Here is a 57,671-nt window from a genome sequence, read left to right as displayed (position 1 = left end):
CGGCGCTGCTCCTGCTCGGCATCGGGCTGGTCGTCCCGGCCATCCGGACCACCATCCTGTCGTTCAAGGACGGCGGCAGCGACAACTGGGTGGGGCTGCGCAACTACGGCTGGATGTTCGCCCAGGACGAGATCTTCCAGGTCCTGACGAACACCCTCATCTGGGTCTTCCTGGTGCCGTTGGTGGCCACCTCGATCGGCCTGATCTACGCGGTGATGGTGGACCGGGCCCGGTTCGAGGCGGTGGCCAAATCGCTGATCTTCATGCCGATGGCGATCTCCTTCGTCGGCGCCGGCATCATCTGGAAGTTCGTCTACGCCTTCCGCCCGGAAGGCGCCGACCAGATCGGCCTGCTCAACCAGATCTGGGTGTTCTTCGGTGGCCAGCCCCGGCAGTGGCTGCTCGACCCGCCGCTGAACACCCTGCTGCTGATCGTCGTCATGATCTGGATCCAGGCCGGCTTCGCGATGGTCGTGCTCTCGGCCGCGATCAAGGCGATCCCGGCCGACATCGTCGAGGCGGCCCGGCTCGACGGCGTCAACGCCTGGCAGATGTTCTCCCGGGTGACGCTGCCGAGCATCAAGCCGGCGCTGATCGTCGTGGTGGTCACCATCTCGATCGGCACCCTCAAGATCTTCGACATCGTCCGGACCATGACCAACGGCAACTTCGAGACCGGTGTGATCGCCAACGAGATGTACAACCAGGCGTTCCGGTTCGGGCAGACCGGCCAGGGCTCCGCCCTCGCGGTCTTCCTCTTCGTCCTGGTGATCCCGATCGTGATCTACCAGATCCGCAACCTGCGCCAGCAGCGGGAGGTCTGACATGACAACCACCACTCCCCCGCTCGCCGGCGTCGCCACCGACCCCGACCGGCCGCGCACCGCCGTCGGCCGGGTCCGCAAGCGGTTGAACACCCGGATCGCCACGCTGGTCTCGATCGTCATCGCGGTGGTCTGGACGGTGCCCACCTTCGGGCTGTTCATCTCGTCGTTCCGCCCCGAGGACGCGATCAAGACCACCGGCTGGTGGACCTTCTTCACCAACCCCGAGTTCACCCTGCAGAACTACCAGGACGTGCTCTTCGGCCGGTCCGCGTCCACCGGGCAGCTCGCCAGCTACTTCGTCAACTCGATCGTGATCACCCTGCCGTCGGTGCTCTTCCCGCTGGCCTTCGCGTCGATGGCCGCGTACGCGCTGGCCTGGATCAACTTCCGGGGCCGGGACTGGATCTACATCGGCATCTTCGCGCTGCAGATCGTGCCGCTGCAGATGGCCCTGGTGCCGCTGCTGAGCTTCTTCTCCACCGGCGTGCACCTGTTCGGGGTCACCATCCTGCCCGCCTGGAACCTCGACGACGAGCAGCGCTTCCTGCAGGTCTGGTTCGCGCACACCTGCTTCGCGCTGCCGCTGGCCATCTTCCTGCTGCACAACTTCGTCTCGCAGCTGCCGAAGGACCTGATGGAGGCGGCCCGGGTGGACGGCGCCACCCACCCGAAGATCTTCCGGACCATCGTGCTGCCGCTGATCACGCCCGCGCTGGCCGCGTACGGGATCTTCCAGTTCCTCTGGGTCTGGAACGACCTGCTGGTCGCGCTCATCTTCGCCGGCGGTGGCGACGAGACCGCGCCGCTGACGGTGCGGCTGGCCGAGCTGGCCGGCAGCCGGGGCAACGAGTGGCAGCGGCTGACCTCGGGCGCGTTCGTCTCGATCATCGTTCCGCTTATCGTCTTCCTCTCCCTGCAGCGCTACTTCGTGCGGGGACTCCTCGCCGGCAGCGTCAAGGGTTGACCCCCATCCGTCGGCCGTGACCAGGATCGACGACGTCGCCCGGTTGGCGGGGGTCTCCACCGCCACCGTCTCCCGGGCGCTCCGCGGGCTGCCGACGGTGTCGGAGGCGACCCGGCAGCGGGTGCTGGCCGCGGCCGAGGAACTGCGGTACACGGTGTCGCCGAGCGCCTCCCGGCTGGCCGGTGGGAAGACCGGCACCGTCGCGGTGATCGTCCCCCGGATCACCCGCTGGTTCTTCGGCACCGTCGTCGAGGGCGCCGAGGAGGTGCTGCACGAGGCCGGCTACGACATGCTCCTCTACCACCTCGGCGGCCGGGAGCAGACCCGGCAGCGGCTGCTGCGCACGGCGAACCTGCGCAAGCGGGTCGACGCGGTGATGCTCGTCGCCACCCCGATGCAGACCGCCGACTTCGGCACCATCAACGAGATCGCGCTGCCCGGCGTCACCGTCAGCTCCGGCACCGTGGTGCCCGGCTGGCCGGGCGTCCGGATCGACGACGTACACGCCGCCCGGACCGCGACCGAGCACCTGCTCTCGCTGGGACACCGGCGGATCGCGCACATCTCCGGCGATCCGTCCGACGAACTCGCCTTCACCACCCACCTGGACCGCCGGCGCGGCTACCTGGACGCGCTTACCGCCGCCGGCATCACCCCCGACCCGAGGCTGGACGTGGACGCCCAGTTCACCGTCGCCGGCGGCGGCCGGGCCACCGAGGAGCTGCTGGAGCGGGGCGCGCCGCCCACGGCGATCTTCGCGGCCTGCGACGAGATGGCGATGGGCGCCATCGCCGTCCTGCGGCAGGCCGGGCTGTCGGTGCCCGGGGACGTCAGCGTGATCGGCATCGACGACCACGACCTGTCCGGGGTGGTCGGCCTGAGCACGGTCGCCCAGCCCGCCGCCGAGCAGGGCCGGCTCGCGGCCACGATGCTGCTCGACCCGCTCTGCCGCAACGCCCCACCCGTCGAGGTGCCGGAGCCGGTGATCCTGCCCACCCGGCTCGTCGTACGCGAATCAACCGGCCCGCCTCGGGAAGAATGAGGCGGGTACCGTCGGCGCCCGCCGGCGGGACGTGACCGCATGCCCACCCACCTGCCCGGGGAGCACACCCTGAACAGCCACGAGACCACCGCCGGCCAGCCGCGTACCGCCGACGACCCGCCGGGCCGGCGGGCCTGGTGGGAGGAGGCGGTGATCTACCAGGTCTACCCGCGCTCGTTCGCCGACTCCGACGGCGACGGGGTGGGTGACCTACCCGGCATCACCGCCCGCCTCGATCACCTGGTCGAGCTGGGGGTGGACGCCGTCTGGCTCTCGCCCTTCTACCCGTCCCCGCAGGCCGACGCCGGCTACGACGTCGCCGACTACCGCGACGTCGACCCGCTCTTCGGCCGGCTCGCCGACGCCGACCGGCTGCTCGCCGAGGCGAGGGCGCGCGGCCTGCGGGTGATCGTCGACCTGGTGCCCAACCACACCTCGTCCGCGCACGCCTGGTTCGCGGCGGCCCTGGCCGACGGGCCGGGTGGCCCGGCCCGGCAGCGCTACATCTTCCGGGACGGCCGCGGCCCGGACGGCGCCGAGCCGCCGAACACCTGGCAGAGCGTCTTCGGCGGGCCGGCCTGGACCCGGGTCACCGAACCGGACGGCCGCCCCGGCCAGTGGTACCTGCACCTGTTCGACACCGGTCAGCCGGACCTGAACTGGGACCACCCGGAGGTACGCGCCGAGTTTCTCGACATCCTGCGGTTCTGGCTGGACCGGGGGGTCGACGGCTTCCGGGTGGACGTGGCGCACGGCCTGGTCAAGCAGGCCGACCTGGCCGACTGGCACTACCCGCAGGAGATGCTCTCCGGGGAGGGCACCGAGGGCGTCCGCCCGCCGATGTGGGACCAGGACGGCGTACACGAGATCTACCGGGACTGGCGGGCGGTGCTGGACGGCTACCCCGGCGAGCGGATCCTGGTGGCCGAGGCGTGGGTGCAGCCGGCCGAGCGGCTGGCGGCGTACGTCCGCCCGGACGAGATGCACCAGGCGTTCAACTTCGAGTACCTGGAGGCGGCCTGGACCGCCCCGGCCCAGTACGCGGTGATCACCCGGTCGCTGGCCGCCACCGACGCGGTCGGCGCCCCCACCACCTGGGTGCTGTCCAACCACGACGTGCTGCGGCACGCCTCCCGGCTCGGCCTGCCGGTCGGCCGGCCCCGGCCGAAGGGGATCGGCGTCGGCGACCCGCAGCCGGACGCCGCGCTCGGTCTGCGCCGGGCCCGGGCGGCCACCCTGCTGATGCTGGCCCTGCCCGGCTCCGCCTACCTCTACCAGGGCGAGGAGCTGGGGCTGCCGGAGCACACCACGTTGCCCGACGAGGCCCGGCAGGACCCGGCCTGGCACCGCAGCGGGCACGCCGAGCGGGGCCGGGACGGGTGCCGGGTGCCGATCCCGTGGGAGGCCGACGCGCCCTCGTACGGCTTCGGCCCGACCGACGCGAGCTGGCTGCCGCAGCCGTCGTCGTGGGCGGAGTACGCGCTGGACCGCCAGCGGGGGGTGCCCGGCTCGACCTACGAGATGTACCGCACCGCGCTGCGGCTGCGCCGCGAGCACGACCTCGGCGGCGGCGCGCTGTTCTGGCTGGAGAGCCCGGACGACGTGCTGGCCTTCCGCAACGGCGAGGTGGCCGTGCTCACCAACTTCGGCCCCACCCCCACCCCGCTGCCGCCCGGCGCCGCCCCCCTGCACACCAGCGCCCCGCTGACCCCCGACAACACCGTCCCCACCGACACCACCGTCTGGTACCGCCCCGCCGGCTGATCATGATCATGAAGGGTCCGGGTTGCTTCAACAACCCGGACCCTTCGCGCAACTCGGTCGAGTGGCGGTTAGCGGCCCGGCGCTCGATCTGAGTCTGCAGGTGGTGGTACCGGGGCGGCGCGGAGGTGGTCGGCGCGGGTGTCGAGGAGGTGGTGGACGGCGGCGATGTCGCGTGGGGAGGTGCGCGAGGCGAGCCAGTACATGACGCCGGTGGGGACGAAGAAGAGCTGGAACGCGGCCAGCCCGACGGCGAAGTTGAGCGGCGGCGGGAAGGCCGTCCGCAGGCCCTGGAAGGCGACCCCGACCAGCCCGTTGCCGGCCGCCCGGCCGACGCCGTTGACCAGGTTGCCCAGGCTGTAGACGGTGCCCCGGTGCTCGGGCGGGTTGACGTCGGCGATCAGCGCGAACCAGTTCGGCGAGTTGGCCGAGGTGAGCGCCAGCGCCAGCACGGCGGTGGCCAGGCTGAACCCGATCGTCGGCTCGGTCAGGACGCTGCCGAGCACGGCCGCGATCACCGCCCCACCGCCGGCGCCGTCGGGCACGTCGATCTGGATCGGGATGAAGAACAGGACCAGATAGAACGGTACGGCCGCGAGCACGCCCACCGCCGCGACCAGCGCCCGCCCCCGGGGGGTACGCCGCTGCACCGCGTCGCCGATCAATCCGCCCACGATGGACAGTGCCCCGCCGAGCTGGAACAGGGTGGCGAAGACGCTGCCGATCACGATCGCGGTGGCCGCCGAGTAGCCCTGGTCGATGGCGCGCTCCTGGAACAGCACCGGCAGCCAGACCAGCGACCCGAAGGCGAACTGGGCGGTCAGCCCCTGCAGCACCAGCCAGACGTTGGTCCGGCGGGCGGCGATCCGGGGCAGGTCGGCGCGGCTGATCCGGTAGTCGTACTCGCCGCCGGTGGCCAGCGCGCCGGCCAGTTCCGGCTCACTCTGGCCGCGCCTGACGTCGTAGGTCAGCAGGTAGGCGCCGGTGGCCACCAGGCCGGCGGCGGCGAGCAGCAGGAACGGCCGGCGCCAGTCCTGCGCGCCGAGCAGCCCGCCGAGCAGGGTGCCGGCCAGGGTGCCGATGCCCTGGGAGAGCCCCCAGAAGCTCATCACCAGCCCGCGCCGCCGGGGGGAGATCAGGTCGGTCACCACGGAGAAGCCCACCGAGCCGACGGCGCCGAGCCCGATCGCCGCCAGCACCTGGGCGGCGAAGAAGACCGGGTAGTGGCCGGCCACCGCGCTGCCGGCGGTGCCGGCGGCCCAGAGCAGGGTGCCGATCATGAGCAGCGGCTTGCGGTCGGTGCGGTCGCCGAAGTACGCCCAGCCGACGGCGGCCACCGCGCTGATCAGGTAGCTCGCGGCGGTCACGAACCCGATCGCCGCCGGCGCGGTGTCCAGCGACTCGCCGATCGGCCGGTACAGCGGCGGCACCAGCCCGATCGCGACGTTGTCGAGCGAGGCCAGCACCACGAAGACGACCACGCTGTAGAGCCGGTGCACCGGGCCGCCGCCCCACGCCCTGGCGGCCACCGCCCTCGCGCTGCTCACGGCCGCGTTCCCGTCATGCCCGTTATCCTGGCCGATCCCGCCCGCCGGGTAGCGGGCGGGCGGCTCTCCGGTCTTGCGGGATGAAACATCTCGATACATACTTCGGAATGTTTCTCTATATCGCAGATCATCGATCTGCTCTCGGCACCCGCCCGACCGTCCCCACCGGAGGCAGCGCATGGCCAGCCCACCCCACCTCGCAAGACGTACCCTGATCGCGGTTGCGGCATTGGCCATGACCGTCACCGCCGGCGCCGCCGCGGTCACTCTCGCGCCCACCCCTTCCTCGGCCGCGGCCTGCAACGGCTACGTGGCGCTCACCTTCGACGACGGCCCCAACCCGGCGACCACGAACAGCCTGCTCAACGCGCTGCGCTCGGCCGGGGCCCGGGCCACCATGTTCAACACCGGCCAGAACGCCCAGAACAACGGCGCCCTGGTCCGGGCCCAGCGCGACGCCGGCATGTGGGTGGAGAACCACAGCTGGAGCCACCCCAACATGACCCAGCTCAGCCAGTCCCAGATGGCCTCCGAGATCAGCCGGACCCAGCAGGTCATCCAGCAGCTCACCGGGACCGCGCCCCGGCTGTTCCGGCCGCCGTACGGCGCGACGAACGCCACCCTGCGGGCGGTCCAGGCCCAGTACGGTCTCACGGAGGTGATCTGGGACGTCGACTCCCAGGACTGGAACGGCGCCAGCACCGCCGCGATCGTGCAGGCCGCGGGCCGCCTCCAGGCCGGCGGCGTGATCCTGATGCACGACAACTACCAGACGACCATCCAGGCCATCCCGCAGATCGTCGCCAACCTCAGCAGCCGCGGCCTCTGCCCCGGCATGATCTCCCCGACCACCGGCCGGGCGGTCGCGCCGGACGGCACGACACCGCCGCCCACCACTCCCCCGCCGACCACGCCACCGCCCACCACACCCCCGCCCACGACGCCCCCGCCCACGACGCCCCCGCCGACCACGCCACCGCCCACCACTCCGCCGCCCGCCGCCGGCGGATGCCGGGTGGCGTACGGGGTGAACGCGTGGAACAGCGGCCTGACCGCGGACATCACGATCACCAACACCGGCAACTCCACGATCAACGGCTGGTCGCTGAGTTTCGCGCTGCCCAGCGGGCAGACCATCGTCGGCGGCTGGAACGCCAGCTACTCCCCGACCAGCGGGCAGGTGACCGCCCGGAACGCCTCCTACAACGGCACCATCAACCCGGGCGCCTCGGTCGGCATCGGGTTCCAGGCCAACCACACCGGCAACACCGCACGACCGTCCTCGTTCACCCTCAACGGGGCCACCTGCGCCCTCGCCTGACCACCGGCCGGTTCGGCCGCCATTGAAGCCACGAGGTGAACGCCAGATACCCTACGCCGCAGTTTCAGGGTAACTGGTGTTCACCTCGTGGTCGGCCCGGCCGGGTCGAAGGTCCCGGCGGTCGGGGTATTCCGGCAACGGCGGTGGAGCGGGTCCAGGGTCGACGATCAGGGTGAGCACCGACGGCAGCAGCCGACGGGCCGACGATCGAGGTGATCCGCATGACCCGAACGGCGCCGGACCGGGCCGCAACAACCACCCCGAGCGACCTGGACGTCGCGATCGACACCCTGGTCACCAACGCGCTCAAGGCACTCGACGACTACGCCGCGCTGAACCAGGAGCAGGTCGACACCATCGTCGGCAAGGCGTCGATCGCCGCGCTGGGCCGGCACAGCGATCTGGCCCGGCTCGCGGTGACCGAGACCGGCCGCGGCGTCTTCGAAGACAAGGCGGCGAAGAACATCTTCGCCTGCGAGCACGTCACGCACAGCATGGCCGGGTTGAAGACCGTCGGCGTGATCGGCCGCGACGAGCCCGCCGGGATCGTCGAGATCGCCGAACCGGTCGGCGTGGTCTGCGGGGTCACGCCGGTCACCAACCCCACCTCGACCACCATCTTCAAGGCGCTGATCGCGTTGAAGACCCGTAACCCGATCGTCTTCGCGTTCCACCCGGCCGCCCAGGCGTGCAGCGCCGAGGCCGCCCGGGTGGTCCGCGACGCGGCGGTGGCGGCCGGCGCGCCGGAGCACTGCGTCCAGTGGATCGACCAGCCGTCGCTGGCCGCCACCAGGGCGTTGATGCACCATCCCGGCGTTTCGGTGATCCTGGCGACCGGGGGCAACGCCATGGTGCGGGCGGCGTACTCGGCCGGCAAGCCGGCGCTCGGCGTCGGCGCCGGTAACGTCCCCGCGTACGTGGAGAGCAGCGCCAAGCTCAGCCGGGCCGTGCACGACGTGGTGCTGTCGAAGTCCTTCGACAACGGCATGATCTGCGCGTCGGAGCAGGCTGTGATCATCGACGACGCGATCTACCGCCCGGCGTTGGCCGAGTTCGAGCGGTTGCACGCCCACCTCGCCAGCGCCGACGAGAAGCGCCGGCTGGAGGAGCTGATCTTCGGGGTGCCGGCGGGCACCGCCGGCTGTGCCGGCGCCCGACTCAACCTCGAGGTGGTCGGCCAGTCGGCGGCCTGGCTCGCCGAGCGGGCCGGCTTCCAGGTGCCGGCCGACACCTCGGTCCTCCTGGTCGAGCTCGACGAGGTCGGCCCGGCCGAGCCGCTGAGCCGGGAGAAGCTCTGCCCGGTGCTGGCGGTGCTGCGCGCGCAGGACCGGGCCGCCGGGCTGCGCCACGCCGAGCGGATGGTCGAACTCGACGGGCTCGGCCACAGCGCGGTCATCCACACCGAGGACGACCGGCTGGTCGAGGAGTTCGGCGCCCGGGTCAAGGCGGTCCGGGTGATCTGGAACGCGCCCTCCTCGCAGGGCGCCATCGGCGACATCTACAACGCGTTCCTGCCGTCACTCACCCTCGGCTGCGGCAGCTACGGCCACAACTCGGTCTCCAACAACGTCACCGCCGTGAACCTGCTCAACATCAAGCGGATCGGCCGGCGGACCAACAACCTGCAGTGGTTCAAGGTGCCACCGAAGATCTACTTCGAGCCGTACGCGATCAGGTACCTGGCGGACATGCCCGACCTGCACCGGGTCACCGTGGTCGCCGACCCGACGATGACCCGGCTCGGTCACGTCGACCGGGTGCTCGACGTGCTGCACCGGCGGGCCGAGCCGGTCGCCCTGCAGATCATCGACAATGTCGAGCCGGAACCGAGCATCCGGACCGTGGACGCGGGCGCGGAGCAGATGCGCGCCTTCCGCCCGGACACCATCGTCGCCGTCGGCGGCGGTTCGGTGATGGACGCCGCGAAGGTCATGTGGCTGCGCTACGAGCATCCCGAGGTGGTCTTCGCCGACCTGCGGGAAAAGTTCATCGACATCCGCAAGCGCGCCTTCACCTTCCCCGCCCCGGGTCGGCTGGCCCGGCTGGTCTGCGTACCGTCCACCTCGGGCACCGGGGCCGAGGTGACCCCGTTCGCGGTCATCACCGACACCGCGACCGGCAAGAAGTACCCGCTCGCCGACTACGCCCTCACCCCCAGCGTGGCGATCGTCGACCCGACGCTCGCCGCCGACCTGCCCCCGGTGGTGACCGCCGACAGTGGATTCGACGCGCTCACCCACGCCACCGAGGCGTATGTGAGCGTCTACGCCAACGACTTCACCGACGGTCTGGCGCTGCAGGCGATCCGGCTGATCTTCAAGTATCTCGAACGGGCGGTGACCGCCGGCGCGGCCGACCCGGAGGCCCGGGAGAAGATGCACAACGCCGGCACCATCGCCGGCATGGCGTTCGGCAACGCCTTCCTCGGCATCGTGCACGCCATGTCGCACACCCTCGGCGCCACCTTCCACGTCGCGCACGGCCGGACCAACGCGCTGCTGATGCCGCACGTGATCCGCTACAACGGCGCCCGGCCGGCGAAGCTGACCGGCTGGCCGAAGTACGAGAGCTACCAGGCCCCGGAGCGGTTCCAGGAGATCGCCGCGCTGCTCGGCCTGCCGGCCGCCACCCCGCAGGAGGGGGTCGAGTCGTACGCCGCCGCGATCGAACGACTGCGGGACGCGGTCGGCATCGAGCCGTCATTCCAGGCCCTCGGCGTGGACGAGAAGGCCTTCCTGGCGGCCCTGCCGGAGCAGGCCATGAACGCCTTCAACGACCAGTGCGCCCCGGCGAACCCGCGCCAGCCGATGCTCGACGACCTGCAGGAGATCATGCGCACCGCCTACTACGGCACTGCCTGACTCCGGCCCGCCGCCCCGCCCCGCCGGCAGCCGGACCGGCGGAGCGGGGCGGGTCAGGCGTCGGGGCGGTCGGTGGTGAGGTCGCGGACCTCGGCGTACCGGTCGTGGATGGCCGGGACGGGCGGGGCCGCGTACTCGCGGGTCTGGCCGGCCGACCACGGCGGTGGCGCCGCGCCGCCCAGGGCGACCCAGGCGGCCTGACGGGCCGCGCCGTCGGCGACGTACTCGCCCGGGGACGGCACCAGGACCGGGCAACCGAAGATCTCCGGTGCGATCCGCCGGACCGCCTCGGACCGGGCGCCACCGCCGACCAGGATCACCCGCTCGACGCTCGCCCCCTGCGCGGTGATCGCCGCCAGGCCGTCGGCGAGCGCGCAGAGCATCCCTTCCACGGCGGCCCGGGCCAGATGCGCCGGGGTCGAGGTACGCAGCGTCAGGCCGTGCACCGCCCCGGTCGACCGGGGACGGTTGGGGGTGCGCTCCCCCTCCAGGTAGGGCACGAGGACCAGCCCGTCCGCACCCGGTGGCGCCGACAACGCCAGCCGGGCCAGCTCGTCCAGGTCGACACCGAGCAGCCTGGCGGCGGCGTCCAGCACCCGGGCCGCGTTGAGCGTGGCGACCAGCGGCAGGAATCGCCCGGTCGCGTCGGCAAAGCCGGCCACCGCGCCGGACGGGTCGGCCGCCGGGGCCTCGGCGACGCTGAAGACGGTGCCCGAGGTGCCGATCGAGACGATCACGTCGCCCGACCGGGCGCCGACGCCGAGCGCCGCCGCGGCGTTGTCGCCGGTCCCGGGGCCGAGCACCGCCCCGGACGGCAACCGCCCCGCCGGTTCGGCGGGACCGAGCACCGCCGGCACGCCGAGCTGCCGGCCGAAGGCGTGTTCCAGCAGGTCGAGCCGGTACTGCCCGGTCGCGGCCGACCAGTAGCCGGTGCCGCTGGCGTCACCGCGATCGGTGCGCAGGGCGTCGAGCCCGACCGCCGGCGACCCGGCCGCACCGGCCCCGGTGGAGCCGCCAGTAGCGGCGCCGCCGATAGAGGCGCCGCTGGTAGCGGCGCCGTCGGTCGGGCCGCCGCCGGCCAGTCGCCAGGTGAGCCAGTCGTGCGGCAGGCAGACCGCCGCCGCCCGGGCCGCGTTCTCCGGCTCGTGCCGGGCGAGCCAGCGCAGCTTGGTGACGGTGAAGCTGGCGACCGGCACCAGCCCCACCGCCTCCGCCCACGCCCGCCCACCGGTCTCGCCGCCGCCGAACTCCGCGATCAGGTCGCTGGCGGCGCCGGCCGACCGGGTGTCGTTCCAGAGCAGCGCCGGGCGGACGACGGCGCCGGCGTCGTCCAGGCAGACCATGCCGTGCTGCTGGCCGGCGACCGACACGGCGGCCACGTCGGCCAGGCCGCCGGCCTGCGTGATCGCCTCGTCGAGCGCCCGCCACCAGGCCTCCGGATCGACCTCGGTGCCGTCCGGATGCCGGGCCCGCCCCTCGCGGACCAGCTCACCGGTCTCGGCGTCCCGGATGACCACCTTGCACGACTGGGTCGACGAGTCGACCCCGGCGACGAGCGCCATACCGCCTCCCTGCTCCTCGGGCCGTCGCGGACGGCCGGCTGGTGACCGACGAGCGGCCAGCTACTGATCGACGAACGGCCGGCTACTGATCGACGACGGTCAGCGGGCGCCGAGCAGGTGCTCGACGGCGAGCTGGTTGAGGTGGACGAAGCCGAAGCCGCGCCCGGCGACCGCGTCGACGTCCAGCTCCTCGAAGGCGCTGCGGTCGGCGAGCAGGTCGGTGTAGGTCTCGCCCGGGTTCAGGGTGGGGGTGGACAGCTCGGAGACCTTGCTGGCCGCAAGCGCCGCCTGCACCTCCGGGTCGGCCCGGAACGCCGCCGCCCGCTCCTTGAGCAGCAGGTAGGTACGCATGTTGGCGGCGGCCGACGCCCAGACGCCGGTGTAGTCCTCGGTCCGGGACGGCTTGTAGTCGAAGTGCCGCGGGCCGTCGTAGGCCGGGGCGCCGCCGGGGCCGCCGTTCTCCAGCAGGTCGACCAGGGCGAACGCGTTGAGCAGGTCGCCGTGGCCGAAGACCAGGTCCTGGTCGTACTTGATGCCGCGCTGGCCGTTGAGGTCGATGTGGAACAGCTTGCCCTGCCAGAGCGCCTGGGCGATGCCGTGGGCGAAGTTGAGCCCGGCCATCTGCTCGTGCCCGACCTCGGGGTTGAGGCCGACCATGTCGGAGTGCTCCAGGCTGGCGATGAAGGCCAGCGCGTGCCCGACGGTCGGCAGCAGAATGTCGCCGCGCGGCTCGTTCGGCTTGGGCTCGATGGCGAACCGCAGGTCGTAGCCCTGGTCGAGGACGTAGCTGGCGAGCAGGTCGACGCCCTCGCGGTAGCGGTCCAGGGCGGCCCGGATGTCCTTGGCCAGGTCGTACTCGGAGCCTTCCCGGCCGCCCCACATGACGAAGGTGCGGGCACCCAGCTCGGCGGCGAGGTCGATGTTGCGCAGCACCTTGCGCAGCGCGTACCGGCGGACGTCGCGGTCGTTGCTGGTGAAGCCGCCATCCTTGAACACCGGGTGGTTGAACAGGTTCGTGGTGACCATCGGCACGACCAGGCCGGTCTCGGTGAGCGCCTTGCGGAACCGGGCGATGTGCTGGTCGCGGCTGGCGTCGTCGGAACCGAACGGGATCAGGTCGTCGTCGTGGAAGGTGATGCCGTACGCACCCAGTTCGGCCAGCTTGTGCACCGCCTCCACCGGGTCCAGCGCGGCCCGGGTCGCGTCGCCGAACGGGTCGCGGGCCTGCCAACCGACGGTCCAGAGGCCGAAGGAGAATTTGTCGGCGGGAGTGGGCTGGGCTGTCATGATTGACCTCCACGTGACGTCGGCGAAACTTCCAAGATTTGTTTATCGGTTGAATTATTTGCCCGCGCTATGGCATTGTCAACCCCATGACGCAGCCCGGCACCGTGCGGGTCGGCCCGGCCGGAGCTCCGGTCCGACAGGCCAGCCTGCGGGAACACAACCTGGCCCTGGTGCTGCGCCAGGTGGCCGCCGGCGTCGATGGGCGACCCCCGTCCCGGGCCGACATCGCCGCCGCCACCGGGCTCACCCGGGCCACCGTCTCCGCCCTGGTCGACGACCTGATCGGCGGGCGGCTGCTGACCGAGGTCGAGCCGGTCCCCCGGACCGGGGCCGGCCGGCCGGCCCAGGGCCTGGCGCTGGCCGGCGACGGACCGGCCGGGCTCGGTCTGGAGATAAACGTCGACTACCTGGCCGCCTGCGTGATGGACCTGACCGGCGCGGTCCGGCACCGGGAGGTGCGGCGGACCGACCTGCGTCCGGTGCCGGCCGCCGACGCGCTGGCCCGGCTGGCCGAGCTGGCCGGGCGGGCCCGGGCCACCGCCCGTGGCCAGGGCCTGCTGCTCGCCGGCACCACCCTCGCCGTCCCCGGCCTGGTCACCGCGGCCGGTGTCGTCCGACTGGCCCCCAACCTGGGCTGGCACGACATCGACGTACCGGCGATCCTGGCCGCCGGGGCGAGGGCGACCGACCGGGCAGCGCCGGCCGCGCCGACGCTGCAGGTGGAGAACGAGGCGAACCTGGCCGCGCTCGGCGAGCTGCACGCCGGGCCGAGCGGGCCGGCCACCTTCATCTACATCTCCGGCGAGATCGGCATCGGCGCCGGCATCGTGCTGCACGGCGAGCTGTTCCGGGGGGCCCGCGGCTGGAGCGGCGAGCTGGGCCACATCCCGGTGCACCCGGACGGCATCGACTGCCGCTGCGGCGGCCGGGGTTGCCTGGAGCGGTACGCCGGGCAGGAGGCGATCCTCGCCGCCGCCGGGCTGACCGGCCCGCCACTGCCCGCCGACGCGGCGATCGCCCGGCTGGTCGAACTCGCCGAGCGGGCGGATCCCGCCGCGCTGGGCGCCCTCGACGCCGCCGGGACCGCCATCGGCGTGGCGGTCGCCGGCGTGATCAACCTGCTGGACGTGGACACCGTGCTGCTGGGCGGCGTCTACGCGCCGCTGGCCCGCTGGCTGGCGCCACCGGTGCAGGCCGAGATCCGCCGACGGGTACTCACCGCGGCCTGGTCGCCGGTCACCGTCCAGCCGGCCCGGCTCGGCGCGGACGCCGCCGTGCTGGGGGCCGCCGGTTCGGTCGTCCGCGGGGTGCTGGCCCACCCGGCCCGGTGGCTCACCGGCGCCGGCTGAGGACGCCGACCTCGATCGGCCCGGTCGGCCGGCTGCCGTTCCGCCCCGCTTCGATGGGCGATTGTCGGGGCACCTCGGTACCCTTGCCAGCAGACAACTTTCGTCGCCGACAGGAGTGCCGCCAGCATGAGCACAGGTCAACGTCGCGGGGCGCCGGGGCGCCCGGCGTGACCGGCTCCAGACGTGGCGGCCTGGCCGGGCCGGTCAGCGGGGGCGCCACCGCGTCCCGCCAGCGTCGCGCTGCCGGGAGCCCGGCCCCCGACCCGGCCGCCCCCGAGGCGCTGCTCGCCGGCGGGCTGCTCGACGGCCTGGCCGAGGCGGTCGTGCTCACCGACGCCGCCGGCCGGGTGACCCTGCTCAACGACGCCGCCCGGCAACTGCTGCCGGAGGTGGCGATCGGCTGCCAACTCACCATGTGCCCGGTACCGGCGCTGGCCCGGGCCGCCGAGGACGGCAGCGACGGCTTCGAGGCCGAACATCTCGGCCGGCAGCTGCACGGCAGGTGTCGGCCATTCACCGACGGCCGCTCGGTCTGGTATGTGCGGGACGTCACCGAGGAGCGGGCCCGCACCGACGCCCTGCTCGCCGAGCGGTCCCGGACCGCCTTCCTGGCCGAGGCCGGCGCCCGGCTCAGCCTGTCGCTGCACCCGGAACACACCCTGCGGGCCGCCGTCACGCTGCTGGTGCCCTATCTCGCGGACGCCGCCGTGGTGGTCCGCCGCCCGACCGCGCCGCTGCCCGCGACCGGCCCGCTGAGCTGGGTCCGGTACGCGGCCGGCGACGGCCGGCCGGTCAGCGGCACCGGCCGGGCCGAACTGGCCGACTCGGTACCCGGCCTGACCGAGGCGATGAGCGGTGATCCGACCGAGGCCAGTCCGTGGCTCGCCGCCCAGTTGGCCGACCTCGGCTGGGCGTTGCCGGACGACTTCGGCCCGCCCGGCACCGTGCTGGTGGCTCCGATGCCCGGCGCCGGCGCCGGCTCCGGGGCGCTGGTGGCGATCCGGCGGGCCGGCCGCCCCGGCTTCGACGAACCGGACGTCGCGCTGGTCCGGCAGTTCGCCGCCCGGGCCGGGGCCGCGCTCGGCACCGCCGAGCTCTACGGCGAGCAGGCCCACCTGGCCCGGGTGCTGCAGGCCAGTCTGCTGCCGCCCGCCCTGCCGCCGATCCCCGGCGTGACCCTGGCCGGCGGCTACCGGGCGGCCGGCGACAGTCTGCGGATCGGCGGCGACTTCTACGACGCCTTCCCGGCCGACGACGGCGGCACCTTCGCCCTCGGCGACGTCTGCGGCAAGGGTGTCGAGGCCGCCGTGCTCAGCGGCCGGGTCCGCCAGTCGCTGGACACCCTGCGGCTGGTCGAGGACCGCCCGCTGCGCCTGCTCGAACTGCTCAACCAGGCGCTGTTCAACGCCCCCGACGCGGACCGCCGGGCCCAGTTCACCACGCTGCTGCTCGGCACCCTGGCGCCGGCAACCCGCCCCGGCGACGGGCTGCGACTGCGGATCGCGGGCGGCGGCCACCCGGCCCCGCTGGTGGCCGGTCGGGACGGCACGGTCCGGGCGGTGAAGGTCGGCGGGATGCCGGTCGGCGCACTGCCCACCGCACGGTTCAGCGAGATCTCGCTCCGGCTGGCGCCGGGGGAGCTGCTGCTGGCGTACAGCGATGGGGTGACCGAGGCCCGCGGCGGGCCGGACGGCCACCAGATGTTCGGCGAGGCGCGGCTCGCCCAGGCCCTCGCCGGCTGCGCCGCGTTGCCGCCGGCCGCCCTGATCGAGAGCCTGCTCCAACACGTCGACGACTGGCTCGACGGGCACAGCCACGACGACATCGCGCTGCTCGCGCTGCGGGCCGGACCGGAGTGGGAGTGAGCGCCCCGACGATCCCGGCGGCGGCGCTGGCCGGTTACCTCGACTGCCTGGAGCGGGCCGATCCGGCCGCCGCCACCCGGCTGGCACTGGACCTGCTCGACGCCGGGGTGGCGCCGGCCGACCTGCTGATCGACCTGGTCGCGGTCGCCCAGCGGGAGGTGGGCGAGCGGTGGCGCGTCGGTCGCTGGAGCGTCGCCCAGGAGCACGCCGCCACCCACGTCAGTGAACGGGTGGTCGGGGCGATCGCCGACCGGGTCCAGCCCGGCGCCGAACGCGGCCGGGTGGTGCTCGCCTGCGTCGAGGGTGAGTGGCACGCGCTGGCCGCCCGGCTGGTCGCCGAGGTGCTGCGCGCCGACGGCTGGCAGGTGACCTTCCTCGGCGCCAGCGTGCCGCCCCGGCACCTGGTCTCCTACCTGCACCAGACCGGGCCGGACGCGGTCCTGCTCAGTTGCCTGCAGAGCAGCCGGCTGGTCCGGGCCGCCCGGGTGATCGAGAGCTGCCGGCTGGCCGGCGTACCGGTGATCGCCGGCGGTCCGGGCTTCGGCCCGGCGGGTCGGTGGGCGTCGGTCGTCGGCGCCGCCGCCTGGGGCGCCACCGCCCGCGACGCCGCCCGGCTCCTGGCCGAGCAGGTCTTCTCGGCCGCCGACGTCGGGGCGGCGCCGGTCACCGGCGGGGACGAGCATCTCGCCGTGCTGCGCCGCCGCCGGGAGCTCGTCGACCTGGCCACCCGGATCGCCGACCCGTCCGACGAGGAGCTGGACAGCGTGGCGGCCGAGGTCGGTCATCTGGTCGACGCGTTGGCCGCCGCCATCCGGGTCGGCGACCCGGCCCTGGTCACCGAGTTCGTCCGCTGGCAGGGTGACGTCCTGACCGCGCGCGGCGGCCCGTCCGGGCTGCTGGACGCGGTGCTGGACGGCTGGGCGACCGTACTTGTCGAGCATCCGCAGGCACGCGACTACCTGGATCGGGCCCGCGCGGCGAGCCGGGTGCCGGCCTGACCGCAGTCGGTGGCTCAGGCGGGTCGGGCCGTGCGGGCCTCCCGTGCGACGCGGTGGTTTCGCGCGGGCCGGGCGGCGGCGTCGAACTCGGAGAGCCCGCGCAGCAGCGCCCGCCGCGCGGCGGGGCTCATCCCGGCCAGCACCCCGGCCAACCGGTCGAGCCGGTCCAGCCGGAACTCGTCGAGGACCTTCTGGCCGGCCGGGGTGAGGTGCAGCGAGATCTCCCGCCGGTCCACCCGGCCGGGCTCGCGTTCGACCACACCGGCCGCGACCAGCCGGTCACAGAGCCGGCTCGCCGACGACAGCAGCATGCCCAGGGTGGTCGCCAGCCGGCGCAGGTTGATCCCGTCGAACTCCTGGATCACCAGCAGGGCCCGCAGCTGCGAGCCGGAGAGCTGGCCGGCCGCCTGTTCCCGGGCCGCGTCCCAGACGGACAGCAGGGCCCCGGCCGCCGAGTCCACCGCGGCGGCCATACTCACATCCGGTCCGTCCGGACCATGGTGGGTTGCCATGCTGGAGCCGACACTACTCCCGCGATTCCCGCCGATGAACCTTCGAGGGGGCACTGAATGCCTGACCGGTTGGCCGAAGTTCGTCGCGCGCTCACCGAGGCGCCGGCCGACGCACTCGTGGAGCGGCTCGGCGAGACCCTCGCCAAGCACTACGGGGTCGCCGGCACCGAGCTGCTCCAGGTCGACTACCGGCTCTCCGCGCTGCTGCCGCTCACCGGCGGCGAACCGGTCACCGGGGCCGGAAATCCCGCCTGGCACGCCTTCGACCAGCAGGCGGAGGTGGAGCGCGACGGGGTGGGCTACCTGCCGGTGACCATGCGCGGCGAGCGGGCGGGAGTGCTGCGGCTGGCGTCGATGCCGGCCGACCCGGAGCTGCGCGCCGAGCTCCGGGAGGCGGCCATCGCGCTCGGACACGAACTGGCCGCCGTCGCCGCCGGCACCGACCGCTACACCGTGGCCGCCCGGACCCGCCGGCTGACCCTCGCCGCCGAGATGCAGTGGGACCTGCTCCCCGGCCGCAGCCGGGTCCGCCCGTCGTTCAGCCTCGCCGGCCAGTTGGAGCCCGCGTACGCGGTCCGGGGCGACAGCTTCGACTGGTCCGACGACGGGGCGCGGCTCTGGCTCTCGACGGTGAACGGCTCCGGCGAGGGGGTGATCGCCTCGATGCTCACCTGTCTGGCCACCAACGCCCTGCGCAACGCCCGGCGGGGCGGTCTCGACCTGGCCGACCAGGCCGCCCTCGCCGACCAGGCGGTGTACGCCTACCACCGGGGCACCCAGCACATCTCCGTACTCCTGCTGGAGCTGGACCTGCGCACCGGCGTGGTGACCGCCGTCGACGCCGGGTCGCCGCAGCTGATGTTGCTGCGCGACGGCGAGGTGACCCACCAGGAGCTGGAGGCGCAGTGCCCGCTCGGCATGTTCGAGGGAACCCTCTACCAGCCGCAGCGGTTCGAGCTGACGCCCGGCGACCGGCTCTTCGTGGTCAGTGACGGGGTGTTCGACGCCGCCTCCCGCGACGTCCGGTACGGCGCGACGGCGCTGGAGCGGTTCATCCGGCGCAGCGGTCCGATGGCCCCGCTGGAGGCCGTCCGGTCCCTCCTCGGTGACCTGCGGGCGTTCGTCGGCGGGGACCTGATCGACGACGCGGTCACCGTCTGCCTGGACTGGTACGGCCCGCAGCACGACGCCGAGCACTGAGCCGCCGGACACTGGCCGGACCCGGGCCGGCGGTCAGCCGGGCGGGGCGACCTCGGTCAGCCGGCCGTCGGCCTCCTGGTACTCCGCGCCGCTGCTCGGGCAGACGAACCGGCCGTCCCCCTTGGCGAGCAACGGCTGGCCGGCCCGGCCGACCCAGCCCACCCGCCGGGCCGGCACCCCGCGGACCAGCCCGAAGTCCGGCACGTCCCGGGTGACCACCGCACCGGCGCCGACCAGGGCCCAGCGGCCGATGGTGACCGGCGCGACGCAGACCGCCCGGGCGCCGATGGCGGCGCCCTCGCCGACGCGTACCCCGACGGCGGTCCAGTCGTCGCCGCTCTTGAGCCGTCCCTGCGGGGTGACCGCCCGCGGGTACTCGTCGTTGGTGAGCACCGCGGCCGGCCCGACGAAGACCCCGTCGCCGAGCTCCGCCGGCTCGTACACCAGGGCGTAGTTCTGCAGTTTGACGTTGTCCCCGATCCGCACGCCGGGGCCGACGTAGGCGCCCCGGCTGACCACGCAGTCCCGGCCGAGGGTCGCCTCCTCGCGGATCTGGGCCAGGTGCCAGATCCGGGTGCCGGCGCCGATGACGGCCCGGGGGTCGACGTCGGCTCCCTCGGTCACCAGCACGCCGTCCCGATTGGGGGAAATGGCCATGTTTTTCTCCGTTAATCCGCTGCGACCCAGCTCACGGTAGGTGCGATCCCGGTCACCGTAGCCGCCGGCCGATGGCACCAGTGTCGGGAGGCCGACGGGCGGCAGCACGGGGACCGTCCGGAAGACCGGAGAAACCGAAGGTACCGGTTGCGGTCGCGGCTCTGCCCGAAATCCGTCACAGCGCTGGCGTGAGCGGCCATCACGTCGGTAGCTTGCCGGGCGGACCGCTTCGCGCGCCCGGCCGCTGCCTCCTGCCGAAATCGCCCGAAACCCGTGTCGCCGCCCGAACCTCCCCGCTCCGCCCAGGTACCGCATCGCCGCGCACTGCCGCCCGACCCCAACGACGACGCCCGAACCCTAACGAAACGGATGTCCGTGAACGCACCACACGTTGCCGACCGGCCGATCGGGGTGGCCGTCGTCGGAGCCGGCTACTGGGGCCCCAATCTCGTCCGCAACTTCCAGTCCTCGGCCGAGTTCCGGCTGCGGTGGCTCTGCGACCTGGACGAGGACCGCGCGCGCCGGGTACTCGGTGGCTACTCCACCGTCCAGACCACCGCCGACCTGGCCACCGTGCTCGCCGACGACGAGGTCGAGGCGGTCGCCATCGCCACGCCCGCCGGCACCCACCTGACGGTGGCGATGGCCGCCCTGCAGGCCGGCAAACACGTCCTGGTCGAGAAGCCGCTCGCGGCCGGCCAGGCCGACGGCCGCCGGCTGGTCGCCGAGGCGGAACGGCGCGGGCTGTCGCTGATGTGCGACCACACCTACTGCTACACCCCGGCGGTGCTCCGGATCCGGGAGATCCTGCACGCCGGCGAGCTGGGCGAACTGCACTACCTCGACTCGGTTCGGATCAACCTCGGCCTGGTCCAGCGGGACATCGACGTGATGTGGGACCTCGCCCCGCACGACCTGTCCATCCTGGACTTCATCCTGCCGCCGGGGGTACACCCGGTCGCGGTGGCCGCGCACGGCGCGGACGGGATCGGGGCCGGCCGGGCCTGCGTGGCCTACCTCACCCTCCGGTTGAACACCGGCGCCATCGCGCACATCCACGTGAACTGGCTCTCCCCGGTGAAGATCCGCACCACCATCGTCGGCGGCTCGAAGCGGACCCTGGTCTGGGACGACCTCAACCCGAGCCAGCGGCTGGCCATCTTCGACCGCGGGGTCGACGTGTCGACCTCCGAGGAGCTCGGCGCCGAGCAGCGCCGGGACATGCTGGTGTCGTACCGCTCCGGCGACATGGTCGCCCCGGCACTCACCGAACGGGAGGCGCTGCGGACCATGGTCGAGGAGTACGCCCGGTCGATCCGCACCGGTACGCCGGCGCTTACCGACGGACGGGCCGGCCTGCGGGTGCTCGGCATCCTGGAGGCCGCCAGCCGGAGCCTGACCGAGGGCGGCCGGATGATCGAACTCGACCTCGACGAAAAGGGCGTGGCATGACTGCGGTGGCAATCGAGGGCGCGCGCGCCCTGGTGACCGGTGGGGCCGGCACGATCGGCTCGCACGTCGTCGACGAACTGGTCGCCGGCGGCGCCGCCGAGGTGGTGGTGCTGGACAACTTCGTCCGCGGTCGCCGGGAGAACCTCGCCCAGGCGCTGGCCCGCGGCCCGGTCACCCTGGTCGAGGGCGACATCCGCGACGTGCCGCTGGTGCACGAGCACAGCCGCGGCAAGGACCTGGTGTTCCACCTGGCCGCGATCCGGATCACCCAGTGCGCCGAGGAGCCCCGCCTCGCCAACGAGGTGCTCGTCGACGGCACCTTCAACGTGCTGGAGGCGGCCGCGGCCGCGGGCGTCAAGAAGGTCATCGCCTCCTCCTCGGCCTCGGTCTACGGGCTGGCCGAGCAGTTCCCCACCACCGAGCGGCACCACCCGTACAACAACGACACCTTCTACGGCGCGGCGAAGGCGTTCAACGAGGCCATGCTGCGCAGCTTCCACAGCATGTCCGGCCTGGACTACGTGGCACTGCGCTACTTCAACGTGTACGGCCCCCGGATGGACGTGCACGGCCTCTACACCGAGGTGCTGATCCGCTGGATGGAGCGGATCGAGGCCGGCACCCCGCCGCTGATCCTCGGCGACGGCCTGCAGACCATGGACTTCGTCCACGTCGCCGACATCGCCCGGGCCAACATCCTGGCCGCCCGCGCGGACGTCACCGACGAGGTCTTCAACATCGCCAGCGGCACCGAGACCAGCCTCAAGGAGCTGGCCGCCGCGCTGAGCGAGGTGATGAAGTCGGAGCTGGCCCCGGAGCACGGCCCGGCCCGGGCCGTCAACGGGGTGACCCGCCGGCTGGCGGACACCTCCGCCGCCGCCCAGCGGCTCGGCTTCCGCACCGAGATCGGGCTCCGCGACGGCCTGCAGGGCCTGGTCGAGTGGTGGCGGGGGCAGCGATGAAGATCCCGGTGATGATCCCGATGCTCGGCGAGGAGGAGGCGCTCGCCGCCGCCGACGCCGTCCGGTCCGGCTGGGTCGCCCAGGGTCCGCGGGTGGCCCGCTTCGAGCGGGAGTTCGCCGACCGGGTCGGCGCCCGGCACGGGGTCGCGGTCAGCTCCTGCACCACCGGCCTGCACCTGGCCATGGTGCTGCTGGACATCGGCCCCGGCGACGAGGTCATCGTCCCGTCGTTCTCGTTCATCGCCACCGCCAACGCCGTCCGCTACGTGGGCGCCACCCCGGTCTTCGCCGACGTCGACCTGGCCACCGGGAACGTGACGGTGGAGACCGTCGAGGCGGTCCGCACCCCGAACACCCGCGCGATCATCGCCGTCCACCAGGGCGGCGTGCCCTTCGACGTGGCGGCGCTGCGCAAGGCCGCCGACGGCTGGGGCGTCGGGCTGGTCGAGGACGCCGCCTGCGCGGCCGGCTCGACCGCGTACGGTCAGCCGGTCGGCGCTGGCGCCAGGGTGGCCGCCTGGTCGTTCCACCCCCGCAAGCTGGTCACCACCGGCGAGGGCGGAATGGTGACAGTGGACGATCCGGAGGCGGCGGTCCGGCTGCGGCGGCTGCGCGAGCACGGTATGAACGTCTCGGCCGCCGATCGGCACGCCAGTGCCCAGCCGGTGCTGGAGGCGTACCTGGAGACCGCCTACAACTACCGGATGACCGACATCCAGGCCGCCATCGGTCTGGTCCAGCTCGGCCGGCTGGCCGGGCTGGTCGCCCAGCGCCGCGAGCTGGCCGCCCGGTACCGGGACCTGCTGGCCGACGTGCCCGGGGTGACCGCGGTCCGCGACCCGGCCTACGGACAGGGCAACTTCCAGTCGTTCTGGATCCGGCTGGATCCGGAGTTCCGCACCGGCCGGGACGAGGTGCTCGCGGCGCTGGCCGCCCGGGGCGTCTCGGCGCGGCGCGGCATCATGGCCGCCCACCTGGAGCCGGCGTACGCGGATCTGGCCCCCACCGTCGGACCGCTGCCGGTCACCGAGCGGCTGACCCGCGACTCGCTGATCCTGCCGCTGCACCACGCCCTGACCGAGGCCGACCAGGACCTCATCGTCGGCATCCTGCGCGAGCTGGCCGGCGGATGAGGGACCTGGTCATCGTCGGGGCGGGCGGCTTCGCCCGGGAGACGGCCGCCGCCGTGCACGCCGTCAACCAGGACCGCCCCACCTGGCGGCTGCTCGGCTTCCTCGACGACGACCCGGCGCTTGCCGGCAGCAGCCGGGCCGGCCTGCCGATCCTGGCCGACACCGGCGCGCTGACCGGCGCGCCGCCCGCCGGAGCCCCGGACCTGACCGACGCCGCCGTCCTGGTCTGCGTCGGCAACCCCCGCGACTACGCCGCCCGGCGCCGGGTGGTGCGCCGGCTCGGCCTGCCAACCGACCGGTACGCCACCGTCGTGCACCCGGCCGCGCAGGTCGGCGCCGGCAGTCGGGTCGGACCCGGCTCGGTGCTGCTGGCCGGCACCGTGCTCACCGCCGACGTCTCCGTCGGCGCGCACGTCGCGGTGATGCCGCACGCGGTGCTGACCCATGACGACCGGGTCGAGGACTACGTCACCATCGCCTCCGGGGTCCGGCTCGGCGGCGGCGCCGTGCTGCGCGAGGGCGCGTACGTCGGTGCCGGCGCGCTGCTGCGGGAGGGCGTGACGGTCGGCTCCTGGTCGCTGGTCGGGATGGGTTCGGTGGTCCTGCGGGACGTGCCCCCCGGCCAGGTCTGGGCCGGCAACCCGGCCCGCTGGCTGCGCGCCGCCCATCCCACCGAACCCGCCCCCGTGCCCGCTCTGCCGTGATCGCCCGCCCCTCGTCGAGGAGTCGAATATGCCCCCCATCCCCCTGGTCGACCTCGCCGCCGCCCACGCCGAGGTGGCCGAGGAGGTCGAGTCCGGTTTCAAGCGGGTGATCGGCGACACCGCCTTCATCGGCGGTGCCGAGGTCGCCGCCTTCGAGCAGGAGTACGCCCGGTTCACCGGCGTCGGGCACTGCGTCGGGGTGGCCAACGGCACCGACGCCCTGGAACTGGCGCTGCGCGCGGTCGGGGTCGGTCCGGGCAGTGAGGTGATCCTGCCGGCGAACACCTTCATCGCCACCGCCGAGGCGGTGGCCCGGGCGGGCGCCCGGGTGGTGCTCGTCGACTGCGACCCGGACAGCTACCTGATCGACGTGCCCGCGGCGCTGGCCGCCGTCACCCCGGCCACCAGGGCGATCGTGCCGGTGCACCTGTACGGGCAGCTCGCCCCGGTTGAGGAGTTGCGGGCCGGGCTGGCCGGCCGGGACGTGGCGATCGTGGAGGACGCCGCGCAGTGCCAGGGCGCCACCCGCAACGGTCGCGGCGCCGGCGCCGGCGGGATCGCCGCCACCAGCTTCTACCCCGGCAAGAACCTGGGCGCGTACGGCGACGCCGGTGCCGTGGTCGCCGACGACGCCGGGCTGGCCACGGCGGTGCGGACGCTGGGCAGCCACGGCGGCCTGACCAAGTACGTGCACGAGGTGATCGGCGTCAACAGCCGGCTGGACGGGTTGCAGGCCGTGGTGCTGCGGGCCAAGCTGGCCCGGCTGGCCGGCTGGAACGCGCTGCGCCGGGCGGCCGCGCAGCGGTACCACGAGCTGCTCGCCCCGCTGGAGGTGGGGCGGCCGACGACGCTGCCGGGCAACGAGCACGTCTGGCACATCTACTGTGTACGGATTCCGTCCGACGGCACGCCGGCCCGCCGGGACCGGGTGCTGGCCGCCCTGCACGCGGCCGGCGTCGGGGCGGCGATCCACTACCCGGTGCCGGTGCACCTGACCCCGGCGTTCGCCGACCTCACCCCGGCGGCCGGGGCGTTCCCGCAGGCCGAGCGGCTGGCCCCGGAGATCCTGTCGTTGCCGATCTACCCGCAGCTCACCGCCGACCAGCAGGAGGCCGTGGCGTCGGCGTTGTCCGCCGCGCTCGCCGGCTGACCGACCAGAAGATGGGTGGCCCGTGTACGTGACGCTGCGGGACCGGCCGGGCGGCCCACCGCCGGCCGGTCGGCGGGCCGCGCGCCGGGTCTCCAGCACGGTCCTGCTGCTCGGCACGGTGAGCCTGCTCACCGATGTGTCGTCGGAGATGGTGGCCTCCGTGCTGCCGCTCTACCTGACCGTGGTGGTCGGTCTGAGCCCGGTGGCGTACGGCTTCCTGGACGGCATCTACCAGGGCGTCAGCGCGCTGGTCCGGATCGCCGGCGGCTACGCCGGGGACCGGGGTGGGCAGCCGAAGTGGGTCGCGGTGGTCGGCTACGGCGCCTCGGCGGTGAGCCGGCTCGCGTTGCTGCCGGCGCAGGGCTTCGCCGCTATCACCGCCGTGATCACCGCGGACCGGCTCGGCAAGGGACTGCGGACGGCCCCCCGGGACGCGCTGATCGCCGCGTCGTCCGAGCCGGACCAGTTGGGCCGGGCGTTCGGCGTACACCGGGCGTTGGACACCGCCGGCGCCGCGCTGGGGCCGCTTGTCGCCTTCGCCCTGCTGCTGGCCGTGCCCGGCAGCTACGACTCGGTCTTCCTCGCCTCGTTCGCGTTCGCGGTGCTCGGCCTCGCCGTGCTGGTGCTCTTCGTGCCGAACCTGCGGACCGCCGCCGGGACCGCCCGGTTGGGGGTGCGGCGGATGGCCGCCGAGGTGTCCGGCCGGCGGTTGCGCCGGCCGCTGCTCGCCGCCGGCCTGCTGGGGCTGCTCACCGTCGGCGACGGCTTCCTCTACCTGACCCTGCAGCAGCGCGACGACTTCGCCGCGCTCTACTTTCCGCTGCTCTTCGTCGGCAGCAACGTCGCCTACCTGTTGCTCGCGGTGCCGCTCGGCCGGCTCGCCGACCGGGTCGGCCGGGCCCGGGTGCTGGTGGCCGGGCACGGCGCGCTGCTGGCCTGCTATCTGCTGGCCGCCCTGCCCAGCGGGGGTGTCTGGCTGACCCTGTCGGTGCTGCTGCTGCTCGGCACCTTCTACGCGGCCACCGACGGGGTGCTCGCCGCGCTGGTCAGCCGGTTGGTCCCGGCGCCGGCCCGGGGCAGCGGGATCGCGGCGGCCCAGACCGTCGTGGTGCTCACCCGGTTCGCCTCGTCGCTCGCCTTCGGTCTGCTCTGGAGCCGGCTGGGCGCCGGCACCGCGGTCCTGGTCTTCGCGGTCGGGCTCGCAGCGGCGATCCCGGCCGCCGGCTGGCTGCTGCGCGGGACCGACCGGACGCTCGCCGCCGCTGCGCCGCCGACCGGGCCGTCAGCGGCCGGGCCGTCAGCGGCCGGGCCGTCAGCGGCCGGGCCGTCAGCGGCCGGGAAGCCGGCCGGCGGGGGCGGCGGGGAGTCGACGGGAGGTGCCCGGTGAGGGGTCTGCGTGCCCGGCTGATCGTGCTGGTCGGCATCGCCGTGCTGCTGCTGGGCGGGACCGGCGGCTACGTGCTGCACGTGCGGGAGTCGCAGGCCCAGACCCGGGACCGGGCGCCGGCCGTGCCGACCCGGGACGATGTCGACGCGGTCCGCGGCCAGCCGCACGTGATCTTCCGCAGCACCGCGCTGGGGACCGGCTACGGGCGGGTCGCCCTGGTGCCGCTCGACGACCCGGCCGGGCCGCGCGTGCTCACCGGCCGGGGCTGCGAACGGGTCTACGCGACCGGGACGGAGACCATCTGCCTCTCCGCCCAGCGCGGGCTGGTCACCAGCTACCGGGCGCAACTCCTGGACCGGGACTGGGCGCCCCGGCTCGACCTGCCGCTGACCGGCATCCCGAGCCGGGCCCGGCTCTCACCGGACGGCTCGCTGGCGGCCACCACCTCGTTCGTCGCCGGTGACTCGTACGCCAATCCCGGGCAGTTCTCGACCCGTACCGTGATCAGCCGCACCGGCGGCGAGGTGGTGGGCGACATCGAGGAGTTCCCGCTCTACGTCGACGGCGCCCTGCTGACGGCGGTCGACAAGAACCTCTGGGGCGTCACCTTCGCCGACGACGACCTGTTCTACGCCACCGCGGCGTCGGGTGGCCGGACCTGGCTGGTGCGGGGCAGCATCCTCCACCGCCGGATCGAGGCGCTGCACACCGACGCGGAGTGTCCGTCGCTGTCGCCGGACGGGACCCGGATCGTCTACAAGAAACGCGGCGACCTGCCGCCCGGCCGGTGGCAGCTGACCGCCTACGATCTGGGCACCGGGGTCGAGACCCGGCTGGCCGAGACCCGCAGCGTCGACGACCAGGTCGAGTGGCTCGACAACGGGCAGGTCATCTACGGGCTGCCGCGGGACGGCGGTGCCGCGGCCAGTGACGTCTGGCGGGTGCCGGCCGACGGCACCGGAGCGCCACAACTGTTGATATCCGACGCCTGGTCGCCGGCGGTGGTGCGGTGAGCCCGCCCGCGCCGGCCGAGCAAAGGACCCCGAGATGAGCGAGCTGGCCGTCATCACCCCGAGCTTCGGCCCGGACTTCGAACTCTGCGCCGCCCTGCACCGGTCGGTGCTGGCGCACTCGCCGGCGTCGGTCCGGCACCACATCATCGTGCCCCGGGCCGACCTGCCGCTGTTCGGCCGGTTGGCGGGTGACCGGACGGTGCTGCACGACGAGGCGGACTTCCTGCCCCGATCGGTCCGCTCGGTCCCGGGCACGAAGTACTCGGTGAACCTGCGCCGGCCGTTCCCCCCGCTGCGCGGCTGGATCCTGCAGCAGGTGATCAAGCTGGCCGCCGCCGCCCGGTCGACGGCGGACGTGGTGGTGCTCGTCGACTCGGACATCGAGTTCGTGCGGCCGTTCTCGGTAGACACCTTCCGGCGTGACGGCGTGGTCCGCTTCTACCGCCAGCCCGGCGAGGTCGACGGCCGGCTGCCCCGGCACGTCCGCTGGCACCAGGTGGCCCGCGCGCTGCTGGGACTGCCGGCGCAGCCGCCGCCGTACCCCGACTACGTCTCCTCGTTGCTGGCCTGGGATCCGGCCGTGGTCCGCCAGCTGCTCGACCGGATCGAGTCGTCGACCGGCCGGCGCTGGGTCGACGCGGTCGGGTCGCAGCTGCACTTCTCCGAGTGGACCCTCTACGGGGTCTTCGTCGACGGGGTGTTGGGCGGGGCGGCCGCCGACGGCTTCGCCGCCACCGGCACGCTGTGTCACTCGTACTGGGAGGAGACGCCGCTGGACGAGCGGAGCGTCGCGGAGTTCATGGCCGGCATCCGGCCCGAGGACGTGGCGGTGATGATCTCCGCCAAGTCGCGTACTCCGTTGCCGGTCCGCCGGGCGGCCCTGGCGGACCTGACCGGCTGACCGACCGGATGCGGTCCGGCTCAGTAGGCCCCGCAGCTGGAGCCGCCGTCGATTCGGTAGACGTGGACGGCGTTGCCGTCGGCGAACGAGTCGGTGAAGGTCCCGTCGCGGGCGGCGATGGTGCGGTTCTCGTCGAGCACCGTGACCTGGTGGGTGCCGACGCAGGGCAGGCTGAAGGTGGCGTTCTCGACGGGGTCGCCGGCCGACCCGGCGAGCAGGTAGAAGTGGCCGTCGTACCACTTGGTGGCGAGGTCGACCCCGGTGCTGACCGAGGCCACCCCGTCGGCGTACGGCGCGTTCAGCACCGGCGCCAGCTTCCTGATCCGGCCGTTGACCCCGGTCACGGCGGCCCGGACCTCGGCGTAGCACTCCTCCCGCAGCGCGTGCTGGCTGACGCACTCGCCGCCGAAGCTGTGGTTGAAGTAGACGATGCCGCGGGCGCCGTGGATCAGGCTGCTCCAGACCGCGGCGACGATCTGCTCCGGCTCGGCCTTCGGGTAGTGGTCCTCCTTGAACGGCCGACCCACCTCGACGAAGCTCCAGACCGGCTTGCTGCCCGCCGGCTCGACCAGCGACCGGACCCGGTCGATGGTCAGCCCGTAGTTCGCCGGCCGGTGGCACAGCTCGGGCGGCAGCCGGTCCGCCCCGTCGGCGGAGACCAGCAGGTCCTCGTCGAAGAACCGGCCGCCCTCGCTGAACCCGCAGATCGCGCCGTCGGTCAGCCAGTAGGTGTCGACCGACAGCACGTCGCCGAACTCGTTGACGAACCGGCCCGCCTCGGTGTCGCTCTGCCAGAAGGAGATGCCCTTGCCGTAGTTCGTCATCCGCAGCCGCTTGTCGGCCGGGAGGCGCTCGCTGGCCTCCCGCTGGACGGTGTATCCGCAGCGGCCGTCCGCCGGCGCGCAGATGTCGCCCTGGCCGGGGTAGTTCCCGGTCCACGCGTCGTCGCCCGGGCCGGCCCACATGTCGGCCTCGTCGGAGATGAACCAGCCGGTCGTCTCCGGGCCGTGGCTGCCGATCGGGCTGGTGATGGTGTGCATGCCGGCGGCCCGCACCAGCGCCGGGTCGCTGTTGGCGGTCAACTCGACGTAGGTGTTCAGGCCGGCCGCCTTGTCCTTCGCGGTGTCCGCCGGGTCGGTGACGCTCTCCAGCCAGACCCCGATCGGGAAGAACGACGGGTCGGCCGGCAGGGACGGGGAGAACCGGGAGTAGAAGTCCGGACCGCCGTCGACCGGGCGCAGGGTGGCGCCGGCTCCGCCGGTGGTCGCCACGCCGCCGGGCGTGACCGGCGCGCCGCCGGACTCCGCCGAGCGGTCCGAACCGAGCAACCGGACGGCGGCGAACCCGGCCAGCAGGACGAGGGCCGCCGCGATGGCGACAACGGTGGTGCGTCGACCCGATCGGCGGATACCGTTGACACCATTCGGTACGGCCATGTATCCCTCTCCGCACGGGCGGACGAAACGGTGATCGTTTCGCGACTGGTTGCGAAGTCCGATAGTAGCAGCGCCCTTGCCGGGGCCACCTGACCGAAGCGAGGTAAACTCACCCGCCAGTCGGCCCCGAAGACCAGTCGATAGGCCCCCTCGTCGAACCGGAGCGTCGGTGTTCCCACGCAATTTGAACCAGGCCCGTGAATTCGTCCGGGCCCGTCTCGCGGCGGCCGATGTACGCGGCCGCCAGGTACCCCGGTTCACGGTCGCCGGGACGCAACCGCAACCGGCGACCGTGTACTATCTGGCGCCCGACAACGACCAGCCGTCCGGCGGGGTACGGGTCATCTACCGCCATGTGGATATCCTGAACGAAATGGGATTCCGGGCATTTGTGATGCATCACGCGGCCGGCTTCCGCTGCCAATGGTTCAGCAACCACACCCCGGTGGTGGGCGCCGGCGCGGCCGTCCTCGGCCCGGAGGACATCCTGGTGGTGCCCGAGTGGTACGGCCCCGGCCTGGCCGGGATGCCGGCCGGGCCGCGGGTGGTGGTCTTCAACCAGCGGGCGTACGACACGTTCGACCACATCCCCTACTCGACGGCCACCCCCGGTGCTCCGTACGCGAACCTGCCCGGGTTGATCGCCCTGCTGGCCGTCTCAGACGACAACGTGGATCTGCTCCGCTACGCCTTCCCGGCGATTCCGGTACAACTGACCCGCAACGTTATCGACCCCGCCGTTTTCACCGCCGGTAACTGGCCCCGCCAGCGCCAAATCGTCTATGTCGGGCACCGGCGGGCCGCCGAGCGGGAGCAACTCCTGCACATTCTTGGTTCGCGTGGGATTCTGCGCGGCTGGACGGTGACGCAGATCGCCGGGCGCACCGAGCAACAGGTCGCGCAGATCCTGCGGGATAGCGCGATCTTCCTCAGCTTCAGCGAACGCGAGGGTTTCGGACTGCCGCCGGCCGAGGCGATGGCCTGCGCCGCGTACGTGGTCGGTTATTCGGGGCTGGCCGGTCGGGAATTCTTCGACGAGGCGTACTGCTCGCCGGCCCCGGACGGCGACCTGCTCGCGTTCGCCCGCGCGGTCGAGGACGCCTGCACCAGCTACGACAACGATCCGGTCGGCCTGGCCAAGCGCGCGCGGGCCGCCTCGGAAGCGGTGCTGGCCCGCTACACCCGCGCCGGCCTCCGCGACGACCTGGCCGCCTTCTACCGACCGCTGCTGCCGGCCCCGCCCGGGTAGGGTCGGCGCCGCCGTCAGATGCCGTGCCGCAGCCAGGTGCGGCGCCGGGCGTCGTTGCGCAGCCGCCGGCGGACCACGCTGGCGGCGAAGCCCGGCACCAGCGGCGCCAGCCGCGGCCCGACCCGCTGCCGGCGGATCAGGCCCTGCCACTCGGGCAACTGCCGGGCCTGCGGGTACGTCTCCAGGGCGAACTCGACGTACCGGTCGACCGGCTCCACGTCGGTGCGGCCCCGGTCGTAGGCGTGGCAGGCCGACTCCAGGGCCTCCACCGCCAGCGCCCGGTGCGCGCTCCGGTGCAGTTCGTCGGCCCGGGGCAGCTTCCCGCCCGGCCCCTCGAACAGCACGTCGAAGGCGATCCGGCGTTCGACCAGGTCGGTCATCCGGCCGGCACCGGCGGTCACGCTCACGCTCGCCGCGTGTTCCCGGTGCAGCGCCTGCACGCAGCCGTCGGTCCGGCCCACGTCGGCCACGGCGGCGGCCCGCATCCAGATCTCCATGTCGCAGGCGTACCGCATCCGGGTGTCCCACGGGCCGATCTCCGCGTAGACCGACGACCGGATCACCGCCTCCGGGGTGGTGATGCAGTTGACCCCGCGCCGGCACCGCTCGGCCACCCAGTCCGCGCCCGACCAGATCGTCCAGCCGGTCACCTCGGCGCTGGCCGGCTCGGGGACCGCGCCGTGGAAGTGCTGCGGCGGACCGTAGACCAGCCCGACCTCAGGAAAGTGGTCGAAGAGCCGGACCGCGCGGGCCAGCGAACCGGGGGTGAGCAGATCGTCGGCGTCCAGCCGTACCACGAACTCCCCGGTCGCCACCGCGAGCCCGTCGTTGTACGCGACGCAGGGTCCGTGGTTCTCCCGGTTGTGGACCGCGACCAGCCGGGGTTCGTCGCGGCCGAGGCGGGCCAGCACCTCGGCTGTGTCGTCGGTCGAGCAGTCGTTCACGACGATGACCTCGGGCTCGACCCCGGCCTGACCCAGGACGCTGCCGACGCTCTCCGGCAGGAAGCGCCCGTAGTTGAAGCACGGGATGATCACCGAGACCCGCGGCACCCGGACGGCCGCCGGCTCGGGTACCGGCGCCGGCACCCGGGTCCGCGGGATCAGCGATCGCGTCGTCGCGCTACCCAGCACTGTCCGCCCCTCTCGTCTCGCCAGCCGGCCCGCTCATCGCGCCGGCACCGCCACTTCCGGCCCCGGACCCGGACCGGGGCCGGCGACCGGTCCGGCCGGATCGGTGGCTGGGCCGGCGACCGGCAGCACGATCGTCTCGGCGTCCTCGACCGGGTTCCGCCCGGCCGCCTGCAGCTCCCGCAACCGCCGCCGCAGCCAGGGCAGCAGCGGCCCGAGCAGCACCACCGTCATCGCCGCCGCGGCGCCGAGCACCTGCCACGCGGCTCCCGGCACGGTCCGGACCACGAGCACCCCGACCGCCAGCGCGGGTCCGGCGGTGAGCAGGGGTACGCCCAGCGCCACCGCGAGCCGGCCCGGTCGGACCCGGTAGCGCCGCAGCGCCACCGTGTAGAGCGGCAGGATGACGAGCAGGCAGACCAGCGCGTGCGCCACCCCGGCCCCGGTCAGGCCGTAGCGCTGGACGCCGAAGATCACCGCGGGGAAGAGCGCGGCCAGCCAGACCACCTGCGCGACCAGCAGCGCCCGGCTCGCGCCGACCGCGATCAGGAAGGTCGCCACCAGGTCGAAGAGCACCCGGAACGCGCCGAAGAACGCCAGCCCCACCAGCGCCTGGGCCGCCATCGACCAGCGCTGGCCGTAGAGCAGCGGCACCACGACGGTGGCCAGCCCGGCCAGCAGCACCCCGGCCAGCAGCGCGACGGTCCAGGTCAGCGCCACCGCCGAGACGAACCCGGCGGCCTTGCGGTCCCGGTCGGCGACCGCCGCGAACGCCGGCAGCGCGACCGCCCGGATCGCCACGCCGAGCGCACTCATCGGCCAGGTCGAGATGTTGAAGGCGAGGGTGTAGAGGCCCAGCATCAGTGCGCCGGCGGCGGTGCCGATGCTCAGGTGGCCGACGTTCATCACCACCCAGGAGAGCACGTTCGCCCCGGCCAGTGGCACGCCGAACCGGAGCAGGCTGCGCGCGACCTCGGGGTCGAAGCCGAACGTCGGCCGGGTGCGGGTGAGCAGGAACTGCAGCAGGGTGACCACCGCCTGCGCGACGACCCGGGAGATCGCCAGCGCCATCGCGCCCAGGCCGAGCATGACAAGTCCGACCGTGACGACCGTGCTCAGCACCAGGCTGGTGGTGTCCAGGCCGAGCTGGGCGCGCTGCCGGAAATCCCGCTGCATCATCGCGTACGGGACCACGGAGAGGCCGCTGAGCAGCAGCGTCAACGACATCACCCGGACCACCGGCGCGGCCTGCGGGCTGTCCATCGCGGCCGAGACGCCGCCCGCAGCCAGGCACATCCCCAGCGCCAGCAGGGCACTGGTGAGCACCGAGATGGTGGTGACGGTCGCCGCCCGCCCGTGCACCCCGTGCCGGATGATGTCCGCGCTCATCCCCAGGTCGGCGAGGGCGATCACGATGGTCTGCATGGTCAGCGCGACCGCGAAGACCCCGAACTCCTCGGGGGCCAGGATGCGGGCCAGCAGCACGCCCAGCCCGAGGCTGCCGATCCGCAGCGCGATGCTGTTGAGGGTGCTCCAGGCCAACGCCCGTTTGACCCGGGCGCCGACCGGCGCCTCGACCTCAGCCGTCATGGTCGGCGCTGACCGCGGGCCGGCGGACCCCGAGGCGCTGCCCCGCCAGGTGCGCCTTGAAGTTGATCAGGTGTGCGGTGGGATGGGCCAGCGCGCCCGCCCGGCGGGACAACCCCAGTGGCGCTCGCAGCGCCTGCCGGTAGATCTCCGCCTGCCGGCGGCCGGCGGCCTGCAGGCTGAAGCGGTCCACCACGAGCCGCCGGCCGAGGGCACCGTGTTCGGCGCGGCCGGCCGGGTCGCGGGCCAGCCGGTCCAACTCGGCCGCGATCGTCGCGGTGCCGTCGCTGCCATCGCCGAGGCCGTAGAAGCCCTGGTTGAGGAAGACCGGCAGGTTCTGTGCGGTGAACGGGAGCCAGAAGCCGCGCTCGCCCTGGACCACGGTGGGCTTGCCGAAGGCCAGCGCCCGCAGCGCCGACGACCCCATCCCGATCACGATGTCGGCCGCCGCGTACGCGTCCCGGGGGTCCAGCATCGCCCCGGTCAGCGTCACCACCTCGGCGCCCCGGTCGGCGTTCACCTGGTCGGCCAGCGCCGCAAGCTGCGCCCGCGACTCCCCGTCGCCGACGATGAACAGCCGCGCCCGCAACGCCGGGTCGAGCTGCCCCATCGCCCGGACCGCGCTGAGCAGCCCTTCCAGCTTGAGCGCCGGAACCAGCCGGGACACCGAGACCACCGCCAGGTCGGCGGGGTCGAGCCCGAACCGGCGCCGGGCCGGGCCGGGGTCGGCCACCGGGGCGTTCGCGTCGGTGTCGATGGGCGGCTCGATGACGTGCACCTCCCGGCGGCGGCCACGCTCGGCGGCGGCGATCTCCTCGGTCCCCACGATCAGCGGCAGGTGCCGGGGAATCCAGGCCGGCACCTCCATCGACAGGACGGTCACCACCAGCGGTACGCCCTGCCGCAGGTAGGCGCCGTAGGCCGTCTCCACCGCCGGCGCCCACTCGTACGCGTGCACCAGGTCCACCCCGCGCCGGCGTACCACCTGGTGGATGGCGGCGACGTTGCGGGGCGACGGGGCCGTGCCCTTCGGCGGCGCCTCGATGAATTCCAGGCCCAGTTCGGCGACCATCTGACACAGGTCGCCGTCCGGGCCGTAAATGATCACCTCGTGCCCGAGACCGGCAACCGTCGCCGCGATCTCGATCGCGTTTATCTGGCTGCCACCGATCTCCATCGTGTGCAGGCAGGTCAGGATGCGCAATTCGATCCTTCCGATCGGCATCGGCGGCGGGGGGTCGACGGATCTGGTGGCGCGGAGCGGGCACCGTCAGCGCCTGCCGGCCGACCAGGTGGTCGACCGGCAGGCGCCATGACGGTTTACCAGGCTAGCCGGAGCGCCGTCAGGAATCAGGCGTGAACACGACATCAACCCAGTAATTGTGGTTCGCGGAATGGCCGGGGAATACCCAGCCGTACGGGTCGTAGTGGTATGCCCCACCACCGGCCAGTACGCGCAACGGTGCGCGGTTCAGCCCGTCGGTGAACTGGTTCGCGGTCACCGCGTACCGCCCGACGGTGGTGTGGTACGACGCGACGTAGGTGGTGTTCGGGAGCACCGGGACCGGCTGGTCGAAGGTCACCGTCTGCCAGCCCGAACCGGTCTCGTCGGCGAACGTCGCGGTGGCCAGCCGGATCCCGGCCGCCGACCAGAGCGAACCCCGGTGCACCCCGGTGTTCTCCGGTCCCTTGTAGAACCGGACTCCGGTCACCAGACCGGCCACGTCGGTCTCGAACCGGACGCCCACCTCGACCGCGTCGTTGTCCGCCCAGTTGGCGCTCTGCGGCACGTCCTGCTCGCCGAAGATGCTCACCGAGGGCAGCGGCGTACCGGTCGGACTCGGCGTGGGCGTCGGGGTCGGCGTGGGCGTCGGGGTAGGGGTCGGCGTCGGGGTCGGGCCCGGGGTCGGGCTCGGCTCCGGGCTCGGGGTCGGGGTCGGACCGGCGGTGGGGCTCGGTCCCTGACCCACTCCCCCGGCGGGCAGGAACAGCGGGTCGACCCAGTAGTTGGCGGACTGGTAGCTGTCCACGGGGAATCCGCCGCCGGACCCGTACCGGTAGGCGCCGTTGTCCCCCGCCGGTGCGGTCAACGGTCCCCGGGTCCACGACGAGGCGAAGAACCCGGAGTCGAAGGCGTAGTTGCCGTTCGGGGCGTAGTACGAGATCAGATAGGTGGTACCGGCGGTCACCGGCACCGGGTTCGGAAACGCCGCGGTCTGCCAACCGGGGGTGCTCGACTCCGGGAAGGTCACCTCGGCCAGCGGCGTGCCGCCACCGGCCGGCCAGAGCCGGCCGACCTGGTTGCCGACGTTGCCCGGCCCGGCGTAGAAGCGCAGCCCCAGGATCTCGCCGTTCGTCGCCGGGACGAACCGGACACCGAGCTCCACCGGATCGTTCTCCCCGGAGGAGGCGACCACCGGCGCCGCGTCCGGCGCGAAGAGGGTCACCACGTCGTCGGAGAAGCTGGTGGTGAAGAACCAGCTGTACGGCGCGCCCATCGGATCGCCACCGAGATCCTCGGCGGTCACCGTGGCGGTGTAGGTGGTCATCTGCGTCAACTCCGCGGCCGGCGTGAAGGTGGCCTTCCGGGTCGGAGCGTCGTAGGAGACCGTGCCCGGCACCGCGACGCCGTCGCCGTCGGTCAGGTCGAACTCGATCGTGGCGGCGTCGACCGCCTTGGAGAAGACCGCCGCCGGGGTGGCGTCCACCGGCACGTTCGACGCACTCGCGGTCGGGCTGGTGGCGGAGACCGAGGGCGGCGCGTTCTCGGCGGTCACGAAGTTCACGTCGACGTAGTAGTTGGCGCCGCCGTAGGACTGGTTGGGGAAGCCGCCGCCGTAGCGGAAGAGTCCGTTGCCCGCCGCCGGCTCGGAGCGGGGCGCCACCAGCGGCCCGGACTGGTGGTCGGCCTGGCTGAAGAACGCCGCGTCGCTGGCGTAGTTGCCCTGCGGGGCCAGGTACGACGCCACGTAGCTCGTTCCGGCGGAGACCGGGACCGGGGTGGCGAAGTTGGCGGTCTGCCAGCCGCTGCCGCTCTCCCCGGCGAAGGTCACCCGGGTCAGCTCGGTGCCGCCGTTGGACCAGAGCTTGCCGACGTGCACGCCGGCGTTGCCCGGTCCCTTGTAGAACCGGATGCCGGTGATCAGGCCGTCGATCTGCGGCTCGAACCGGACCCCGAGCTCGACGGTCGGCTGGGGATCCAGCGGCTCCCCACCGACGGTTTCCACGTAGGCCGGGTTCTTCGGCACCCGCTGCCCGAAGAGGCTGTACGGGCCGGTGACGACGAGTTGGACCGGGGCCGAGGCGGCGCCGAGGTTCCCGCTGTCGTCGACGGCGCGGGCCAGCAGCGTGTGCGCCGCGATGTCGCTGGTGTGGAACTCGTACGTCCAGGACGTGGTGCCGGTGGTCGCCGGGTGCCAGGTCTCGCCGTCGTCGGTGGAGATCTCCACCCCGGCGACCTCGCCGCCGCCGGCGTCCGTCGCGGTCCCCTGCACGGTGACCAGGGAACCGTGCGTCGCGGACTGGTCGGCGACCGGCGAGGTGATGGTGGCGGTCGGCGACAGCACGTCGGTGGAGGCGCCGGTGACGATCAGCGACCCCATCGGGGTGGTCGGCGCCACCCCCATGTCGGCGAAGAGGTTGACGGTGGCCTGCTGGATGGCCTCGTCGGCGGGGGCGCCGGAGCCCCCGTCGTGGACCTCGTCCAGACCCCAGGCCCACTGGATGGTCCCGGCGCCGAAGACCAGTGCCCCGCTGGCCGCCCGGTACAGGGTCATGTGGTGGGTGGTCTCGCCGGCCTCGACCGTCGGCCCGTAGCCGACCAGGTACTCCGGCGTGGGTCCGACGGTGGTGGAGAGCCGGAAGGTGCCGGGCGGCCGGAAGCCGTTGTCGAGGTCCTCGTTGGACTCGTAGCCGACGGTGTGCGGGGCGAGGGTGGCGGTCTGCCCCACGGCGAGTTCGTCCACCCGGGTGTTGCGCCAGAACCGCAGCTTGCCCTGCTCCGCCGGGACCTGCATGGCCAGGTCGGTGTTGTTCGCCATGTAGAGGTTTCCGACCAGGGAGTTCTCCGGCTCCAGCACCTCCTCGCCCGGGAACCGGGAGTCCCGCCAGACGCCGGTCCAGGCGTTCCCGTCGTCGAGTTTCGCGTTCGCCCAGGTCTCCTTGTAGCAGACGAGTGTCCGGTTGTCGGTGTCGGTGCCGTCGACGCTCGACTCCCACCGGGTCTTCCAGTAGACCTCGTTGCCGGTGAAGAAGGCGAGGTGGACACCGGCGTCGCGGGCCGCCTCGACGTTCGTGCGCTGCTGGGCCGACCAGTACTCGTCGTGCCCGACGGAGAGGAAGATCTCGTGGTTGAGCAGCAACTGGCCCCTGATGTCCGAGTCCAGACCGCTGATATAGCTGACGTCGTAGCCGTTGCGCTCCAGGAAGCGGATCATCGGGTACTCGTTGGCGAAGAGGTAGTCCCGCCCGTTGCCGACCGTGCGGGTCGCGAACGGGCGGTTGTAGCTGAGCTTGTAGGCACGCAGGACCGGCTGGGCGCCCTCATAGAAGCTCGCGCCGCCGTAGGTGTTGTAGGCCTGCCAGGTGGTGTCGGAGGTCTGGAAGACCATCTTCGAGGTGCTGGCGTCGTTGCGGACGACGAACGGGATGTGGCTGTCGCCGCCGGTGTCGGAGCGGATCAGCCGGGCGATGTAGACGCCGGAGACGGCGTTCATCGGCACGTTCCAGGTCGCGCCGACCTGCCAGGCGCCGCAGTCGTAGAGCTGGGTGTCCGGTGCGTGCACGCAGTCCTCGTCCGAGTTGGCCGCCAGCGGGGTGGCCGGGTTGAGGGTCGCCCACTCCCGGGCGCCGTCGCCGTCGTACCAGCCCAGCCGGTAGATCTTCACGGTGTACGCGGAGGCGTCCGTCAGCACCTTGAAGCCGATCGGGTCACCGACATCGACGCTCATCTCGGTGGCGAAGCCCTGGATGGACGGGTCGCCGACGCCCCAGACGTCCCACACCGACTTCGGGGTGCCCGGCTTGCTGTTCTCGCAGGCGATCACGTTGATCGGCGTGACGCACGGGTCGGTTGCCGCGGACGCGGCCGGCATGGCGATCGCCAGGGTACCCAGCAACACTGCAACCGCGACGAGGCTGCCTCGCCGCGCACTTAGCCCATCGATGGATTGCGAGATGAACGCCTTCACTGAAATCCTTCCCAGGATCGCGCAACGCGAAATGCCCAGGAGTCTCCCCAAACCCCAGAACACTGACGTTACCAGTGCGAGTCCAGCTCACGATCGGGCACACATACGCCCATCTGCGCGTCCCGGCCACACCCGACTCCACCCTTCGGGCATGCCGGGGATCCGTTGGGTCGTGGTCAGCCGCGCACCATCTGTGAACGGTCGTCAAACGATGCCGGGTCGCTTTCGAACCACCGAGGTGTTGAGGTCCGAACCGTTAGGGCAGGGTGAGTAAGACGCCACACTGCGCCACATAGACCAACCATGAATGACAGCACGGTGGCGTAGGTGCTGAAGCTCAACGAGTCGAACGTGAAGCCGGCGACGATGGCCACGACCTGCGCCGCGATGAGGATCGTGCAGAGGTGCCGCTCGCGCTCGCCGGCGACCCGCCGACGGGCGATCAGCGCCAGACTGAGGGCTGTCAGATGAAGCCCGGCGAGGACCGCAACGCCGACCAGACCATTCGTGAGGGCGAAGGCGAACCACTGGTTGTCGAGATACTGATATTGCGGAGAAACCCACGTTCCGGTACCGCGACCAAACCAGGGACGCTGACTGAAATAGTAGCCGACCATTTCGTACCGCTCCGTCCGAGAAGTGATGCTCGGATCGGAACTGGCACCGAGAAACATCGTCGAAATGGTGCTCACCAGAGCTGGTTTCGCCACCACCATGCCGGCCAGCAATGCGCCGCCGATCGCCATCATGTTGTAGCGGAGTCGCCACCCCCACGTCGGCATCAGAATCAGCAGCACGATGGCGAGGGAGAGGAATCCGGTCCGGGACATGGTCGCCGGAATCGCGGCCGCGATCAGGAAGGCGGAGATGGCGAAGATCTGGCGGCCCAGGGAGCTGGCGGCGAACCTGGCGAAGTGGATGGCGAACGGCAGCGCGGTGGCCATCAAAACGCTGAACTCGATGTAATGGAAGGTGGTGCTGGGGACCCGGACCCCGCCACCCCGGACCTCCAGGCCGACGATCCAGCCCTTCATCTCCAGGCCGGGCACCCGCATGTACTGGGTGAGGTCGAGGTAGAGAAACGCCTGGATCAGCCCGATCACCGCGACGAAGGCACAGCAGTAGACGAATACCCGGAGCACGCCCTCCAGCCGTTGCCAGTTCGGCATTCCGTCGGCGGTCAACAGGATGACCCCGGCGATGGTGGCGGCGGTGAGCATCCAGCGGTCCGCGGAGTTCATCTCCATGGTGGTGAGCCCACGCATGAAACCGATGGCGTACGAGAGCAGCATCGACAGGAGGAAGGCCAGTACGGCCCAGCGCATCGGCTGCGGACCGGTGAGTACCAGCCGGGAGTTGAGCCGCGCGGTCATCCACCAGAACCACATCAGCAGCGCCACGATCAACGCCGGCCGGGCCAGGTCCGTCATTCCCGGCACGATCAGGTGCGCCGGCAGGAGGGTGAGCAGGCAGATCATGAGCGACAACATGGTTGGCGCATCGAGCAAAGTCAGTCTGCGCCGGGTCACGTAGGTCCGCGCACCGACCCAGGAGGGTTCGAGGTCCGCCGGGTGCAGCCCGGACGGGATCACCTGATCCTGCTCCCGTTCTCGGGCTGCTCGGGTGCCGAGGCGCGCGGGTCGGCGTTGCCCCTCGGGGTCGGCAGGATGATCGTCGCGTCATCGGGCGGCACCACGCCGATGACGGCCGTCTTCTCGATGTCCGAGTCGGGCTCACCCCGGCCGGGGCCGGGTGTCACCGGTACGCCGGACCCGGACGGTGGCGGCGGCCAGGCGCCCGGCGCCGGCATCCCGCTCCAGCGCGCGCCGGACTCCGACTGGCCGGCGGGCTGGCCGGCCGTTCCCGCGGACTGACCGGCGGCCCCGGCTGCGGTTCCCGCGGACGGGGCGGGCGAGCCGCCGTTGACCGGCTGGGCCCGCCCGCCGTTGCCGGACTGGGCCCGACCGCCGTTGACGGGTTGCGCGGACCCGGAGCTACCGGACTGGGCGGGACCGGGGCTGAGGTAGCCCGAGTTGACGTGACCGGAGTTGAGGGGCTGGACCTGGGCGGCGCCGCTGGGTTGCGGTCGCGCCCGCCGCTGGTCCAGCAGGCTGACCCCCTCGGACTCCCGCGGCGTGCCGGTCGGGCCGGCGGGGTCGGCGGCCGGCTTGACCCGCCGCCGCCGCAGCAGCCCGTCGATTCCGATGGTGAGCGCGGCGCTGAGCAGGACCCCGACCCCGCCCACCGCGACCATCGCCCGCTTCACCTTGGAGTTGGCCACCTCGATGTTGTCGCCACGGTCCAGGCGCCGGGCGGTGATGAAGCTCTCCTCGTTCGCCCCGTAGTCGGCCTGCAACGCGTCCATGCTCGCGGAGAGCCGCCGGATGATCTCCTCGGAGGTCTCGGTCGCCTGCTCCTTGCTGTCCGCGATCACCTCGATGGTCATGATCGGCTGCTGGTCGTCCCGCGTGATGATCACATTTTCGCTGAACCCCTCGGCATCCAGCTGCTTGAGCACCGCCTGGTCCTGCACGGTCAGGGCGGCCGCCCGGCTCAGCGAACCGAGGCCCAGCTCCAGCCACGGGTTGCGCGGCCCGCGGGTCGCCTCCGCGCCCTCCTCGACCGACTCTTCGACACTCGTGGGAGGGATCAACTGAACGTAGGAGGTCGAGATATAGTCCGGCTGGACCGAGACACCGGTCCACGCCGCGGCTCCGACGGAGAGCAGCAGCAGTGGCACTGCGATATACCAGCGCCGAAACAGCAGCTTGGTAAGATCCCAAAAGTCCACTGCTGTCCTCTCTCGGGGCGGCGGAGTCAGGTCGCGTCGCCCATACTACTGAGCGGCGAAAACGCGGAGCGGCAACAGGAAGCCGGCCAGGCTGTCGCCAGCCCGCCAGAGTTGCGACCAGTGTCCAGTCGAGGAACCCTCCCCCGCAAGTCCGCCGACGGTCTCCGGACAGCGGCCCGGCACCCCGGCCTCTTCTCCCGTTGACCCGCTGGGCCGGGCGACCACTTCACCGGCCCGGCCGCACCTGAGCGCTCCGGAGCCCGATCCGCGCAGGCCAGAGGCGTGTCGGCCGGCGCGAGGGGCGGTCAACGACGCCGCGGCGGTCGGCTCACCGGCAGGGTCGGCCCGGCCGGGCAGCGCCGCAGGCAAGGCGTACGGCAACGGCGCGGGCCGAATGGACGTCGACCAACGTCCATTCGGCCCGCGAATCCGACCCGATCAACCAATCCGTTACGGAGTGATCTTGTAGATGTGGTATGTGTATTCTGCCGCAAAGTTGTCCTGAATCGCGCCGCCGGAGATCGGTACCGTCCGGTTCTCGAAGAGCACCTCGGCCCGGCTGCCGGCCAACTCCGCCGGCAGGGTCAGCCGGTGCGAACCGGTCGCGGTCTTCGACCCCAGCATGGCGAAGACGTAGAACGACCCGTCCCACGCCTTGAGCATGGTGTCCAGTCCGGCGTTGAACTCCCATGCGTAGGACTGGGTGTTCAGCACCGGCGCCAGCGCGGCGATCCGCTTGTTGAGCTCGGTGACCGCCGGCCGGATGGCCTCTCCGCACCGGTCCCGCAGCACGTGCTGGGAGATGCACGGGCCGCCGAAGTTGTGGTTGAAGTACTGGATGCCGCGGGCCTCGTGGATCAGCGAGCTCATCACCGCACCGGCGATCTGGTTGCCGTTGATCGTCGGCGCGTCATCCTCGGTGAACGGGTGCCCCACCTCGATGAAGGCCCACACCGGCTGACGCTTGCCGTCCATGGCGTCGAGCTCGCGCATCCGCTCCATGGTCAGCCCGTAGTTGGCGGCTCGCCGGCAGTTCCGGCTCGTCACGCCCCGCGACGGGCCCTCGGCCGGCGCGGAGCAGACGTGCGGGTCGGTGTACCAGTAGATGTCGTTGGAGACGACCGAACTGAACCCGTTGACGAACTTGCCCGCGTCGTCGTCCGACTGCCAGAACATCACGCCCTTGCCGTAGTTCGCGTACCGCAGGCCGGTCTCGCCCGCCGGTATCGAGGCCGCCTCGCGCCGCATCACGTCCAGGCCGCAACCCTCGCGGGTGTTGGTGCAGATCGGCCCCTGTCCGGGGTAGTTGCCGGTCCAGGTGCCGTTTCCGGGGCCGCCCCACATGTCCGCCTCGTCGCCGAGGATCCAGCCGACACTCTCGTCGCCGCGGTTCTTGAAGGGCTGCGGAATGATGGCGGACATGCCGTTCCGCCGGATGATCTCGACCTGGGAGTTGTCGGTCAACATCACGTAGGTGTTGAGTCCGACCGCCTTGTCCCGGTCGACATCCTCCTGGCTGAGCACTGATTCGTACCAGACGCCGATCGGGAAGAAGGACGGATCGGTCCAGCCCGACCGCTGGGCCGCCGGGAACGCGCGGTAGTACGACGGCCCGCCCTCCCAGGGCACCCGGGGCAGCGGCAGCGAAACGGGACGGCCCGAGGTTGCCGTCGGCGCGGGGGTCGGCGACGCGGTGGGCGACGCGCCGGGGGTGGCGCTTGGCGTACCGGCCGGTGGCGTGGTCGGTGGCGCGGTGGGCTCGTCGGCCGCCGGCTTGAAGACGACGTCCACCCAGTAGTTGCTGGCCCGGTAGACCTCGGTCGGGAACCCGCCACCGCCGTACGCGTAGACCCCGGCGGCGCCCACCGTGCTGAGCGGTCCCGCCGTGACCGGCCGCCGGGTGAAGAAGTTCTCGGCCACCCGGTAGCGGCTGGTGTGGTACGAGACGACGTACTGCTGACCGGCCTCGATCCGGACCGGCTCGGCCAGTTCGACCTGCTGCCAGCCGGACTGCGACTCACCACTCGACGTGCCGCTCGCCAGCCGGCGACCGTCGCCGGACCAGACCGTGACGGGATGGCTGCCCCGGTCACCGCGGGCCTTGAGGAACCGGACCGCGGTCAGCGAGCCCGGTCCGTCCGCCTCGAAGCGCAGTCCGAGCTCGACGGGGCTGGTATCCGGATCGGTCGTCACCCGGGAGACGTCGGTGTCGGCGAAGAACGAATAGGTGTCCGCCGAGGCGCCGTCGGCGAACGCCGTCACCACAGCGGTTCCGGCCAGCAGGCTCACCGCGGTCGAGACGACGAAGACGAGCCGACCCCGCCGGGGGCCGTAGCGCCGGTGGGAACCGTGCCACCAGCGGGGGCGGGATGCTGCCGGCGGCGAATCGGACAATGAGTTTCGTCGGGATGGGTGTCTCTTGGGAGATTGCTGGCTATCCACGAGTTTCTGACCCTTCAGCGTCAGGTGCCTGCTAACCCACCCCGACAATGAAGACGGGGTGGAACCTCCCCAGTTCGGATGCGTTGGCACGAAACAGTCACTACGTGCCACTCGCCGCGGCTGACGGTACCGCAGAGAACAATGGTCCCCAAGATACTTAAGAGACTCGTAAGGCAGTGCCGGAGTTCGCCGACTTCCGTGCCCGAGAGGTGAAAGAGATTCGACAAAAGTGCGGTTCGGGTGAGGTGTTGGCGACATCGCCGACCAGTGCCTCAAGCGTAGCAATCAGATCGGAACGGACCAAACGCCGCGGGCACCGCAGTGTGCAATTCAGCCGTCCCGGACCACAAAGGGTCGAGATCGGACATGGCACAAAAGCACCGGAAGAATTGATCGTGAACCGCGAATATCGACGGCGGGACTACGCTTCGGAGGGCGCGGACCGACCCCAGCCGGACCGGACGTTCCAGTCCGGGGCCCGGCGCCGACGCTCGGCGAGCAGCACCACCGCGACGTAGCAGACCGCGGCCGGCAACAACCACGGCGCCCGCAGCAAGACGTCCCGCAGCCAGGACCAGGCGCTGGGTCCGGGCACCGGGTCGGCCGGCAGGTCGTAGCCGGGTGGGGTGGCCGCCACGAAGCGCCAGAACTCGTCGTTGCCGTCGCGGGACCGGGCGACCCGCCGGATCAGGTCGTCGAGCCGCCGGGGCGCCCGCACCCGGACCGGGTCGTCGATCTCGACCTTCTCGTCGGCGGCCACCACCGCATCGAGGAACATGTCGTCGGCGGTGATGTCGGGGAAGCGGTCGAACCGCTGCCGCGCGGTGCGCGAGATGGCGATCACACCCCGGCCGAAGAGCCGGCCACGGAACACCGGCAGCCGCGCGTTTATCGCGTAGAAGGCCCGCACCGGCCAACCGCTCCCGCTGACGTCGATCTCAGGATGCGGAACAGCGGCCTCCACCCCGGGCCGCTCCACGGCGGCCGCCAGCCGCCGCAGCACCCCCGCGTCGACCCGACTGTCGGCATCTTGATAGATCAGCACCGATCCCGTGGCGATTGGGTCGGCGGCGTTCAACGCCGCCGGCTTCGACGCCTCGGCCACCTCGACCACCTGTACGCCGAAGGAGCGCGCGATCTGGACGGTGTCGTCCGTGCAGCCGTTGGCAGCCACGATGACCTGCAGGTCTGTCCCGAAAAGCGGTGATTCGGTCATCGCGCGCAAGGTGTCGCCAATGCCGACACCTTCATTGAAAGCCGGCATGATTACGCTGATCCTTGCCTCACCGGGAAGGATCTCCGTCACACCAGAAACGATCTCTTCGCGGTCGATGCCGGCCTTTTCGCGGTCGATGCCGGACTCCTCGTCGCCATTGAACTGCACGCGGCCATGCTGCCAGCCGATCCAGGCTACCTCAACCAGTCAAAAGGGCGGAGCCCCACCGCACCCGGTCCGGCCGAAGCTGTCCGTTCGTGGCCTTGCCGCCGAAACCCGCCCGGGTAATGTCATTCGCTGTGCGCCTGCCTCAGGAAACCGTTGCCCCACACCAAAAGCGCGTCTCACTATGTGGAGTCGGATTCGATCCTGTCTATGAGCAGGATGTCGTCCGACACGTCGTCACCGCATTGTCGGCCGGGCACGGCGGACAGATAATAACCCCCAATGTGGACATTCTCCGTCGAGTCCGGCGGGACGCGGAGGCGCATCAGCACGTCGCCTCCTCGACGATCGTGGTCGCCGACGGCAAGCCGCTCATCTGGGCGAGCCGGCTGGCCGGTGACCCGCTACCGGCCCGGGTGCCCGGTTCCGACCTGATCTGGAGCCTCAGCGGCGCCCTCGCCGAGCAGCAGCGCTCGATCTACCTGCTCGGCGGTGAACCGGGCACGGCGGCCCAGGCCGAAGAGGTACTGCGCAGGACCTTCCCCGGGCTCACCGTGGCCGGGCGGATGAGCCCACCGTTCGGCTTCGACACCCGGCCCGACCAGATGACGGCGATCTGCGCCGAGGTCGCCCGGGCCCGCCCGGATCTGGTCTTCGTCGGCCTCGGGTTCCCCAAGCAGGAACGGCTGATCGCCCGGCTCCGCCCGCTGCTGCCCAATGCCTGGTTCATGGGCTGCGGCGCGGCGATCGGCTTCGTGGCCGGGGTGCACCGACGGGCCCCGCTCTGGATGCAGCGAACCGGGTTGGAATGGGCGCACCGGCTGATCGCCGAGCCCCGCCGGCTCGCCCGCCGGTACCTGCTGCACGACGTACCGTTCGCGGTCCGGCTGCTCACCGAGAGCCTGCAGACCCGGTGGGGCCAGGCGCCGCCCCCGCCACCGCCCCCGCTCACCAGACCACCCATCTCCCCGCTGCCCCGACAGCGGCGGGCCGCACCGACGGCCGGCGCCGAGGCCGCCGACGACCGGTCCGAGGCCCGGCCGGGAGAGTCGCGATGAACCGGCCGGACGCCTCGGTGGTGATCGTCTCGTACAACACCCGCGAACTGACCCTGAACTGCCTGCGGTCACTACTGGCCAGCCGGACGCCGGACGTGACCTTCGACGTGACCGTCGTCGACAACGCGTCGGCCGACGATTCGGCCGGGGCCATCGCCGCCGCCTTCCCGGAGGTCCGACTGATCCGGCTGGCCGAGAACGTGGGGTGGGGCCGGGCGGTGAACCGGGGCGCGGTCGCCAGCACCGGCGAGTACCTGCTGCTGCTCAACCCGGACACCACGCCGGTCGGGCACCCGGTGACCGAGCTGGTCATCTTCGCCGGGCAGCACCCGGGACACGGCCTCTACACCGGTCGCACCCTGAACCCCGACGGTACGGACGACACCTACTCCTGCTGGGGTCTACCGACGCTGTGGAGCCAGTTCACCTTCGCCAGCGGACTCTCCACCGCCTTCCCCGGGCGGCGGTGGGCCAACCCGGAAGGGCTGCCCGACTACGACCGGCGCAGCGTACGCGAGGTGCCCGCCGTCTCCGGCTGCCTGATGTTCGTGACCCGCGAGCTCTTCAACCGGCTCGGCGGATTCGACCCGCAGTACTTCCTCTACAGCGACGACATCGACATCTGCGCCCGGGCCGGCGCCGCCGGGGCCCGACCGCTGCTCAACCCCGGTACGGCGGTGATGCACGTCGGTGGGGCCTCGTCCAGCTCCGAGGGGCAGCGGGTGAAGATCCTCCGGGGTAAGGCGACCTACCTGCGTCGGCACTGGTCGGCGCCGCGGGCCCGGCTCGGACTGGGCCTGCTCGCCGCCGGGGTGGGGCTGCGGGCGCTGGGGCAGCGCGTGCTGGGGCGCGGCCGGGCGCGCGGCGTGGACTGGAACGTGGTCTGGGCACAGCGCGGGGTCTGGTCCGGCGGCTGGCCGGCCGTGGACGAACCCCGCCCGCCCCTGACCGCCCACACCGAACCCGCGCCGGCCGCCGGCATCGCCTGACGATCGTGCCGCGCTGATCCGTCGGATACCGCCCGGCCGGTCAGTAGGCGCCGCGGCTGCCGAGCACGGCGCCGACCGTCTTCCAGAGGATCGTGAGGTCGGCGGCGAGCGACCAGTTCTCCACGTAGTAGAGGTCCAGCCGGATGCCGTCCTCCCAGCTCAGGTCCGACCGGCCGCTGACCTGCCAGAGGCCGGTCATGCCGGGCTTGACCAGCAGCCGGCGCGCCACGTCACCGTCGTAGCGGGCCACCTCGGACGGCAGCGGCGGGCGCGGCCCGACCAGGCTCATGTGCCCGAACAGCACGTTGGCCAGCTGCGGCAGTTCGTCCACCGACCACCGGCGCAGGAACCGGCCGACCCGGGTGATCCGCGGGTCGTCGCGCATCTTGAACATCAGCCCGTCGGTCTCGTTGCGCGCCGCCAACTCGGCCAGCAGGGCGTCGGCGTTCACCACCATGGTGCGGAACTTGTAGACGCCGAACTCCCGGCCGCCCTGTCCGACCCGGATCTGCCGGAAAATCACCGGCCCCTTGCTGTCCAACTTGATGACCAGGGCGATCAGGAGCAGCACCGGCGAGGCGATGGTGAGGGCGGCCAGCGACAGCGCACGGTCGACGAAGCCCTTGATCAGCTTGCGGGCCCCCCGGAACTCCGGCGCCTCGACGTGGATCAGTGGCAGGCCGGCGACCGGCTGGGTGTGGATCCGCGGCCCGGCCACGTCGGTCAACGCCGGAGCCAGCACCAGATCGATGTCGGTGCCCTCCAACTGCCAGCCGAGCCGGCGCAGCCGGGTGGCGGTGAGCTCGCCGGAGGCGGTGACCGCGACCGTGTCCGCCCCGATCGCCGCCGCGGCGTCCGGGATCGCCCGGAACGAGCCGACCACCGGCACGTCGCCGAGGCGCTGCGGCACCGGCGCGAGCAGCGCGTCCGGGATGCAGGCGCCGACCACCTGGTAGCCGGCGTACGGTTCGCGGCGCAGGGTGTGCACCAGTTCCAGGATGTGTGCGATGTCGCCCACCACCAGCACCCGGCGGGACCAGCCACCGCCCCGGGACCGGGCGCGGTGCAGCAGCTTGCGGGCGCCGAACCGGGCGGTCACCAGGCCGAGGGTGCCGACCGCGAAGGAGATGGCGAGGAAGCCCCGGGAGACGTCCAGGTTGGCCACGTAACCGGTGATGGCGATCGCACCGGCGAGCCGGAGGCTGGCGGAGACCACCCGCCGGTACTCGTCGGCACCGTACCCGAGCACCCGGTCGTCGTAGCAGCGCAGCACCTTGAGGGAGGACAGCCAGGCCAGGACCAGGCCGGGGGCCACGAACAGGTAGAGCACGCCCGAACCGCGCGGTTCGTCGGCGCCGAACCGCAGCAGGTAGCCACAGACCACCGCGAGTCCCAGCACGACCGTGTCCAGGGCGAGCAGGCCACGCACATAGGTGCGCTGCAGCGCCCGGGACGCGCTCCGGGACCCCGCCGGAGTGGACTCCGGGGGTATCGTCGCAGGGCTCAGAAGCGTCGCCGAGGTCACCGGCCCTCCCTCACCTCAGGGGGCAAACCCGGTCAGCCGCCAGCGCTCCCGGAAGAGCGCGGCAACGCCGGGACACGTCAGCATCTTCACCTACTGGCGCCAGCACGCAGAGACTCCGACAGATTACTGTCACTTACCGTTGAGAACGGCATGCGACACGTATCCTCAGCTCTCGGACCGGGACGCCCGCATCCCGCGCCGGTCGCGCGCCCGGCGGTCCAAACTACTCGTCAACCGGTCGCACGCCCGGCGGTCTGTGTCCCGTCAGCGGGTCGCCGGGGGTCGGAGGGCGATCGCCTGCAGGAAGATGTCACCGATCTTGGCCGGGTCCTCGGTGACGAACACCCCACCGCCGGTGACCTTGGTGATGGCCTCCAGCTCGGCCTGGCTCACCCCGTCGCCGATGCCGACGATCACCACCTGGACCGGCCGCTCCGGATCGGCGGCCTTCTTCAGCTCGGCGAGGAGCTGGTCCTGGTCGAGGCCCTCGTTGTCCTCGTTCTGACCGTCGGTGAAGAGCACCACCGAGTTGACCCGGCCGGGTTCCCAGTCCTTCTGCACCGCCAGGTAGGCGGCGAGCGCGGTGTCGTACAGGCCGGTGTTGCCGTTGGGCTTCGGGGAGATGGTCGGCAGGGCCCCCTCCAGCGCGCCGCGCTGGCTGCTCAGCGGACCGATCGGCACGACCTCGCGCCAGTCCCGGTTGCCGACCAGCTCGGTGGAGAAGACCCAGAGGCCGATCGCCCAGGAGTCGTCGAAGAGACCGAGGCCGCGCCGGGCCGCCTCCAGCGTCACCTGCGCCCGGGTGGCGTTCTTGGCCGTCGGCACCTCCCGCAGCATGGAACCGGAGATGTCGATCACGGCGAGCATCCGGCCGGACTGGGTCGCCACCGACCAGCTCGACAGGGCCCGCTCGACGGCGGCCGGGTCCAGCCCGCTGGCGGCGGTGCCACCCGGGTTGGGGGCGGCCGAGGCCGGGGCGGTGCCGGCCGGACTCGGCGCCCCCTGCGGTGCGGTGAAGCCCTCGCCCCAGGTGCCGTCGGGGGCACGCAGTCCGGAGGTGGCCAGCCGGTTGCGGAAGCCCGGGGTGCCGAGCACCTTGAACAGGCCCTCCGCGGCCGACACCTTGGCCGGTTCGGTGCCGGGCATCACCGCGTACGGGTAGTCCAGCGACATCGGCGCGGGTTCGAGGTAGAGCGCGGCGAGGGAGATCGGCGGCCGCTGCTCGTTGTACTTGATGACGTCGACCTCGGACAGCGACGCGGCGCTGAGGCTGGAGGCGATCGAACCAGGGTCCGCCGAGCGGGGGAACCGAGCCATCAGATCCTCCCGCAGCGCGGACCGGCCGGTGGCCAGCGCCCGCAGGGCGGCGGTGGTCGCCTGCTGGGCCTCCGCGCCGGCCGCACCGGCGGCCGCGCCCAGCGAGAGCAGGCCGGACAGGCCCGCCGCGTCCCGGGTCGGCTCGACGATCCCGGTCCGCAGCTTGGTGCCCTTGGTGATCTGCTGGAGCAGGTCGGTCCAGGTCAGTTGCTTGTTGGGCCAACCGACGGTCGCGGCCACCGGCTCCGGCATCGCGACCACCACCGGGCTGCGGGCCACCGAGGCGCCGTTCGCCGGGGCGAATCCGGAGGCCTGCTTGCTGAGCCGCAGCAGCCAGGTGGAGGAGTCCGGCAGCCAGACGTTGGGCAGCACCGCGGTGCCGCTGGCCTGCCCCACGCCGGTCAACGTGACCCCGTGCTGGCCGGCGACGGCCGCCGCCACATCGACCGAGTGCGCCTCGTTCACCTGCACGGCGACGCAGACCCCGTCGACCGCGGCGCCGTCGGCGACCCACTGCTGCGCGGCGGCCTGTACGGCCGGGGCGATCTCGGGAGCGGCGGAGACGGTGAGCGGCACCTGTCCGCTGCAGGCCGGCTCAGAGAGGCGCTGATAGCCGAACCAGGCTCCCGCTACTACGAGTACAAGCGCCATCGCACTCGCGATGGCGCTCGCTCCGCGGAAACCCCTGCGCATGCGATGGCGGCCAGACACGCAGACCATCTTGCGCATTCACAAGCCCAGTTGCCAGGTACTTTCGGTCGAAAGTTACGCAGGAGCAACGGTTTTAGGACTCTCTCTGACACTGGGTAATTGGACGGTGCCGAAACGTCGACAAAATCGCACCGCCTGCCCGGATCACCGCAGAACCCAAAAGCCGGCCAAGATCCGGAAATGAGGGTTGATCGCCGGCAAGGGCGGACTTACCGGTCAGCCGTCGGCAGCACGCAGGTCGGGCTCGGCAGTTCGAGCGGCGCCCCGGCCGGCACCGGCACCCCGGTCTCGGGATCGATGGCGAACCGGGTGACCAGATCGGCGCGCTCCTCCGTCACGTAGAGATGGTTGCCGATGATAGCGAAGTGTCGGGGCCAGTGGCCGCCGGTCGGCACCTCCGCCACCTGCCGGGGCAGCTCGCCGTCGAGGGCGAAGACCGCGATCGTGCCGACACCCCGGTTCGCGACGTAGAGGAACCGGCCGTCCCGCCCGACGGCCACCTCGGACGGCTGCACGTGACCGGACCGGGAGCTGGCCGGCACCCGACCCAGCTCGCGTGCTCCGCCGGCCCCGTCGAGGTGGTAGACCAGCACGGTGGCGGAGAGCTCACCGACCAGATACCAGCGCTGTCCGTCCGGGTGTCGGGCCAGGTGCCGGGGACCGGTGCCGGCCGGCGTCCGGACCGGCTGACCGGATGGCCGCAACCGGCCCGCCACCGGGTCCAGGTCATACCGGTAGACGCGGTCCGTGCCCAGGTCGACCGCCAGCACCGGACCCTGCGCCGGATCCGGCGAGACCTGGTGGGCGTGCGGCCCGGCCTGCCGGTCCGGGTCCACGCCGTGCCCGTCGTGGGTCACCAGGTCGGACCGGTCGCCCGGCACCCCGGCGAGGTCGAGCGGGAACACCGCCACACTGCCGCTGCCGTAGTTGGTCACCAGCAGGTGGCCGCCGTCCGGCGTGACCGCGACGTGACACGGGCTGTCGCCACCGGTCGACCGCTCGCCGAGCGGGCTGAGCTTCCCGTCCGGGCCGACCGCCCAGGCACCGACCGTGCCTTCGGTCACCTCGTTGACGGCGTACAGCACCGGCAGCTCGGGATGGCGGGCGAGAAACGACGGCGACGGGGTGTCCGCCACGGTGCCCAGCGGGGTCAGCGCGCCGCTGGCCGGATCACGCCGGGCGGCCGCGATGCCGGCACCCCGGCCACCGCCGGCCTGGGTGTAGCAGCCGAAATAGACGATGTCCCCGTCGTCGGTCACCCGAGCACCTCCATGTCGTCGCCGTGGTCCACCCCGTCGCCTCGATCCAACCAGAGTTCGGCCCGCCGGGCCGGCCGGCGGCGGTTCCGCCCGGAACGGCGGTTCCTATAGGATCTTCGATCATGCGGGTTACGCTGCGACCGGCGCGCCGGGTCACCCTCGCCGACGACGTGTACGAAGCGCTGCGCGCCCTGCTGATGGACCACGCCGTCGCCCCCGGCGAGCGGGTGAACATCGACGCCCTGGCCCGGCGGCTGGAGGTGTCACCCACCCCGGTACGGGAGGCCCTGGCCCGGCTGGAGGCCGACGGACTGGTACGCAAGCGGCCCCTCGCCGGCTACACCGCGGCTCCCCTGCTCACCCGCGCCGAATTCGAGGAACTGGTCGAGATGCGGTTGATCCTGGAGACCGCCGCCGCCCGGCTGGTCGCCGAACGCGCCGCCGGCGGAGGGCTCGCCGACGAGCCGTCCCGATTGCGCCGGGAGGCCGTCCTGCCCGGCCCCGCACCCACCCCGTCGACCGGACCCACCGGGTTCGCCGCGATCGCCGACTTCACCACGCGGGACGCCCGGTTCCACCACCTGATCGCCGAGCAGTCCGGCAACCGCATGCTGCACGAGGCGGTGGTCCGGCTCCGCGCCCACCTGCACCTGTTCCGACTGCACTTCCCCACCGCCCATTACGGCACCAGCGGCCGGGAACACCTGCTCATCGTGGACGCGATCGCCGCCGGCGAGCCGGCGGCCGCGGCGGCCGCGATGCGCGCCCACCTGCTCGCCGCCCGCGACCGGCACCTGCCGTTCTTCGACCAGACCGCCGCCGGCCGGGCCGGTGGGTGACGGCATGCGGATCGCCCTCTTCATCACCTGCGTCAATGACCTGGTCTTCCCGGCGACCGGCCAGGCGGTGGTGCGCATCCTGGAACGGCTCGGGCACACCGTCGACTTCCCCGTCGAGCAGAGCTGCTGCGGCCAACTGCACGCCAACAGCGGCTACCGCCGGGAGGCGATGCCGCTGGTCCGCCGATTCGTCGAGACCTTCGCCGGCTACGACGCGGTGGTGGCACCGTCCGGGTCCTGCGTGGCGATGGTGCGTGAGTCGTACCCGAGGCTGGCCGGCACCGACGCAGCGCTGGCGGCCGCGGTCGCCGCCGTGGCTCCACGCACCCACGAGCTCTCCGAGCTGCTCGTCGACGTGCTCGGCGTCACCGATGTCGGGGCCAGCTTCCCGCACCGGGTCACCTACCACCCCACCTGTCACGGGCTGCGGATGCTGCGCCTGGCCGACCGGCCGCAGCGGCTGCTGCGCGCGGTACGGGGGTTGGAGCTGGTCGAGCTGCCCGGGGCCGACGAGTGCTGCGGCTTCGGCGGCACGTTCGCGGTCAAGAACGCGCACGTGTCGACCGCGATGCTCACCGACAAGTGCGCGGCGGTGCGGACCACCGGAGCCGACTACCTGGCCGCCGCGGACAACTCCTGCCTGGCCCACCTCGGCGGCGGGCTCGCCCGCTCGGGCGACCGGACCGGGCGGCCGGTGCGCGCGCTGCACTACGCCGAGATCCTGGCGGCCGACGGAACCGGAGCGCCCCCATGACCGGCCACCGCCCCCCATCGCCCGACGCCCGAACCGGACCCGAGGCACGCAGCGGCAACGTGACCGCGCCGCTGCCGTTCCCGGTGGCCGCCCGGCGGGAGCTCGGCAACGCGCAGCTGCGGACCAACCTGCGGCGGGCCACCCACACCATCCGCGACAAGCGGTTGCGGATGGTCGCCGAGGTGCCCGACTGGGCGGAGCTGCGCCGCTCCGGCGCGGCGATCAAGGATGACGTGCTGGCCCGACTCCCCGATCTGCTGGCACAGTTCGAGGCGGCGGCGACCGCGGCCGGCGCCCAGGTGCACTGGGCGCGGGACGCCGCCGAGGCGGCCGCGGTGGTGACCGGACTGGTCGAGCGGACCGGCCGCACCGAGGTGGTCAAGGTCAAGTCGATGGCCACCCAGGAGATCGGCCTCAACGAGGCGCTCGCCGCCGCCGGCATCACCGCCGTCGAGACCGACCTGGCCGAGCTGATCGTGCAGCTCGCCGACGACACCCCGTCGCACATCCTGGTCCCGGCGATCCACTACAACCGGCACCAGATCCGCGACATCTTCGCCGCGAGAATGCCCGGCGTCGACGTGGACGCGCTCACCGACGAACCGGCCGCGCTCGCCGAAGCCGCCCGCCGGCACCTGCGGGCGAAGTTCCTGACGGCAAAGGTCGCCATCTCCGGCGCCAACTTCGCCGTCGCCGAGACCGGCTCCCTGGTGGTGGTGGAATCCGAGGGGAACGGCCGGATGTGTCTGACCCTGCCGGAGACGCTGATCTCGGTGGTCGGCATCGAGAAGCTGGTACCCACCTTCGGCGACCTGGAGGTGTTCCTGCAGTTGCTGCCCCGCTCGTCGACCGGTGAACGGATGAACCCGTACACCTCGGTCTGGACCGGGACCACCCCGGGCGACGGACCCGCCACGGTGCACATCGTGCTGGTGGACAACGGCCGGACCGACACCCGCGCCGACCCGGTCGGCCGGCAGGCGTTGCGCTGCATCCGCTGCTCGGCCTGCCTGAACGTCTGCCCGGTCTACGAGCGGGTCGGCGGGCACGCCTACGGATCGGTCTATCCGGGGCCGATCGGGGCCATCCTCTCCCCGCAGCTGACCGGCCCCGGGGCCGGCGCCAACCGCACCCTGCCGTACGCCTCCACCCTCTGCGGCGCCTGCTTCGACGCCTGCCCGGTCCGGATCGACATCCCCGAGGTTCTCGTCCACCTGCGACAGCGCGGGGTGGATGCCCGCCGGGACCGGCCCTCGGCCGAGCGCACCGCGATGCGGGCGGCGTCCTGGCTGATGCGCGACCGCCGCCGGTACGCCGCCGCGCTGCGCGCCGCCCGCCGGGGCGCCGCCCCGCTCCGGCGGGTCGGCCGGGGCGGCACCATCCGGCGGCTACCCTGGCCGCTGTCCGGCTGGACCACCAGCCGGGACGCCCCGCTACCGGCCGGCGAATCCTTCCGCGAATGGTGGGCCGGCCGAAGCCGACCCGAGACCAACGGTCCCAGCCATGGCCGGACCGTGACCGATGGGTCCGGCCGGAGCCGGACCGAGACCGATGGGTCCGGCCGAAGCCAGACTGAAGCCGATGGGTCGAGCCGAAGCCGGACCGAGACCGATGGGTCCGGCCATGGCCAGGGCTGACCTGGGCGACGGCGGCCGGCGACCGGCCGGCGACTCGGCCCGGGAGGCGATCATGGCGCGGCTGCGGGCCGCCGATCCGGCCGGCGGGCCGGTGCCGGTTCCGGTCCCCCGCGACTACGCCGACCCGACCGACCCGACCGGCCGGACCGACCCGACCGGCCGGACCGACCCGACCGGCCGGACCGACCCGACCACCACACCGGCGCCGGCACCTTCCGGCACCGGCGAGCTGATCGAGCTGCTGACGGATCGGCTGCTCGACTACCGGGCCACCGTCCGCCGCTGCGCTCCCGACACGCTCGCCGGCACGCTCGCCGAACTGCTGACCGGCGTACCGCTGTTGGCGGTGCCGCCCGGGGTGCCGGACGGCTGGCTCACCGCGTACCCGGGCTCGGTGCACCGGGACGGCACGCCGCGCCCCCTGACGGTGGCCGACCTGGACCGGCCGGGGCTCGCCGTGTTGACCGGCTGCGCGGTCGCGATCGCGGCGACCGGGACGCTGATCCTGGCCGCCGGGCCGGACCAGGGCCGCCGGCTGCTCACCCTGGTGCCCGATCGGCACGTCTGTGTGGTCCGCACCGGCCAGATCGTCGCGGGCGTGCCGGCCGCGCTGCGCCGGCTCACCGACCCGACCCGGCCGCTGACCATGGTCTCCGGCCCCTCGGCCACCAGCGACATCGAACTCGACCGGGTCGAGGGGGTGCACGGTCCGCGCCGGCTGGACGTCCTACTTGTCGACGGGCCGGCGGCGCGGTAGCCACCGGCCCGGTCAGCCGACCGGCTGCGGATTCCCCCGCCGCTGCGCGACGTGCTCGACCAGGGCGATGAGGACGTTCTTGCCGGACTGGCGACTGCGCGCGTCGCAGAGCACCACCGGTACGTCCGGGTCCAGGTCAAGTGCCTTGCGGACCGCCTCCGGGCTGAACCGCTGCGCCCCGTCGAAGCAGTTGACTCCGACCACGAACGGGGTGCCGCGCTGCTCGAAGTAGTCCACCGACGGGAAGCAGTCGGCCAGCCGGCGGGTGTCGGCGAGCACCACCGCGCCCAGCGCGCCGAACGCCAACTCGTCCCAGAGGAACCAGAACCGGTCCTGTCCCGGCGTCCCGAACAGGTAGACCTGCAGGTCGTCGTTGATGGTGATCCGACCGAAGTCCATCGCCACGGTGGTGGTGTTCTTGCCCTCCACCCCCGAGATGTCGTCGGTGCCGACTCCGGCGTCGGTGAGCACCTCCTCGGTCTGCAGCGGACGGATCTCGCTGACCGAGCCGACAAGCGTGGTCTTGCCCACCCCGAACCCGCCCGCGATCAGGATCTTCAGGGCCAGCGGCACCCGCACCGCCGTACTGCCGTTGCGATCAGAGCGCACGGAGTCCATTGACCACCGCCTTGAGGATGTCGTCGTGGGGGAACTGCCGCGATGCCGGGGGTTCGTACATCGCGATGAGGTCGGCGGCGAGCAGGTCGCCGAGGAGCACCCGGATCACCCCGACCGCCAGGTTCAGGTGGGAGGCCAGTTCGGCGACGGAGATCGGCTGCTGCGCCGCGTCGATGATCGCCTGGTGTTCCGGGTTGAGCGGCGGACCCGCCGCCCGGTCCCGGGGGGCGGCGGCCACCACGAACGCGACCAGGTCGAAGCCGCCGGCGACCGGCTCCACCCGGCCCCCGGTGACCGCGTACGGTCGGACGACCGGCCCGGCGTCCTCGTCCAGCCAGTCGTGGTGCGGCCCGCCGGCGTCAGCCCGCATCGGCGGGGACAACGGGCGGTCTGGTCGGCGTGGAGAGGAACTCGCCCACCCGGGTGACGAGCATCGCCATCTCGTACGCGACCAGGCCGATGTCCGAATCGGCCGAGCTGAGCACCGCCAGGCAGGCGCCGTTGCCGGCGGCCGTGACGAAGAGGTACGCGGTGTCCATCTCGACGA

Annotated in this window: 45 protein-coding genes (2 of these 45 only partly in view); 25 read left to right on the top strand and 20 right to left on the bottom strand. The window is 72.5% G+C overall.

All coding sequences use genetic code 11. The features are described 5' to 3' along the window. The 4 genes in view from O7627_RS06305 to O7627_RS06290 are tightly spaced (at most 39 nt apart) and all read left to right on the top strand, a layout consistent with a single transcriptional unit that may run on beyond the window. Positions 1 to 824: the 3' portion of a sugar ABC transporter permease gene (locus tag O7627_RS06305; protein WP_278092557.1), read on the top strand. Its footprint begins 253 nt before the window's first position; the window shows 824 of its 1,077 coding nt (coding positions 254-1,077); its start codon lies beyond the left edge, outside the window; it ends in the stop codon at positions 822 to 824. A gap of 1 nt (position 825) precedes the next feature. Next, entirely contained in the window at positions 826 to 1,791 is a 966-nt protein-coding gene (locus tag O7627_RS06300) for a carbohydrate ABC transporter permease (RefSeq protein WP_278092556.1), read from the top strand. 16 nt (positions 1,792 to 1,807) lie between these two features. Continuing rightward, positions 1,808 to 2,833, top strand: a complete 1,026-nt coding sequence (locus tag O7627_RS06295; RefSeq protein WP_278092555.1) for a LacI family DNA-binding transcriptional regulator — start codon at positions 1,808 to 1,810, stop codon at positions 2,831 to 2,833. A gap of 39 nt (positions 2,834 to 2,872) precedes the next feature. Further along, positions 2,873 to 4,597 carry a glycoside hydrolase family 13 protein gene (locus O7627_RS06290; RefSeq protein ID WP_278092554.1) on the top strand — a complete coding sequence of 575 codons (1,725 nt, stop codon included), beginning with the start codon at positions 2,873 to 2,875 and terminating at the stop codon, positions 4,595 to 4,597. 68 nt (positions 4,598 to 4,665) lie between these two features. Here the strand turns inward: O7627_RS06290 and O7627_RS06285 are convergent, their stop codons facing one another. Continuing rightward, positions 4,666 to 6,141: an MFS transporter gene (locus O7627_RS06285; RefSeq protein ID WP_278092553.1), complete on the bottom strand. Its 1,476-nt coding sequence runs from the start codon at positions 6,139 to 6,141 to the stop codon at positions 4,666 to 4,668. Between the two features lie 178 nt (positions 6,142 to 6,319). Between O7627_RS06285 and O7627_RS06280 the strand changes: the two genes are divergently transcribed. Both O7627_RS06280 and adhE read left to right on the top strand, forming a co-directional pair. Beyond that, on the top strand, positions 6,320 to 7,462 hold the full coding sequence (locus O7627_RS06280; RefSeq protein ID WP_278092552.1) for a polysaccharide deacetylase family protein: 1,143 nt from the start codon (positions 6,320 to 6,322) through the stop codon (positions 7,460 to 7,462). Positions 7,463 to 7,683: 221 nt separating this feature from the next. Beyond that, complete coding sequence (gene adhE, locus O7627_RS06275; RefSeq protein WP_278092551.1) at positions 7,684 to 10,323, top strand: bifunctional acetaldehyde-CoA/alcohol dehydrogenase; 2,640 nt, start codon at positions 7,684 to 7,686, stop codon at positions 10,321 to 10,323. Between the two features lie 53 nt (positions 10,324 to 10,376). Here the strand turns inward: adhE and O7627_RS06270 are convergent, their stop codons facing one another. Further along, the gene (locus tag O7627_RS06270; protein ID WP_278092550.1) at positions 10,377 to 11,885 is read right to left on the bottom strand and encodes an FGGY-family carbohydrate kinase; all 1,509 of its coding nucleotides are present in this window, start codon (positions 11,883 to 11,885) and stop codon (positions 10,377 to 10,379) included. Between the two features lie 99 nt (positions 11,886 to 11,984). Then, positions 11,985 to 13,172, bottom strand: coding sequence for a xylose isomerase (gene xylA, locus O7627_RS06265; protein ID WP_278092549.1), 1,188 nt, complete (start codon positions 13,170 to 13,172; stop codon positions 11,985 to 11,987). A gap of 86 nt (positions 13,173 to 13,258) precedes the next feature. On the opposite strand from xylA, the gene O7627_RS06260 reads away from it, so the two are divergent. The 3 genes from O7627_RS06260 (at position 13,259) to O7627_RS06250 (ending at position 17,384) form a co-directional block, all read left to right on the top strand. Beyond that, positions 13,259 to 14,521, top strand: a complete 1,263-nt coding sequence (locus O7627_RS06260) for an ROK family protein (RefSeq protein ID WP_278092548.1) — start codon at positions 13,259 to 13,261, stop codon at positions 14,519 to 14,521. Positions 14,522 to 14,688: 167 nt separating this feature from the next. Beyond that, the gene (locus tag O7627_RS06255; protein ID WP_278092547.1) at positions 14,689 to 16,386 is read left to right on the top strand and encodes a GAF domain-containing SpoIIE family protein phosphatase; all 1,698 of its coding nucleotides are present in this window, start codon (positions 14,689 to 14,691) and stop codon (positions 16,384 to 16,386) included. Further along, positions 16,383 to 17,384, top strand: coding sequence for a cobalamin-dependent protein (locus O7627_RS06250; RefSeq protein WP_278092546.1), 1,002 nt, complete (start codon positions 16,383 to 16,385; stop codon positions 17,382 to 17,384). Before O7627_RS06255 ends, O7627_RS06250 begins: the two co-directional genes overlap by 4 nt. A 14-nt stretch (positions 17,385 to 17,398) precedes the next feature. Here O7627_RS06250 and O7627_RS06245 read toward each other — a convergent pair whose 3' ends face one another. Then, positions 17,399 to 17,857: a MarR family transcriptional regulator gene (locus O7627_RS06245; RefSeq protein WP_278092545.1), complete on the bottom strand. Its 459-nt coding sequence runs from the start codon at positions 17,855 to 17,857 to the stop codon at positions 17,399 to 17,401. A 96-nt stretch (positions 17,858 to 17,953) separates the two neighbouring features. Here O7627_RS06245 and O7627_RS06240 point away from each other — a divergent pair, with 96 nt between their 5' ends. Continuing rightward, positions 17,954 to 19,096, top strand: coding sequence for a PP2C family protein-serine/threonine phosphatase (locus O7627_RS06240; RefSeq protein ID WP_278092544.1), 1,143 nt, complete (start codon positions 17,954 to 17,956; stop codon positions 19,094 to 19,096). A 33-nt stretch (positions 19,097 to 19,129) separates the two neighbouring features. On the opposite strand, the gene O7627_RS06235 is transcribed toward O7627_RS06240, so the two are convergent. Then, the gene (locus tag O7627_RS06235; protein WP_278092543.1) at positions 19,130 to 19,753 is read right to left on the bottom strand and encodes an acyltransferase; all 624 of its coding nucleotides are present in this window, start codon (positions 19,751 to 19,753) and stop codon (positions 19,130 to 19,132) included. Positions 19,754 to 20,128: 375 nt separating this feature from the next. On the opposite strand from O7627_RS06235, the gene O7627_RS06230 reads away from it, so the two are divergent. Genes O7627_RS06230 through O7627_RS06195 form a run of 8 tightly spaced genes read left to right on the top strand, consistent with a single transcriptional unit; the run spans position 20,129 to position 28,455 of the window. After that, complete coding sequence (locus O7627_RS06230; RefSeq protein WP_278092542.1) at positions 20,129 to 21,205, top strand: Gfo/Idh/MocA family oxidoreductase; 1,077 nt, start codon at positions 20,129 to 20,131, stop codon at positions 21,203 to 21,205. After that, positions 21,202 to 22,167, top strand: a complete 966-nt coding sequence (locus tag O7627_RS06225) for an NAD-dependent epimerase/dehydratase family protein (RefSeq protein WP_278092541.1) — start codon at positions 21,202 to 21,204, stop codon at positions 22,165 to 22,167. Before O7627_RS06230 ends, O7627_RS06225 begins: the two co-directional genes overlap by 4 nt. Then, positions 22,164 to 23,300, top strand: a complete 1,137-nt coding sequence (locus O7627_RS06220) for a DegT/DnrJ/EryC1/StrS family aminotransferase (protein ID WP_278092540.1) — start codon at positions 22,164 to 22,166, stop codon at positions 23,298 to 23,300. Before O7627_RS06225 ends, O7627_RS06220 begins: the two co-directional genes overlap by 4 nt. Continuing rightward, positions 23,297 to 24,004, top strand: coding sequence for an acetyltransferase (locus tag O7627_RS06215; RefSeq protein ID WP_278092539.1), 708 nt, complete (start codon positions 23,297 to 23,299; stop codon positions 24,002 to 24,004). Before O7627_RS06220 ends, O7627_RS06215 begins: the two co-directional genes overlap by 4 nt. A 28-nt stretch (positions 24,005 to 24,032) precedes the next feature. Further along, positions 24,033 to 25,154, top strand: coding sequence for a DegT/DnrJ/EryC1/StrS family aminotransferase (locus O7627_RS06210; protein ID WP_278092538.1), 1,122 nt, complete (start codon positions 24,033 to 24,035; stop codon positions 25,152 to 25,154). A 28-nt stretch (positions 25,155 to 25,182) separates the two neighbouring features. Further along, positions 25,183 to 26,541 carry an MFS transporter gene (locus O7627_RS06205; protein WP_278092537.1) on the top strand — a complete coding sequence of 453 codons (1,359 nt, stop codon included), beginning with the start codon at positions 25,183 to 25,185 and terminating at the stop codon, positions 26,539 to 26,541. Beyond that, on the top strand, positions 26,538 to 27,554 hold the full coding sequence (locus tag O7627_RS06200) for a hypothetical protein (RefSeq protein WP_278092536.1): 1,017 nt from the start codon (positions 26,538 to 26,540) through the stop codon (positions 27,552 to 27,554). Before O7627_RS06205 ends, O7627_RS06200 begins: the two co-directional genes overlap by 4 nt. 34 nt (positions 27,555 to 27,588) lie before the next feature. Further along, the gene (locus O7627_RS06195; RefSeq protein WP_278092535.1) at positions 27,589 to 28,455 is read left to right on the top strand and encodes a DUF6492 family protein; all 867 of its coding nucleotides are present in this window, start codon (positions 27,589 to 27,591) and stop codon (positions 28,453 to 28,455) included. A 20-nt stretch (positions 28,456 to 28,475) separates the two neighbouring features. Here the strand turns inward: O7627_RS06195 and O7627_RS06190 are convergent, their stop codons facing one another. Further along, complete coding sequence (locus O7627_RS06190; RefSeq protein WP_278092534.1) at positions 28,476 to 29,891, bottom strand: hypothetical protein; 1,416 nt, start codon at positions 29,889 to 29,891, stop codon at positions 28,476 to 28,478. 373 nt (positions 29,892 to 30,264) lie between these two features. Here O7627_RS06190 and O7627_RS06185 point away from each other — a divergent pair, with 373 nt between their 5' ends. Then, a complete protein-coding gene (locus O7627_RS06185) occupies positions 30,265 to 31,140 on the top strand; it encodes a glycosyltransferase (protein ID WP_278092533.1) in 876 nt (291 codons plus the stop codon). A gap of 14 nt (positions 31,141 to 31,154) precedes the next feature. On the opposite strand, the gene O7627_RS06180 is transcribed toward O7627_RS06185, so the two are convergent. The 8 genes from O7627_RS06180 to O7627_RS06145 form a co-directional block, all read right to left on the bottom strand. Beyond that, positions 31,155 to 32,273 carry a glycosyltransferase family 2 protein gene (locus O7627_RS06180; RefSeq protein ID WP_278092532.1) on the bottom strand — a complete coding sequence of 373 codons (1,119 nt, stop codon included), beginning with the start codon at positions 32,271 to 32,273 and terminating at the stop codon, positions 31,155 to 31,157. Between the two features lie 33 nt (positions 32,274 to 32,306). Then, complete coding sequence (locus O7627_RS06175; protein ID WP_278092531.1) at positions 32,307 to 33,860, bottom strand: oligosaccharide flippase family protein; 1,554 nt, start codon at positions 33,858 to 33,860, stop codon at positions 32,307 to 32,309. Further along, a complete protein-coding gene (locus O7627_RS06170; protein WP_278092530.1) occupies positions 33,850 to 35,061 on the bottom strand; it encodes a glycosyltransferase family 4 protein in 1,212 nt (403 codons plus the stop codon). Before O7627_RS06170 ends, O7627_RS06175 begins: the two co-directional genes overlap by 11 nt. A gap of 139 nt (positions 35,062 to 35,200) precedes the next feature. After that, complete coding sequence (locus tag O7627_RS06165) at positions 35,201 to 38,950, bottom strand: DUF4082 domain-containing protein (RefSeq protein WP_278092529.1); 3,750 nt, start codon at positions 38,948 to 38,950, stop codon at positions 35,201 to 35,203. 272 nt (positions 38,951 to 39,222) lie between these two features. Further along, the gene (locus tag O7627_RS06160; protein ID WP_278092528.1) at positions 39,223 to 40,638 is read right to left on the bottom strand and encodes an O-antigen ligase family protein; all 1,416 of its coding nucleotides are present in this window, start codon (positions 40,636 to 40,638) and stop codon (positions 39,223 to 39,225) included. Next, positions 40,635 to 41,699 carry a hypothetical protein gene (locus tag O7627_RS06155; protein WP_278092527.1) on the bottom strand — a complete coding sequence of 355 codons (1,065 nt, stop codon included), beginning with the start codon at positions 41,697 to 41,699 and terminating at the stop codon, positions 40,635 to 40,637. The genes O7627_RS06160 and O7627_RS06155 overlap by 4 nt, the downstream gene beginning before the upstream one ends. 588 nt (positions 41,700 to 42,287) lie before the next feature. Beyond that, entirely contained in the window at positions 42,288 to 44,231 is a 1,944-nt protein-coding gene (locus O7627_RS06150) for a DUF4082 domain-containing protein (protein ID WP_278092526.1), read from the bottom strand. A gap of 469 nt (positions 44,232 to 44,700) precedes the next feature. Beyond that, positions 44,701 to 45,585, bottom strand: coding sequence for a glycosyltransferase (locus tag O7627_RS06145; protein ID WP_278098178.1), 885 nt, complete (start codon positions 45,583 to 45,585; stop codon positions 44,701 to 44,703). Between the two features lie 359 nt (positions 45,586 to 45,944). On the opposite strand from O7627_RS06145, the gene O7627_RS06140 reads away from it, so the two are divergent. Continuing rightward, on the top strand, positions 45,945 to 46,718 hold the full coding sequence (locus O7627_RS06140; protein WP_278092525.1) for a WecB/TagA/CpsF family glycosyltransferase: 774 nt from the start codon (positions 45,945 to 45,947) through the stop codon (positions 46,716 to 46,718). Continuing rightward, entirely contained in the window at positions 46,715 to 47,707 is a 993-nt protein-coding gene (locus O7627_RS06135) for a glycosyltransferase family 2 protein (RefSeq protein WP_278092524.1), read from the top strand. Before O7627_RS06140 ends, O7627_RS06135 begins: the two co-directional genes overlap by 4 nt. 40 nt (positions 47,708 to 47,747) lie before the next feature. Here O7627_RS06135 and O7627_RS06130 read toward each other — a convergent pair whose 3' ends face one another. From O7627_RS06130 to O7627_RS06120, 3 genes are all read right to left on the bottom strand, one after another. Further along, a complete protein-coding gene (locus O7627_RS06130; protein WP_278098177.1) occupies positions 47,748 to 49,214 on the bottom strand; it encodes a sugar transferase in 1,467 nt (488 codons plus the stop codon). A 282-nt stretch (positions 49,215 to 49,496) separates the two neighbouring features. Further along, positions 49,497 to 51,200, bottom strand: coding sequence for a VWA domain-containing protein (locus O7627_RS06125; RefSeq protein WP_278092523.1), 1,704 nt, complete (start codon positions 51,198 to 51,200; stop codon positions 49,497 to 49,499). Between the two features lie 269 nt (positions 51,201 to 51,469). Further along, positions 51,470 to 52,519, bottom strand: coding sequence for a lactonase family protein (locus tag O7627_RS06120; RefSeq protein ID WP_278092522.1), 1,050 nt, complete (start codon positions 52,517 to 52,519; stop codon positions 51,470 to 51,472). Positions 52,520 to 52,641: 122 nt separating this feature from the next. Between O7627_RS06120 and O7627_RS06115 the strand changes: the two genes are divergently transcribed. Genes O7627_RS06115 through O7627_RS06100 form a run of 4 tightly spaced genes read left to right on the top strand, consistent with a single transcriptional unit; the run spans position 52,642 to position 56,506 of the window. Beyond that, on the top strand, positions 52,642 to 53,358 hold the full coding sequence (locus tag O7627_RS06115) for a GntR family transcriptional regulator (protein WP_278092521.1): 717 nt from the start codon (positions 52,642 to 52,644) through the stop codon (positions 53,356 to 53,358). 4 nt (positions 53,359 to 53,362) lie between these two features. Further along, positions 53,363 to 54,112, top strand: a complete 750-nt coding sequence (locus O7627_RS06110; protein ID WP_278092520.1) for a (Fe-S)-binding protein — start codon at positions 53,363 to 53,365, stop codon at positions 54,110 to 54,112. Then, on the top strand, positions 54,109 to 55,749 hold the full coding sequence (locus O7627_RS06105) for a lactate utilization protein B (protein ID WP_278092519.1): 1,641 nt from the start codon (positions 54,109 to 54,111) through the stop codon (positions 55,747 to 55,749). Before O7627_RS06110 ends, O7627_RS06105 begins: the two co-directional genes overlap by 4 nt. Next, positions 55,736 to 56,506, top strand: a complete 771-nt coding sequence (locus O7627_RS06100) for an LUD domain-containing protein (protein WP_278092518.1) — start codon at positions 55,736 to 55,738, stop codon at positions 56,504 to 56,506. The genes O7627_RS06105 and O7627_RS06100 overlap by 14 nt, the downstream gene beginning before the upstream one ends. Before the next feature lie 12 nt (positions 56,507 to 56,518). Here O7627_RS06100 and O7627_RS06095 read toward each other — a convergent pair whose 3' ends face one another. The 3 genes in view from O7627_RS06095 to O7627_RS06085 are tightly spaced (each overlapping or abutting the next) and all read right to left on the bottom strand, a layout consistent with a single transcriptional unit that may run on beyond the window. Then, positions 56,519 to 57,124, bottom strand: coding sequence for an ATP/GTP-binding protein (locus tag O7627_RS06095; RefSeq protein ID WP_278092517.1), 606 nt, complete (start codon positions 57,122 to 57,124; stop codon positions 56,519 to 56,521). Further along, the gene (locus O7627_RS06090) at positions 57,105 to 57,494 is read right to left on the bottom strand and encodes a DUF742 domain-containing protein (protein WP_278092516.1); all 390 of its coding nucleotides are present in this window, start codon (positions 57,492 to 57,494) and stop codon (positions 57,105 to 57,107) included. Before O7627_RS06090 ends, O7627_RS06095 begins: the two co-directional genes overlap by 20 nt. Beyond that, on the bottom strand, positions 57,484 to 57,671 hold the final stretch of the coding sequence (locus O7627_RS06085) for a roadblock/LC7 domain-containing protein (protein ID WP_278092515.1). 235 nt of this gene lie beyond the right edge of the window; the window shows 188 of its 423 coding nt (coding positions 236-423); its start codon lies beyond the right edge, outside the window; the stop codon is at positions 57,484 to 57,486. Before O7627_RS06085 ends, O7627_RS06090 begins: the two co-directional genes overlap by 11 nt.

Source organism: Solwaraspora sp. WMMD1047, from assembly GCF_029626155.1.
Classification (GTDB): domain Bacteria; phylum Actinomycetota; class Actinomycetes; order Mycobacteriales; family Micromonosporaceae; genus WMMD1047.
Note: the sequence above shows the minus strand (reverse complement) of the source record. Positions and strands in the feature narration are given on the sequence as shown.

Coding starts and splice junctions, on each gene's coding strand:
- O7627_RS06300 (WP_278092556.1), top strand. CDS start 826: ATGACAACCACCACTCCCCCGCTCGCCGGCGTCGCCACCGACCCCGAC.
- O7627_RS06290 (WP_278092554.1), top strand. CDS start 2,873: ATGCCCACCCACCTGCCCGGGGAGCACACCCTGAACAGCCACGAGACC.
- O7627_RS06280 (WP_278092552.1), top strand. CDS start 6,320: ATGGCCAGCCCACCCCACCTCGCAAGACGTACCCTGATCGCGGTTGCG.
- adhE (WP_278092551.1), top strand. CDS start 7,684: ATGACCCGAACGGCGCCGGACCGGGCCGCAACAACCACCCCGAGCGAC.
- O7627_RS06270 (WP_278092550.1), bottom strand. CDS start 11,885: ATGGCGCTCGTCGCCGGGGTCGACTCGTCGACCCAGTCGTGCAAGGTG.
- xylA (WP_278092549.1), bottom strand. CDS start 13,172: ATGACAGCCCAGCCCACTCCCGCCGACAAATTCTCCTTCGGCCTCTGG.
- O7627_RS06260 (WP_278092548.1), top strand. CDS start 13,259: ATGACGCAGCCCGGCACCGTGCGGGTCGGCCCGGCCGGAGCTCCGGTC.
- O7627_RS06245 (WP_278092545.1), bottom strand. CDS start 17,857: ATGGCCGCCGCGGTGGACTCGGCGGCCGGGGCCCTGCTGTCCGTCTGG.
- O7627_RS06240 (WP_278092544.1), top strand. CDS start 17,954: ATGCCTGACCGGTTGGCCGAAGTTCGTCGCGCGCTCACCGAGGCGCCG.
- O7627_RS06235 (WP_278092543.1), bottom strand. CDS start 19,753: ATGGCCATTTCCCCCAATCGGGACGGCGTGCTGGTGACCGAGGGAGCC.
- O7627_RS06225 (WP_278092541.1), top strand. CDS start 21,202: ATGACTGCGGTGGCAATCGAGGGCGCGCGCGCCCTGGTGACCGGTGGG.
- O7627_RS06220 (WP_278092540.1), top strand. CDS start 22,164: ATGAAGATCCCGGTGATGATCCCGATGCTCGGCGAGGAGGAGGCGCTC.
- O7627_RS06215 (WP_278092539.1), top strand. CDS start 23,297: ATGAGGGACCTGGTCATCGTCGGGGCGGGCGGCTTCGCCCGGGAGACG.
- O7627_RS06210 (WP_278092538.1), top strand. CDS start 24,033: ATGCCCCCCATCCCCCTGGTCGACCTCGCCGCCGCCCACGCCGAGGTG.
- O7627_RS06195 (WP_278092535.1), top strand. CDS start 27,589: ATGAGCGAGCTGGCCGTCATCACCCCGAGCTTCGGCCCGGACTTCGAA.
- O7627_RS06190 (WP_278092534.1), bottom strand. CDS start 29,891: ATGGCCGTACCGAATGGTGTCAACGGTATCCGCCGATCGGGTCGACGC.
- O7627_RS06185 (WP_278092533.1), top strand. CDS start 30,265: ATGGGATTCCGGGCATTTGTGATGCATCACGCGGCCGGCTTCCGCTGC.
- O7627_RS06175 (WP_278092531.1), bottom strand. CDS start 33,860: ATGACGGCTGAGGTCGAGGCGCCGGTCGGCGCCCGGGTCAAACGGGCG.
- O7627_RS06165 (WP_278092529.1), bottom strand. CDS start 38,950: ATGCCGGCCGCGTCCGCGGCAACCGACCCGTGCGTCACGCCGATCAAC.
- O7627_RS06135 (WP_278092524.1), top strand. CDS start 46,715: ATGAACCGGCCGGACGCCTCGGTGGTGATCGTCTCGTACAACACCCGC.
- O7627_RS06125 (WP_278092523.1), bottom strand. CDS start 51,200: ATGGCGCTTGTACTCGTAGTAGCGGGAGCCTGGTTCGGCTATCAGCGC.
- O7627_RS06115 (WP_278092521.1), top strand. CDS start 52,642: ATGCGGGTTACGCTGCGACCGGCGCGCCGGGTCACCCTCGCCGACGAC.
- O7627_RS06110 (WP_278092520.1), top strand. CDS start 53,363: ATGCGGATCGCCCTCTTCATCACCTGCGTCAATGACCTGGTCTTCCCG.
- O7627_RS06105 (WP_278092519.1), top strand. CDS start 54,109: ATGACCGGCCACCGCCCCCCATCGCCCGACGCCCGAACCGGACCCGAG.
- O7627_RS06100 (WP_278092518.1), top strand. CDS start 55,736: ATGGCCAGGGCTGACCTGGGCGACGGCGGCCGGCGACCGGCCGGCGAC.
- O7627_RS06095 (WP_278092517.1), bottom strand. CDS start 57,124: ATGGACTCCGTGCGCTCTGATCGCAACGGCAGTACGGCGGTGCGGGTG.
- O7627_RS06090 (WP_278092516.1), bottom strand. CDS start 57,494: ATGCGGGCTGACGCCGGCGGGCCGCACCACGACTGGCTGGACGAGGAC.